The organism is Gottfriedia acidiceleris, assembly GCF_036421055.1.
Lineage (GTDB): Bacteria > Bacillota > Bacilli > Bacillales > Bacillaceae_G > Gottfriedia > Gottfriedia acidiceleris_C.
Genome location: NZ_JAZGQS010000007.1, coordinates 1 through 57,671, shown reverse-complemented (window position 1 = coordinate 57,671; position 57,671 = coordinate 1). Strand labels below are relative to the sequence as shown.

The window sequence follows — 57,671 nt, the reverse complement described above, 5'->3', positions numbered from 1 at the left end:
AACAAACCACTTCTTTTCACCCTTTACTTTTATCCAATCATATACTGGTTTACTGACTTCAATATCTTTTTTATTTATTCCTTTTTCATTAACGAGATAATCTTCCACAGCTTCTTTCGTTGAATCTAATTTAATACGAATGTAACTATAAGAGCCGATCATTAAAAATACTAAAACTCCAAATATAACTATTAGCTTCTTTATCATAGATCAATCTCCTTAAAATTAATAACTTAATAGTAAAGTATTAATTTAAAATTGAAATAAGGTTTGAATATTTTTCACAAATTATCCTTATTTATAAAATTTTTATAAAGTATTTAATGTCACAAAGTTTGATTTTCAAAAAGTAGATAATTGTAACTAATAAGTCCATCTTATTAAAACCCATAAAAAATTGTTATTTTTCGGTACTTTATTCATACATTTAAAATAGTAGTAATGAGTACAAGTGAGGTGGAGATTGAGAAAGCTGTTGTTGTGATCGAGTTCGGAAAACCAGAAGTGTACAACAAGAAAAGAAAGACCAGACTCATTGAAGGAAACGGCAAAACAAGTATTTTAATATATAAATGAAGGACTTTTAAATAGAAAGATAGGACAATATTTTACATTAGAAGATATAGTTAGTGCCCATCGATTAATCGAAAGCAGACAAAGTACTGGTAAAATTTTATTAAACATCAATAATTAATTAAGAAGGTCATATCTCTGTACTTAGGGGTATGTCTTTTTTGTATTTTGAATAAGGTCAGTAGTTCAGACAACATTCTAAGATCCTCCCGCTTTTCCTAACATTTCCTTTCTTGTCTCAATTTGTCGAACATAGATTAAAGGAAAATGGTAGAAAATATCGAATATTATCAATTGTAAGACTAAAACATTTATTTCTTATAAATGAAATATATGACTCCACTGCTATTTGCTGCAGTTGGAGACATTCTTACGTTTTTTAAAACGTACCTAAATATTAAAAGGAGAGTGACAACACATGGATTTTTTATTATCTAAAGAACAGCAAATGATTCAAGAAATGGTACGAGATTTCGCAGCGAAGGAAATTGAGCCTTTTGCAGAGGAACTTGATCGTGATAGCAAATTCCCGATTGAAACGTTCAAAAAAATGGGTGAATTAGGTTTATTAGGAATTCCGTTCCCTGAAGAGTATGGCGGTAGCGGTGGCGATACAATTAGTTATGCGTTAGCTGTAGAGGAAATAGGACGTGCATGTGGAGGAACAGGTTTAAGTTTTGCAGCAACATGTTCATTAGGTGCTTCTCCAATTTACTATTTTGGTACAGAGGAACAAAAGCAAAAATACTTAGTTCCAATGGCGCAAGGAAAAACGCTTGGAGCTTTCGGTTTAACTGAGCCAAATGCGGGTTCTGATGCTGGTGGAACACAAACAAAAGCAGTTTTAGACGGTGATGAGTATGTGATTACTGGTGAAAAATGCTGGATTACAAATGCTCAATATTCTAACACAATTATCGTAACTGCTTATACTTCTATTGATGAAAAAGGAAAGAAAAATATTTGTGCGTTTATCGTACCAACTGACTCAGAAGGATTAACAATTACAGATCCTTATGACAAGATGGGTGTCCGTGCTTCTAATACGACTCAAATTGTATTAGATGGCGTACGTGTTCCAAAAGAAAATATTCTGGGCAATCCTGAAAAAGGTTTTGGCCAATTCTTATATACATTAGATGGTGGTAGAATTTCAATTGCAGCACTAGCTGTAGGTATTGCACAGAAGGCTTTTGATAAAGCATTAGTGTATGCAAAAGAACGTAAACAATTTAAACAACCTTTATCTAGTTTCCAAGCTATTCAATTTAAATTAGCTGATATGGCAATGGGAATTGAGTTAGCGAGAAATATGGTGCATAAAGCTGCATGGTTAAAAGACAATGGAAAACCGTTTACAAAAGAAGCGGCATTCGCTAAGTTATACGCATCTGAAATCGCTTCCAAAATTGCGAATGAATCATTACAAATTCATGGTGGATATGGCTACATGAAAGAATATGGCATTGAACGTTTAGTGCGTGATGCTAAGTTACTTGAAATTGGTGAAGGTACATCAGAAATTCAACGTATGGTAATTGCACGTCAATTAGGATGCCGATAAGGAGAGAGAATATGATCAAAATACTTATTGCAAACCGCGGGGAAATCGCATGTAGAATTATCGAAACATGTAAAAAGCTTCGTTATCAAACTGTGGCAGTTTATTCAGATGCTGATAAAGAAAGTTTGCATGTTAAGTTAAGTGATGAAGCTTTTTCTTTAAAAGGGAATCATACAAAAGATACATATTTAAACGCAGATTTAATTATAAAAATTGCAAAAGAAAATAATGTAACAGCAATTCATCCTGGATATGGTTTCTTATCAGAAAATAGCGATTTCGCTAGAAAATGTAAAGAAGCGGGCATTTTATTTGTTGGTCCAAAGCCAGAGCATTTAGAGATGATGGGCGAAAAAATTAGAGCTAGACAAATAATGGAGCAATTAAACATTCCGTTAATTAAAGGAAATTCTCACCCAATTCAATCGGTTGAAGAAGCGAGGGAAATAGCAGAACAAATTGGCTATCCTGTTATGTTAAAAGCTTCTAGTGGTGGCGGCGGTATTGGTATGAAGCTAATTGAAAACGAAGCACAGCTAGAAAAAGAATTTTTAACAACACAAACAAGAGCGCTTCAATTTTTTGCGAATGATGATGTATTCATCGAAAAAGCGATTATTAAACCGAGACATATTGAAGCACAAATTGCTGCTGATACTCATGGTAACGCTGTTTTCTTATTTGAAAGAGATTGTTCAATTCAAAGAAGAAATCAAAAAGTTGTTGAGGAAGCACCATCACCGTTCCTTTCTCCACAAGGTAGAAAGAAACTTGAAGAATATGCCCTTACGATTGCTAACCAAATGAAATATGTAAACGTGGGGACAATTGAATTTTTAGTTGATGAAAAAGAAAATATTTATTTCTTAGAAATGAATACTAGATTACAAGTCGAGCACGGTGTAACGGAAGGAATTACAGGAATTGATCTAGTTGAATGGCAATTCCGTATAACATTTGGTGAAACACTTCCAATTCGTCCAACTCATATAGAAATGAATGGTCACTCTATCGAAGTAAGGGTATATGCTGAGGATCCTAAAACTTTCTTCCCATCGCCTGGAACAGTTCAACATTGCAACTTTCCTGAAGAGACTGGTGTACGTATTGATACGCATCTGTATGATGGATGGGTTGTATCACCGTTTTATGATCCACTATTAGCGAAAGTGATTGTTACGGCTAATACTAGAAAAGAAGCAGTAATTCAACTGCACAATTATCTTAAAAAGGTAGAAATTGAAGGTATTAAAACAAATGTGCCGTTTTTGATTGATATTCTTTCAACGAATGCATTCCAAGAAGGAGATTATACAACAAACTTTATTAGTGAATATCAAAAAGTGAAATGAGGTAATTAAATATGGAAAACTTAACTGCAATGATGGCTGGAAGCGTATGGAAATGTCTTGTATCTGTAGGGGATGAAATTAGTAGTGATCAAGATTATGTAATCTTAGAATCTATGAAAATGGAAATTCCGCATGCAGCTCCTTATAAATGTAAAGTCGTAAATGTATTCGTTAACGAAGGTGATTTTGTAAACGAAGGCGACTCTTTAATTCAAGTTGAAAAACTAGGTTAGGAGTTATTAGTGATGAAGCTACCTCAATCGGCTTTTATAAGAGAAGTAGGTCCACGTGATGGTTTGCAAAATGAAAAACAGTTTGTTTCCACTGAAAAAAAGCTTGAGTGGATCAATTTATTGGTAGAGAGTGGTTTGTCTTATATTGAAGTTTCTTCGTTTGTGAGACCAGACTGGATTCCTCAATTAAGTGACTCGGTAGATCTGTTTACGAAACTTAAGAAAAAAGATGGGGTTACTTATGCAGCTCTTGTTCCTAATAAAAAAGGGTTAATGAGTGCATTTGAAGTAGATGCAGATGAAATTAATTTCTTTGTTTCTGCGAGCGAAACACATAATTTAAAAAATAAGAACGCGAGTATCGAGCATTCAATGAGCGATATTCGCTCAATGATTACAGAATGTAAAAATAATAAAAAGACCACTAGAGCATATATTTCAACTGTATTTGGTTGCCCATATGAGGGTGCTGTAGACCAAATGAAAGTAATCAGTCTGGCAAATCAGCTACTTGATTGTGGAGTAGATGAAATTTCCTTAGGTGACACAATTGGAATTGCTAATCCGCTTCAGGTAAATCAATTTTTAGAAAATCTAGTTAAAGAAGTACCAGTTAATCGAATTGCAATGCATTTCCATGATACATATGGTCGTGCTGTTGCAAACCTATATACTTCTTTACTATATGGAATTGAAAAGTTTGATTCATCAAATGGTGGACTAGGTGGTTGTCCATATGCACCAGGAGCTAGTGGAAATGTAGCTACTGAAGATGTAGTTTCCCTACTTCATAATTTAGGTATTACAACTCATGTGGATGAAAAGAAACTTCAAAAAGCTACTTCATATATCTCTGAACAAATGAACTTAACACCAGTTAGTAAGCTATTTTCCGTATGGAATGGTTCAAAGGAGAGTATTTAAATGGAATCAAGTTTATTAGTAAGTGATATCGGTCATATTAGAATTCTTACATTAAATCGTACAAATGCAGCTAATTCATTATCACGTGAGTTACTAGATGCTCTTCATAGCCAAATGGATGAGTTAAAGAAATCATCTGTACGTGTTGTCATATTTACTGGTAGTGGATCTTCTTATTTCTGTAGTGGTGCTGATTTAAAAGAAAGAAGAGGCATGACTGAGAGTCAGGCTCGAGAAACTGTTGAAAAAATCGGGACACTTTTTGAAAAAGTTGAAAGATTACCTATGCCAACAATAGCAGCAATCAATGGAGTTGCTCTAGGTGGAGGACTTGAACTTGCTTTAGCATGTGATTTAAGAATTGCTCATAAAGAAGCAATTGTTGGTTTACCAGAAACATCTTTAGCGATTATTCCAGGTGCTGGTGGTACACAAAGACTTCCACGTCTAATTGGACTTGGAAGAGCAAAGGAACTAATCTTTACTGGCAAACGTTTAAATGCACATGAGGCTGAAGGTTACGGCATTCTAGAACACGTTGTTGAAATAGATGAATTACAAAATAAGGCGCTTGAAATATGCGAAACCATTGCAAGTAAAGGTCCTCTTGCAATCCGTGCAGCAAAAAAGGCAATTCAACGTGGTTTCGATCTTCCTTTAGATTTAGGGCTAAGATTAGAAACTTATGAATATGAAACTTTACTGCATACAAGCGACCGTATGGAAGGTTTAGTAGCATTTCAAGAAAAGCGTAAGCCGCAATATAAAGGAGAGTAATTGCATGTCAAACGAAGCAACATATCAAGCTCGAAAAGAACAAATACTTTCTGGTGGGAAAGAAAAATATCATGAGAGTAATGCCAAAATTGGGAAGCTCTTTGCAAGAGAAAGAATTAATCAACTTTTAGATAAAGATAGTTTTGTAGAAGATGGTTTCTTTGCGAACTGTATGAATGACGAATTTCCGGCAGATGGCATCGTAACAGGAATTGGTAAAATTGATGGACGTACTGTTTGTGTAATGGCGAATGATTCAACTGTAAAAGCAGGTTCTTGGGGCGAAAAAACAGTAGAAAAGATCATCCGTATTCAAGAAACTTGTTTAAAAATGCTAGTACCTCTAATTTATTTAGTTGACTCAGCAGGAGCTCGTATTACGGATCAAGTATTCATGTTCCCAGGTCGACGTGGTGCTGGGCGTATATTCCACAACCAAATTAAGCTATCAGGTCAAGTACCTCAAATTTGCTTATTATTTGGACCTTCTGCTGCAGGGGGAGCTTATATTCCTGCATTCTGTGATTCTGTATTTATGATTGAAGGTAATTCTTCAATGTACTTAGGTTCACCTCGTATGGCTGAAATGGTAATTGGTGAAAAAGTTACACTCGAAGAAATGGGTGGAGCTAGAATGCACTGTTCAGTTTCAGGTTGCGGAGATGTATTGTGTGAGTCAGAAGAGGAAGCAATTGCTAAGTTAAAAGATTATTTATCTTATTTACCAACTAATTTCAAGCAAGCGGCTCCTGTTGTTGAGGCAAAAAATCCTGTTCAAAAGGAAAAGTCTTTAGCAGAAATTATTCCGAGCAATCAAAACGTACCATTTTCTATTTATGAATTTATTGACCGAGTAGTCGATGAAGATTCATTCTTTGAAATTAAAAAGCTATTTGCACCTGAACTAGTGACTGGTTTTGCTAGATTAGATGGACGTAGTGTAGGAATTATCGCTAATCAACCTAGAGTTAAAGGTGGCGTATTATTCCATGATTCAGCGGATAAAGCAGCTAAATTTATTAATTTATGTGATGCTTACCATATTCCTTTATTATTCTTAATGGACGTACCTGGTTTCATGATTGGTACAAAAGTAGAGCGTGCAGGAATTATCCGCCATGGTGCAAAAATGCTTTATAGCATGAGTAATGCATCTGTTCCAAAAATCTCAGTTATCGTTCGCAAAGCATACGGTGCTGGACTTTACGCTATGGCAGGCCCTGCTTTTGAAACAGACTGTGTCATTGCATTCCCATCAGCTCAAATCGCTGTAATGGGTCCTGAAGCAGCAGTAAACGCAGTGTATGCAAAGAAAATTGCAAGCTTACCAAAAGAAGAACAAGCAGCCTTTATTCAAGAAAAACGTAAAGAGTACGCTGAAGATATCGATATTTACCGTTTAGCATCTGAGCTAGTAGTAGATGTAGTCATTCAACCAGAAGAGCTACGTACAGAACTAATTAAACGATTTGCATATTACTCAGAATCATATGAAACTCCTGCTACAAAAAAGCATGGTGTTTATCCGGTATAAATAGATTATACAGCCCTAGATATAGGGCTGTTTTTTGTATGGCCTCGTATTAGTTCAAAGTCTAAAAGAAGAATAATTAAATTAAACAAACGTTTGATTGATTATTTCCTTGTAGATTAATATTAATAGTCTGATTCAATAAAATTTAAGATTTAAAGGTAATTTATATATTGCTAAGAAATTATAATAATAAAGGAAGTATTTTTATTAGGCTGTTACTAAAAGGGGGGAAGTTAGATGAGTAAATTAGATCAAAAACTAAAAGAATGGCACAAGCAGAACTTACTAGATGAAGACTCATTAAATCGAATACTAGAGTATGAAAGGCACCGAACGAAAGCTGAAAAACAATCGTTTTTAGGGGATATTGTGCCATTTTTAATTGCACTACTTGTAGCATTTGCAATTTTAGCGCTTGTGGGCAGTAACTGGAACGACTTTAGCCAAACTATGAGATTAGTCATTATTTTTGTAACGCTATTGATTTTCCATACTGTTGCATTTATAAGCTATCAAAAGGGTAAAGAATTATTTGGGCATTGTTTAAACTTTATTAATGTAATTGGGTACGCATGTGCTTTTGTTTTAATTGTACAAATGTATCAATTCTCTAGTGATAGTCCAGTATTTCTAATTACTTGGACAATACTCGCATTTCTTTATTATTATGTGCTAAAGCATAAAATGTTTTATTATCTTTTCTTAGGTATCGGATTTTTCAGTTTGAGCTATAGTGCTGGAATCGAAACGGCACATGTGTATCTACTACAAATTCCATTGTTACTTTGCTCAATTTACTTCTTAAAAATCATGAAGAACCGATGGAATGCTAGCTTTAATTACACATTTCTGGGTTATATTGTCATTATGTTTTTCCAAACAGTTTCAGATCGACAGTATATGACTCCAATTATTTTAGTAGTATTTCTTCTCTGGTATTTAAATGAACGTGGGGTTATCAATTATGTACTTTTACCTGTATTTACTATATTCATATGGCTATTTACATTTTTCGCTTCATTATTCGGAGGATCATATGATGCAGTTCACGAGATACAAAAGGAATTATCACATGGATTTTTAAAGCCGATTGCAGTGCCACTGTTTAATACGATTATTCTATTAATCCTTTTACTAGCAATCTATACTGTGTACAAGAAGTGGAAGGATCATAAACCGTTTAATAATTATCTTTGGATTTTCTTATTCATATTCTTATTACCGATACTAGGGATTCAAGATAAATTAGCTAATATGATCGTGGGCGTATTAATATTATTTACTTATTCATGTATTCGTTTATTTGAAGGTGTTTCAGGTCATGAAAAAGGAAGCATCATTATAGGATTTATAACATTTGCCTCACTCGTGATTGGAATTTATACAGGATTTGCCGTTTCGTTTATAAGTAAGTCAATTGTGTTTATCATCCTTGCAGTAGTTCTATATTTTGTCTATACCCAATCGAAAAAAGCAAGAGGTGATGAACATGCAAAATAAGAAATTACTCTTGATTTCAATTATTCAATTTGTTTTATTACTAGCTTTACTTGGCAATATTATGTATTTTAAGCAGTCAGCAGACACGTTTAAAATAAAGTCAGAGAGTTTGGATCCAGTAGAACCTTTATTAGGGCATTACGCGGCTCTATCGTATGATTTTGACTCCATAACAATGAAAAATTGGAAAGGTGAAGCTAAACCAAAAGAAGGGGAAAAAGTTTATATTGTCTTTCAAAAAGGACAAAATGATATTTATCAATTTAATTATGTAACCGATCATCGTCCAAAACATTCAAAATACATTAAAGCAACTATTCAATACACTTATTTTGCTCAAGAGGAACAAATTGTAATTAACCATAATCTAGGTCGCTTCTATATTCCAGAAAGCCAAATGGACAAATACAATCGAGGAGGCTCTAAGTATATTGTTACTGTCCAACATAAAGGAGATCGTTCTGTCGTTAAAGACGTTAAAATTTCAAATAAATAACCACTCACAGCTGAGTGGTTTCTTTTTTATATTACGCTGAAATTTCATCACGTTTTAATAAATTAGCTTTTGCTAAACGTTTTCCAATAATAACACCTAATGCAGATGCTACATAGGCTTTAACTAATCCAAGAATAATGAAAGGATAAAAACCGAAAGCCATTGCATCATGCCAGCTTAGAGAAGCTGCAATTTTTAACCACACAGTACCAAAAATTAACGTTACAAACATCCCGATTGTGTTTGCAATCATTGCATTTAAAACTGTGAATTTAGTTTTTTCAATATAGTATGCGATGATGAATATAGTTGGGATAAATCCTATTAAATAACCACCCGTTGAACCTACTAGTACGCCAAACCCCGCAGCACCACCTGCGAAAACCGGAATCCCGATTGCGCCAAGTGCTAAATAAAGAAGTAACGAGATTGTCCCGTATTTTTTTCCTAATATTGTAGCTGCTAAGCCAATTGCTAATGTTTGTCCTGTGATTGGAACAGGAGAAAAGGGCAAAGGAATAGATACTTGAGATAGAATACCAATAATTGCAGCAAATAAAGCTGAATTAATAAGCATTTTTAATCTTTCTTGTTGCATTACAAAATCTCCCTCTCTTTATGTTAACTTATTTTATCCGTTAGTTAACATATTATAAATTCATTATATTTTATATAGAAAGATTGTCAATATAATTAAATTTAAAGGTTATAAATCATTAATTTAAATAAAAGGAAATCTCAAGTATAAATTTTATTAAAATAACATTATTTTCTTTTCTTCCAAAAGATGTAGCTAATTAAAATAAGTGTAAAATTTCAACAGGAAAATAAGTAAAAAATAATGAGTGAAAATATCATTGGCATGAATAAGATTATGGTACTAGTAAATAGACTAAACAGTAGATTTTTTCGTTTTATTATTAGACATAAAAAGTGTGTTACTACTATAAAATCAAGATACTTAATTAACGTTTTAGTTTGTGAGTCCAAAGTATATATTTCTATAGGTAAGAATTTTTATTATATTAATATAATAAAAAACCTCAAAAAAAATAATGTAGATAAGTGTTGACATTTACGAAAAATAGGAATAAAGTATGTATTAATTGAATCGCGAAAAGCAATGATAGGAATTTTAGTAGTGTAGTTTTCCCTGTAACAGAGAGCTGGTGGTTGCTGCAAACCAGTACATAGAACACATGAATTACGATCCTAGAGCATCTTCCTCGAAACAAATTGTGAGGGGAAGACGGTGAAGAGCCGTTATGTAATGAAGATATTAGTATTGTTTTTAATACTAATAATTTAGGGTGGTACCGCGAATAGACTATTTCGTCCCTACTGTGCAAACAGTAGGGACTTTTTTATTTTAAGAAAATAATTTAATTAAATAATAAGCAATGAATGGAACAAAAGTAGTGTAGTTTTCCCTGTAACAGAGAGCTGGTGGTTGGTGCAAATCAGTACATAAAACGACATGAATTACAGTCCACGAGCATCTTCTTCGAAACGAATTGTGAGGAGAAGACGGTGAAGAGCCGTTATGAAATGAAGATATTAGTAAGTTTTTGTAAAACAGCTAATAACTAGGGTGGTACCGCGAATTTAAAGTTCGTCCCTACTGTGCAGACAGTAGGGATTTTTTTATGTGCAAAAATCCTTGATGCATGCATAGATTCAACGGATTAAGCTACAAGAGTGGTAAACATTTGGTGAAAAAAAGTCTTGTTGTGAGTTGTCTAGTTCCAGACGTTAGCCACTCGAGGTCATAAGCCAAAGTCCATTAAAGGTAAAAATCAACCTTTATCGGCCTTTGTCTTATGCTTGTCGGGGCTAAGCAAACGCCTTCCACATTTCGTGTTTGAAAGGAGTGATGTGTTTGGTTGATTACGACTATAAATACCGAATAAAAAAAGATTTTGTAGAAAGAAGGAGTAATTTGGAAAAAGTAGAAATGGTTAAATGATGGAAACTTGCTTAAAAATGCTCAAAAAAAGCTTTTAGCAAGATATAGATAGAACGGGTATTTTTAAGAAAGTAGAGTAATAGATTTTTAAGTGAAATAATTTTTAAAAAGGGGAATTGATAACATGAAAGAAGCAACTTTTGAAACAAAAATAATACCACCTCATTTGAAACAATACTTATCGGAGCAAAATTATGATTTATACACGCCAATTGATCACGCTGTATGGCGCTATGTAATGAGACAAAATCATCATGCATTGAAAGATAAAGCACATTCTGCATTTGTCGATGGACTAAAGATGTCAGGAATTGAAACGGAAAAAATCCCAAATGTAGCTGAAATGAACGAGTGCCTTTCAAAAATCGGTTGGGGTGCAGGAATCGTTAATGGATTAATTCCAGGTGCTGCATTTTTCGAACTTTTAGCAAATGGTATTTTACCTATCGCAACTGAAATTAGACAAATCACGAATATAGAATACACACCTGCTCCAGATATTATTCATGAGGCTGCAGGACACGCGCCTATTCTTTTTGATCCTGTATTTAGAGAATACGTACAAAAAATTGGTTCTATTGGTGCAAAGGCATTTGCTACAAAAGAAAAACAAGAATTATTTGAAGCAGTTAGAAATTTAACGATTGTAATGGAAGATCCAAAATCAACACCAGAAGAAAAAGCTGCTGCACAAAAATTAGTTGAAGAAAGACAGAAAGCGATCGTTGGAATTTCAGAAGCTGAAAAAATTTCTCGCGTATTTTGGAGAACAGTTGAATATGGTTTAATTGGGGAATTAGATAATCCAAAAATTTACGGTGCTGGTTTATTATCATCAGTAGGTGAAAGCACACATTGCTTTACAGATGCAGTTGAAAGACTACCTTTTTCTATTGAATCTGCTACTTTACAGCCGAAAAATATAACTGAGATGCAAGCACAATTATTTGTATGCAAAGATTTCGAAGAATTAATGCAAGGCGCTGAAGAATTAGCAAGCACTATGGCATTCCGTGTAGGTGGAACAGAAAGCTTAGATAAAGCTCTTAAATCGAAAAGCGTTGCTACATTTGAATTAAATTCTGGCTTAAGTGTAACTGGTATAGTTCATGCAATCATAAAAGATGAAAACGGTGAAGCAATTTACGTAAATACAACTGGAGAAACTGCACTTTCAATTAACAATAAGCAATTAGAAGGTCACGGAAAAGACTACCATGCTAAAGGATTTGGTACACCAATTGGACTTCTAAAAGGAAATATTGAATTAGAAGAATGTGATGATGCTGCACTTGAAAATTTAGGTATTGTCGTAGGAAATTTTGTTGATTTAGAATTCTTAAGCAATGTAAGCGCTTCCGGTAGGATTGTGAATATCATTAAAAATGAAGACAAAGTAGCATTAATCTCATTTGAAGACTGCACGGTTACTTACGAAGGAAAAGAATTATTCAAGAAAGAATGGGGAACTTTTGATATGGCAGTTGGTTCTCGAGTTGAATCAGCATACCCTGGTGCAGCTGACCCGACTTCTTACTTTAGTGATTCAATTAAAGAAGTAGAGTTTGTAATGGAAACACCAGCCCCTTTAACTGAATTAGAAAAATTATATAAAGAAGTGAGAGTAATTAGAGAAAAGAATACATTCTGTGATGACTGTATTTCTAAATTAATTGCTGTGCATAATGAGCTTAATCGTCAACACCAAAGTGATTGGTTATTACGATTAGAATTACTTGAAATTGCAACAGTTAATGCTAAACTAGCGCATATCGTTGAGCCTCTTAAGGCTGAACTGGAAGCATTAAGAAAAGAAGATTCTTTAAAGAATCTTATTACAAATGGCTTAAAGTTAGTTTAATATGTAAGAATATTGGGAAAAGCGTTACTTCTATAGAAGTAATGCTTTTCTTATTTATTCGTTCTGGTACTCTTATGATATAAACTTTTTATAATGGGAGAGGTGTTATCGATGGAATTTGAAGTAAAAGGAATTGATCATATTCAATTAGTTTGTCCTAAGGGTGGAGAGGACGAAGCTAGAAAATTTTATAATGATATTTTAGGTATGAAGGAATTGCCAAAGCCGGAAAATTTAAAAGGTAGAGGTGGATGCTGGTTTATTTGTGGTAATCAAGAAATTCATATTAGTATTCAAGAAGATTTTATTGCACCTAAAAAAGCACATCCAGGTTTAATTGTTACAAACATCCAGGCATTAAGAGAGAAACTTCTTCAACTCAATTTTGAAATTAAAGAAGAACCACCAATAGAAGGTCGTACGCGTTTTTTTGTAAATGATCCGTTTGGGAATAGAGTCGAGTTTTTAGAATTTCATTAATCACTAATTAGTAACCACTGTAAATTCACGGTGGTTTTTATTTTTAACTAAATTGAATTGTTAATTTTAAGAAAATTGATATCATTTAATTATCATATTCAAAAGAAGGTGCTTTATGGCTAAACAATTAAAATTACCTAAAGAGTTACAAATTTATAAAGAAGCAATTGAGTCTACTGTTAAAGATTCAGTTGAAGTTGAACCAATAGTAAGGAAGACATCTTTAATAGAAAGTAAGTTTTCAGGGGATCCTTATTTTCCGGTTAGTATGGAGTATCCAATAGATGAAAATGGGGAGCCTATGAAATTGCTTGCTCAGATTAATTTTTCTGAGTTACCAAAAATAGAAAATTTTCCAACATCGGGTTTACTACAATTTTTTATAGCAATTGATGATGTATATGGACAAGATTTTGATCAACCAACAAGTCAAAAAAGCTTTAGAGTTATCTATCATGAAAATATAAATGAAGTAAATCTAATTGAAGATTTTTCGTTTATAACAATTGGAAAAGAAGCTGCAATGAATTTTGAATTAACAGCTCAACCAATATCCCCTGAAGCAATGGACTTCGAGAAAATCGGTTTAGATGTGCCATTTGACGCAGAAATTGATAATGATGATTATGAAGAGCTAGGTGAGCTTTATTTTGAGTATTTTAGTGGAGATGGTCACCGAATTGGGGGGTATCCATACTTTACTCAGTCAGACCCGAGAGGATCTATTAATAAAACTGAAAGTCACTCGATCTTGTTATTACAAATTGATAGTGATGACACACTCGATTGTATGTTTGGCGACGTTGGTGTAGCAAACTTTTTTATAAAGAAAGAAGATTTATTAAAAAAGGATTTTACGAATGTTCTATACACTTGGGATTGTTGTTGAAAAGTACTAGATGAAAGAGAGCATGATCCCGCTATAAGCAGGAAGTAATGCTCTTTTTATGGAACTAGTAATGAGTGAATAAAAACATAACGTAAATAGTCCCAATTTTTGAGTACTTTCACTTGGAAAAGTTGCAAGGAGGTTTGTTATGAAAATTATCGCGTTCGAAAATATACACTTAGATGAAGCGGCTAGTCTGTTGGCTATCCGTCATATGTATGACCGAAGTATAAACCCTGAATTACCGTCTAAATTTGAAGAAGCTAAGTATGCTAAGAAAGCTATTGAGGCACTTTTAAATGAAAAGGATAGTTTTGGTATTGTAGCGGTGAATGATTCCGAATTACTTGGCTATATGATTGGGTCAATTCAAACAGATAAAAATCGAGAACGACATACTTGGATTAAGTATGCAGGGATGGCCATAGCAGAAAGTGAAGATGAAGAATTATATCGAGAATTATATGCAGAGTTTTCCAAGAAAATGGTAGAGCTTGGTTCGTTTAATCATTATGTAATGGTACCAAGTGGAAATAAGTTTACTTTAGATGCTTGGCTACGTTTAGGATTTGCCTATGAGCAGGTTCATGGAATACGTGATTTGTCAGGTTCTTTGAATAAAGTATTTGACGATCTACAGATTCGAGTAGCAACTAGTGAGGATGAAAAAAGAATACGTGAATTAGCAACTGTTATCATGGAACACCAAGCGAAGTCACCGGTATTTGCACCAGGGTTTATTGAAGAAAGAGATGATTATCAGGAAGGTTACGCAGAAATTATTCATGATGAAGCGGCAACGTTATGGTTAGCGATCTATCAAAATGAGATTGTAGGTTTTCAAGTATTTGAATCAGCAACAGCATCTGATGAGAATTTATTAACACCTGAATCTTGCATTAGTTTAGTAGTAGGAGCAACGGTCGAATCTTCTCGCGGTATGGGTGTTAGTACGGCCTTATTACAGCATGGACTTACTTATGCTGAAAAAGAAGGCTATAAACTATGCGAAACAGATTGGAGAATAACGAATTTAGAATCCTCGAGATACTGGCCAAAAAGTGGTTTTAAACCGATAGCATATCGTCTAGTCCGTAAGATTGATCCAAGAATAATTTGGGCAACAGGCGTTTAATGGATCAGGAAATGCAGCGAAATTAGGGAGTGATGGAAACAGATGAAATTAGTTGGTAATAATATCTATTTAAGACATTTAGAAGTTTCAGATGCAGAGGATTTTTTATCATATGAAGTTCGTAATAGAGAGTTTTTTAAACCTTTTACATATATAAAAGACGAGAGTTTCTATACTTTGGAAGCTCAGCAGGAGCGAATTAAGTCATATAAAGAGAAAAGTGACAATGACCTGTATTATGGCTTTGGCATCTTTTTGAAGGAAACAGATACTTTTATAGGTTTTACGATGCTAGCAGAGGTTTTAAGAGGAGATTTACAAAGTTGCTTTGTTGGTTATTCTTTAGATGAACAACAAAATGGTAAAGGATATACAACTGAAGCTACAAAGTTAGTTGTAGAATATGCCTTTAATGAATTAAAATTACATCGCATTGAAGCGGGTGTAATGCCGCATAACGTTGGCTCAATAAGAGTATTAGAAAAGGCGGGTTTCCATAAAGAGGGAATTGCCAAGAAAAGTGTCCGTATAAATGGGAAATGGGAAGATCACCAAATGCTAGCCATTATAAATGAAAATGAATAACAATAGAACTTTTGGAGGGATTAATATGCATATTATTAGTTATCCAGATTTATCAACTAGACCACATCGTTTCACTGTGGAGCGAGTAATGGAAAATTCTATCGATATATTGTATGAAGCTTGGACAAAAAGATTTGGAGATTGGTTTGCTGCACCGGGTTCGGTGATTATGAAGGCAGAGGTTAATTCTGTATTTTTCTTTGAGACGCATTTTGAAGATAAACGCCATCCTCATTATGGCCGCTTTTTAAAGCTTGAGCAAAACCAACTTGTTGAGATTACTTGGTTCACCTCTGGATCAAAAACTGAGACTGTAGTCACTGTAGAGTTTTCAACAAATGAAAGTGGAGCAGCGGTTATTAGATTGACACATGCAGGTTTCATTGATGAATTATCAAGAGACCAACACGAGCAAGCGTGGCCGATGGTGCTTGAACAACTTGATCGTCGAATGAAGGAATTAGCATAAGGATGAAAAAAGAATCATTTCTTTTAGAGCTACAAGTATTAAAAGAAATTGCTGAGATATTAAACGAGGGTACTGATTTGCACAGTACCCTCAATTGTGCCTTAGCCAAGTTAGTTCAAGTTACGGGTCTAGATACAGGATGGATTTTTTTAATTGATAAAAATAGGGACTATGAATTAGTCGCTTCACATGAATTACCTCCAGCTCTTTTGAACGAAGAGGCTAAGCCTATGTGCAATGGGGATTGTTGGTGTGTAGATAAATATAATACTGGCAGGCTTAATAAGGCATCTAACATTATGGAATGTAAAAGATTAGAAGACTCAATTATTCATAAATGGGGAGAAACAAATGGTGTCACCCATCATGCAACTGTACCACTGCAAGCAGGAGAAGAATCTTTTGGTTTATTAAACGTTGCAGCTTCTAATAAATTAAAATTTAATCAGGAGGAATTGAATTTACTAGGCGCAGTTGCGTTGCAAATTGGAACAGCAATTAAACGAATTCAACTAACAGAAAAGGTTAAAGAGTTTGAGTTGATTCAAGAAAGAAATCGCCTTGCAAAGGACTTACACGACTCAGTTAGTCAATTATTGTTTTCAATTAATGTAACTGCTAAAGCAGGTGCAAATGTATCCGACAATGTGAAAATAAAGGATACATTTAATCATATTCAACAAATTGCCCAAGAAGCACAAGCAGAAATGAAAGCATTAATATGGCAACTTAGACCACAAGGAATTGAAAAAGGAATAGTTAGCGCATTAATTAACTATGGTGAAATGCTAGGATTAAAAGTAATTAGTAATGTAAAAGGAACAACGATATTACCTTCTAAAGTAGAAGAAACGTTATGGCGAGTTGGTCAGGAAGCGTTTAATAATTGTAGAAAACATTCAGGACAAAATACGATATATTTACAATTATCAATCAGTACAAAGAAAGTAAAAATGACAATTCGAGATCAAGGTGTAGGTTTTATATGCCCAAAGGATGTACAAATTCCAACATTAGGTTTGAAAAGCATGAAGGAAAGAGTCGAATCGTTAAAAGGGTCGTTTTTAGTTGAAAGTAATTTGAATAAAGGAACAAAAATTACAACGAATATCCCTTTTTAAGAAGGAGAGTTTTATGTCTATAAAAATATTAATTGCTGATGATCATCATGTAGTTAGGAGAGGACTTATTTTCTTCTTAAATACGCAAGATGATATCGAGGTTATTGGAGAAGCATCGAACGGGGAAGAGGCATTAAGCTTAGTAAAAGAGTTAAGACCTGATATTATCATCATGGATTTAGCGATGCCAGTTCTAGATGGAATTGAAGCAACCAAAAGAATTAAAATAGAAGGCTTAGCAGTTAAAGTAATGATTTTAACTAGTTTTTATGACCAAGATCATATTTTACCTGCAATTGAGGCGGGTGCATCGGGATATTATTTAAAGGATAGTGACCCAGATGAGCTCGTTTCCGCGATCCGAAAGATACACGATGGGGAAAAACAGTTTCATTCGAAAGTTACGACGCAATTAGTTTCTGCTTTAACAGGGAAAAAAGAAACGAAGAATTGTGATACATTTCAAGACAAATTAACTAAGCGAGAAATGGATGTATTGAAGGAAATTACGAGGGGAAAGAGTAATAAAGAAATTGCAGCATCTTTATTCATTACAGAAAAAACTGTAAAAACCCATGTTTCGAATATACTAGCCAAGACTCAACTTCAAGATCGAACTCAATTGGCACTATATGCAGTACGAAATGGGATTTTGAAATAGATATTAGTAAGTTACAAATTTTTATTTATTAATAGAAAGGAAGAGTGTTATGCGAATTCTTGTATTAGGAGCTGGAGGAATTGGCGGCTATTTTGGAGGGCGCTTAGTAGAAAAGGGAGAAGATGTTACATTTCTAGTACGAGCTAAACGAAAAAAGCAGCTGGAGGAAAATGGTTTAGTCATTCGTAGTGTGAATGGTGATTTTTCATTTCAACCGAATCTAATGACTGCCAAGAGTCCTGCCGAGACTTTTGACATCGTACTTTTCTCAACTAAGTCATATCATTTAAGCACCGCCATTCAGGATGTAAAACCGTTCGTAGGTGATCAAACTGTTATTTTACCACTTTTGAATGGGATTGCTCATCTAAATCCTTTAAAGCGAGCATTTGGTGAAGAAAAGGTTATAGGTGGTTTATGTTTTATTGAAACAACTTTGAATGAAGCCGGTGAAGTTGTTCAAACAAGTAAAGCTGCTAGACTTGTTTTTGGTGAATTCTTAAGCAAAGAAACTGACCGGATCAAAACAATTGCTGATGCATTTAGCGGTTCAAAAGCTGAATTTGTCCACAGTAAGCAGATTGAACGCGACATGTGGCATAAATATTTGTTTATTACTGTAATGTCTGGTGTTACGTCTCTTATGCGTACCCCAATCGGTCCAATTAGAGAAAGTGATGGTGGAAGAGCTACTATCCGTGAATTGTTTGAAGAATGCGCTAATATTATGAGATCCCATGGTGCACCGATTTCATCAAATATTGTGGATGAGCATATGAAATCAATTGATGCTCTTGGATATGATATGAAATCCTCTTTGCAGAGGGATATGGAAAAATGGTCATTGGTAGAAGGGGATCATTTGCAAGGATATTTACTAGAACTTGCAAAGAAAAAGGATATTACTGCTAAATTACTTGAACTAGTTTATCAAAATATTAAAGTTTATCAAAAAGTGAATCAAGAACGTAGTAAACGAGTTACTGAACATTTATCAGTCTGAAAATCAAGTTTTTAGTACTTTGTCTACACACTGAAATCTACAACTATAGTTGTAGATTTTTTTCATTTTTATATACTCCTAAACGTGTAGAAAAGTTCTATCAAACGACTGAAGTTCGGACTTTATTAATTGACTATACTAAAGGTACGAATTAAAGGAGTGGATAATTTGAATATTATAATGATTAATGGTAGTCCAAGAAAAGAAGGTCGTACAGGTAAATTAACTACAATCATCTCGAAAAAATACAATATAAAAACAATTGATTTAAGTGAACTAGTTTTACCAATTTATAATGGTCAAGAGGAGCAAAATGAAATAGCTACTATCCAAAAACTAAGATCACAGCTAGAAAATGCTGATGCTATGATCATTGCAACACCGGAATATCATGGTGGAATGAGCGGAGCATTAAAAAATGCTTTTGACTTTTTAGGTAGTAAGCATTTTAAAGATAAGCCAATTGCAATATGTGCTGTAGCTGGTGGAGGAAAAGGTGGAATTAATGCACTTAACAATATGAGAATTGTTTTAAGAGCATTATATGCAAATGTTTTATCAAAGCAAGTTGTGATTGACCCGTCAGACTTTGTATCAGAAGGTACTGCGTTAGAAGAAAATACATCTTATTCAGTAGACAGCTTATTTCAAGAATTGAAGCTCTATGCACAAATATCAAAAAAGCTAAATGATGAATGGGTAGCATCAAACTATTAAAGGATAAGGTGATGACAATGAAAAACTGGGTTCAGTTTAGAATTGCAAGACCTACAAACCAATTAGCTGAAATAAGTAAGTTTTATGGAGAAGGTCTAGGATTAAAACGTGTGGGCGGTTTTCAAAATCACGACGGGTACGATGGCATCATGTTTGGGTTACCTAATGTTGAATACCATCTTGAATTTACTCAACATATTGATGGAAGCCCATGTCCTGCCCCAACAAAGGACAATCTTTTAGTATTTTATATACCTCATAAAGCTGAAATAGATCTTGTCAAAAACCGATTAAATCATATGGGTTATTTTGATGTTGAACCTGAGAATCCTTATTGGCACGGAAAAAGTATTACATTTGAAGACCCAGATGGATGGAGAATTGTGTTAATGAATACTGAAGGATTGAGGAATACTTAGGATTTCATATTCGAAAAAACACGATGGAGAGTCTTCTATGGAAGGTTCTTCATCGTGTTTTAATATTGTGTAGTCTGAGTTCTTTAATTTATTCAGAATATAAATTATGTATATTATGCTTAATAAAATATACATAAATTGAATTTTACAATTGCCTTAAACTAATGGTCTATCAATTAAAGTAGCGAATTCCAAATCGTGTTCATGATCATCATTGATCGTTGTCATTCCTTTGACAAAGTGAACATGCTTACCGTTTCCTACCGGAATAGGAGGACCAGTTTCAATAATAACCTCGTGATGATGATCTAGAAAATCTGTATTTACTACAATTCGGTGTACATGACTATGTCTTCCTTTGGGAATGGCTTCACTTGTAACTCCAGCAAAGCGATGATTATGTCGATCGTCATCTTCTTCTGCCAATTTAGTGCTAGCTACAAATTCATGTACATGTGTTTGAGGTTTTTCCTCTTTATGTTTTACTTCTTTCTCTTCATTAGACTCTCTTTCATTTTCTTCATTTAACTCTCTTTCTCTTTCCTTTTCTCTTTCCCTTAGTCTTTTTCGATATTCAAACGGGTCTCTTTTCACAAAATGACGCCCCCTTCGATAAAGATTGTCTTCCTTTTTTATCTTATTAGTACTTGTAAATAAATATGTTTAATAAACGTGCATATTAAAAAGTATTTTTACTCAGAAATATTGTAATACTTTCATAAAATAAGTAAAATGAAATAAACACTTACAAAAAGAAGGTTAATATCTATGGATGCTTTCGATTTAAAAATTATTAATCATTTAATGGATAATTCTAGAATAAAATGGGCGGATTTAGCTAGCGAGATTGGCTTGTCAGCTCCGGCTACTGCTGAACGTGTTAACCGATTAGTTGAACAAGGTGTGATTAAAGGATTTGGTGTACTAGTTGATTCAGAGAAAGTTGGAAGTGAATTAACTGCCTTTGTAGCTGTCTCGCTTGAACGACCTGAAAATCGAGCTCCTTTTTTAGAGCTTGTTAATCAACTAGAGGAAGTGCAGGAATGTCACCATATTGCGGGTGAAGATGATTATTTACTAAAAATAAGAAGTAGAAATACAAAAGACTTGGACCGAGTAATTAGCCATGAAATAAAAGGGTTAAAAGGCGTAATAAGAACAAAAACAACAATTGTAATGGATACAACGAAAGAAACCTTTAGACTGCCATTACAAAAACATAAATTTTCTATCGAGTAGGGAGGGCAACATGAATTTTGAATTCTATCTTAAAGGATTAATAATTGGCCTATCAATTGCTGCACCTGTTGGGCCCATTGGGGTTCTGTGTATCCGTAGAACGCTAGCGTATGGAAGAATGGTTGGTCTAGTTTCTGGTCTTGGGGCTGCTACTGCTGATGGTATTTATGGTTTAGTGGCAGGCTTTGGATTAACTGTCATTATGAATTTTTTGATTGGTCAGCATTTTTGGATTCAGTTAATCGGTGGTTTATTCCTATGTTATTTAGGTGTAAAAACACTTCTATCAAAAGCCAGCTTTACTCAATCTAATACGCAAAAGAAAAATATAATGAATGCGTTTTTATCAGTTTTATTTTTAACGTTAACAAACCCAATGACGATTTTATCGTTTATCGCCATTTTTGCAGGATTAGGAATATCGAATTCAGATAGCAATCTTGTTTCTTCTATTATTTTAGTATTAGGGGTTTTTTGTGGTTCAAGTTTATGGTGGGTAATATTAAGCAGTGGTGTAGGAGTATTTAGAAATCGAATCAATGATCGGTCTTTAACGTTCATTAACCGCTTATCAGGTGTTATTATTATTATTTTTGGTGGTATAGCCTTATATGGATTAATGTAAGGTAAGCGTAAGAGGGTATTTATATGTTATTAATAAAAAGTTTTATTTTAGGTTTATCAGTTTCTGCACCTGTAGGCCCGATTGGTTTATTGTGCGTACAAAGAATTCTATCTAGAGGAAAAATAGCTGGATTTATGACAGGATTATGCGCATCATCGACTAATTTATTTTACGCAAGTATTGCCGCATTTGGTTTTTCCATCGTTTCATCATTTTTAAATGAGCAGGAATTTGTTCTGCGAATCGTAGGTGCAATATTTTTAGTTTGTTTAGGAGTTAAAACCTTTCTAAAAAAACCTGCTAAAACGGCCTCAAACATGGAGGGGGAAAGCTTGGTAGTATGTTTCTCTCTACATTTTTATTAATGATCACAAATCCTGTAACAATTTTAAACTTTGTAGCAATGTTTGCAGGAATATACGATTAGTTTTTAATTATTAAGTTAATTTTAACCTCTTAGGCACTAGTCTGAGTTTCCTTTTAATAGTAGCCGTAAAACGTTTTTTTTACTTATTAACTTGCTTTATGAAATAAAAAAATAGATTCGAGCATAAATTTGTGTAAAATAAATAGTATTGACAATTATTAAATGTTGTAACTATAATGGTTACATCGGAGGTTGAATCCTATGAAAATCAGTAGTCGTTTTACCGTTGCTGTTCATATTTTATCTTTGGTCACGATTGAGAATAGTGCACTTTGTACTTCCGAATGGATTGCAGGCAGTGTAAATACAAATCCGGTCGTAATTAGAAGAGTAATGGGAAAACTCAAGAATGCTGGCTTAATTCAAGTCCGTCGAGGAACCGGTGGAGCTACACTTCGTAAGTCTTTAAATGAAATTACTCTTTTAGATGTTTATAGAGCAGTTGAAGTTGTAGAAGAAGGAGAACTTTTTCAATTTCATGAGAAACCGAATCCGAATTGTCCAGTCGGTGCAAATATTCAATTAGTACTAGAACTAATCTTAAATCGAGCACAAGAAGCGATGGAAAAAATACTGGATGAAGTTACTATGGAAGAATTAGTCACAGTATTAAGCAAAAAAATTGGATAATATCATTCAATTTTTTTTACAAAAGATGTAACTAATATTGTTACATCTATCTAATCTATTTTTTTCAACTAGTTGTAACTATTTTGGTTACGACGGTGAAGTCGAAACGAATCTTAAAAATTTAAGGAGGAAGAAAAAAAATGAAAATTGGTATTATTGGAGCAACAGGTAAAGCAGGTAACCTTATTTTAAAAGAAGCAGTAGAAAGAGGACATGAGGTAACAGCAATCGTAAGAAATGCATCTAAATTAACAAATAATGAAGTATCAGTATTGGAAAAGGATTTATTAGATTTAAATTCAGCTGACTTAAAGCAATTTGATGTTGTTGTAAATGCATTTAAAGCAGCTGAAGGTCATGAGAATCTTTATATTAAAGCAGGGAATGTTCTAATAAATGCTTTAAAAGGTAATCAGGATACTAGATTAATTGTAGTTGGTGGAGCTGGTAGCTTATATGTTGATGAAGAAAAAACGATTCAATTAGTTGACACTCCTGAATTTCCAAAAGAATATTATGCTACTGCTTCAAATATGACAAAAGGTCTTCACGACTTACAAAAAACAACTGATATTAAATGGACATTTATTAGTCCTGCAGCATTTTTTGATCCGAATGGTAAACGTACTGGGGCTTATCAAAAAGGAAAAGACAATTTTATTGTTAATAAAAAAGGTAATAGCTACGTAAGTTATGCTGACTATGCAATTGCTTTATTAGACGAGATTGAAAATCCACAACATATTAATGAACGATTTACTTTAGTTTCTGAAGCAGAATAAGTCTGAAATTCAAATTTAGTACTTTGTCTACACATCGAAGCGATTCTTTATGGGAATCGCTTTTCTTATTTATATAAATAAAAATGGACCCCATCGTATGAAGTCCAACAATTATAGCTTATATTTGTTTCTTTTTATAGCCATAAAAATACATACTTAGAGGCCACCAAATAACTGCAAAAATTGGATATACAGCCCAAATTGTATCTGGGGTGGATATAACATTTACAATAATAAAGAAAAGACTAATTAGTATGCTAGCTGAAAACGAAAAAGCTACAAACGATTTTTTATTCACATGATAAATGGATAATGGCCACCAAATAATTGCAAATGCCGGATAAATGACCCAAGGATAATCTGGAGAAGCGATAAAATTTAAAAAACCATAGTATGCGATCATTATCATACTGCCAAGGATAGCAATCGGTAGTGTTCTAGCATTCTTACCTAAATGCATGAGAATTGGCCAACAAATAATTGGAAAGGCTGCATAGAAAAACCAAATATAATCAGGTGAGTGAAGTAAGTTCTCTGTTAACAAGAAAGCTAGGAGTACGATACTACTAAAGAGTGAGAATTGCTTCATCGATTTTTTTCTAATGAAATATAAACTAATTGGCCAAAATAAAATGAAAAAACATGGGTAAATGAACCAAATCGTGCTAGGAGATGTAATAAAATTAACGAGCATAAAAAACACCATCGTCATAATACAGCCTGTAGTTGCAAAACCGATATAATTTTTCACTGTTCTTCACCTCACTTTTTACGTTGCCAGTAGAAATACATTGAAAGAGGCCACCATAATAGACCAAACGTTGGGTACACAAACCAGATCGTCTTCGGAGTGTAGTAAAAATTAGTAAATAAGAAGAAAGCGATTAGTAAGCCACTGCCCCAAATAGAATAGGATAAATTTAGTTTTGCAAATTTTTCTTTCTTGCTATCTGTTTTTTTAACACCAAGTTCTCTTTTTAATTCCTCAATGTCCCCAAATTCTACAATTGCTTTGTTTATAGCATCTTCTTCCTCCTTACCATTTTCCATTAAAAACATGACTTTTTCTTCTAAGTTCTGAATAATCTCTTGTTTAACTATTTCTGATTGTTCAGTTTTAGGAACTTCTTTAAATAGTTCTTCAATATGATTTCTAATTTTTTTCATTCTATCTCCTCCATGAATAGATCAATAATTTCTTTTACTTCTTGCCATTCTTTTACTAATTCTGTTAGATATGCTTTTCCTAATGAAGTTATTTTGTAATATTTTCTTTTTCCACCGTGTGTAATATCGCCGAAATAAGCTTCCACTAATTCCTTTTTTTCTAAGCGCTGAAATACAGCGTATAATGTTGCTTCTTTTATTTGAAACCGATTGTCTGTCCGTAATCCAATTTCTTGAGAAATCTCATATCCATAACGGTCTTTCTCAGAAATGAGTTTTAATATGATTGAATCAAGATGCCCTCGTATGATGTCACTTCTAACCATAAATCACCAATTCACCTTCTATAATATTATTCTATCTGATAGAGTAATGTTAACAATAATTACTCTACCTGTCAAAGTAATTTTATGTAATTCTATTTTTGACTATTAGTAAGTAATGAAATAAGCCCGTCCGAAGCCTAAATAAATTATTTTTCCTATTCTTGCTCTACTATATGTCACATTTTTTGTATTTCATTCGTCTTAATTAGTGAAGAAAAGGAAAGGGAGAGATAATATTATGAGTTTAAATCAAATAGATGGACATCAAAAATGGGATGTAACTGTATTAGGTGGTGGTATTGCTGGTTTAACTGCCTCGATCTATTTAGCTCAAGCAGGTAAAAAAGTACTACTATTGGATAAAGCATCTAAATTAGGTGGGAGAGGTATTTCGAATATAATTGGCGATGCACATTTAAATCTTGGAGCACACGCATTATATATAAACTGTATCGAAATTTTAAATGAAGTGGGTGTTACTGTTTCTGGTAAGCTTCCAAAATTGAGTGGTGCATTTATTCTTGGTGATCAATCTAATCAAATGAAAATAATCGAAGCATTTAACTTATTTTTGGGCAATCATTTAAAATGGAAAGAAAAAATGGAATTTATTCGATTTTACCGACATATTCGTAAAGTGGATTTAGAGGAAATCAATCATATAAGTTTAGAAGAATATTTGAATAGAAAAATATCAAGTCATCGTGTAAAAAATTTAATTTTAGCTTTTATCCGTGTATCTACCTATACAAGTAATTCTGAATTAATAAGTGCAGGAGTGGCAATTGGTCAGCTTCGTAGCGCGAAAGTAATGTATATAAATGAAGGATGGCAATCAATTGTTAACGACCTAATTAAAAAGGCGAATCAACTTGGTGTTACGATTCAAAGTAGTACAGTAGTATCTAAAATTACTGGCTCTTATCCAAATATAAATCTTATCTTGAAAAATGATACTAGGATCAACACCAGCTGTTTGTTATCGACAATTAAACCAAATGATTTCGTTAAGTTAATAGATGAGCCAATCCCAGATTCATTTTTACAAAAATGTAATCAATTGATTCCAGTAAAGGCTGCATGCCTTGACCTTGTAATGAAAGGTTTACCAAATCCAAAACTCAACTTTGCTTTAGGTGTTGATCAACCATGGTACTTTTCAAATCATTCATCAGTAGCTAAATTATCGAATAAAGAAGGCGAAATTGTAGTACATCTAATGAAATATTTAAACTCGGTCAACGAAACAGATTCTACAAAAGATGAGGAAGAACTAGAAAGTTTACTTGATTTGCTCCAACCAGGTTGGAGAGACTATGTAATTTCACGTCGCTATCTTCCTAATCTTATAGTTTCTAACGACATAAAAAAGCCGTTTAATAAATTAGACAATCATTTATCAAATAGTGAGATTGGCTTGGAAGGCTATTATATTGCAGGAGACTGGCTGGGGGAGACAGAACTTCTATTAAATGCATCACTTACGAGTGCTAAAAATGCTACTAAACGAATAAATGAGAAGCTTGAACTTCAACTAATTTAAAATAGAGGAGAAGATAATCCATGGAAGTAGACTATCTATATTCTCAATATAAGCCACTTTTATTTTCAATAGGGTATAGTATGCTAGGATCGGTTGAGGATTCGGAGGATTTGGTACAGGATACTTTTCTCGCAGTTCAAAAAATGAATCAATCTAACACAAAAGAAAAGCCGAATAATATAAAAGCATTCTTATGTAAAATAATGACTAACCGTTGCTTAGATTTATTAAAATCCTCAAAAAATAAACGCGAAATTTATATAGGACCGTGGCTTCCTGAGCCGATTATTGAAAAATTACCGGAAGATTTAAATGATGATCCAATGGAAAAGATGATTTTAGATGAAACGATAACCTATGCATTTTTAGTTTTACTGGAACAGTTAAACCCAACCGAAAGAGCAGTATTTGTATTACGGGAAGCCTTTCAGTTTGACTTTCGTACAATCGCAAATATTTTAAATAAGACCGAATTGAATTGCCGTAAAATATTCAGTAGACTTAAGCTCAAAGTCCAAAGTAAGGATGTAGATGAAAAACGAAATCTAAATAAAGAGCTAGACATTGCTAAACGATTTATTGAAGCTGCGGAAACAGGTAATTTTGAAATGCTAATCTCACTTTTAACGGAAGATATCGTTCTAATAACTGACGCCGGTGGCAAAACGAAAGCAGCAATCCGCCCAATCAATCTAAAGAAAAATGTTATTGCCTTCCTTGTTGGTATAAGGAAGAAAATTAACTCTCCATCCGATATCGAAATTGCTTTGATTAATCATCAAATTGGTTTAATTGTAAAAAGTGAAGGCGAAGAGCCAACCGTAATTTGTTTTGATATAGAAGGAGAGCGTTACCGAAGTATTTATATGGTTCGAAATCCTGATAAGATAAGATTTTTAGAATGAGAATCAGGTTTAAGCTTAGAAGAGGGAGTCCCGCTTTTTTATGGGAACCCTTTTTTGTATGCAAATTTACTGCAAAAATGTGAGTTTCAATTACACATAGGGGCTTATTACAATGAGATAGCCCCTTTTTATTTTTGGTTTTTTTCACAAAAAGCATTATAGTTTTTAGTAGTGACTATGTATAGATTAAAAATTATAGGAGTGTTTATGGAAACGAAAGAGTATCTAATTGCACAGCTTAATGAAATTGAAAAATGGGAAAAAGATCAAAAAAGCGTATTTTTTTGGGAGAAAGTCGGTAGAATTCCATTTATGATTTTGGATAAAATTACACCTAAGTTCATTCACGATAAGATTGGGGTTATTTTAGATGAGCTATCTAAGTATGTGAATGCTGGTGGTCAATATTTAGTTAGTGTCCCTTCAACTCTAACTAGGATGAGTAAGGAGCTTTCTATTCAAGAATTAACCGAACTTGAAATGGTCAATCAACTTAGTCTTGAGCAAATGGATCGTGTTTCGAATGATTTTATAGCTAGTCGTAAACAATTTGCAAAGGTTCAAGGAGCGACTACAGGTTTTGGTGGAATGTTTACGATTGCGATTGATATCCCAATCTTATTAGGACTTACATTAAAGACACTTCAAGAAATAGCAATTTCTTATGGATATGATCCAAATGATCAATTGGAGAGAGTATTCATTATTAAATGCTTACAATTTACATCAGCTGATATAGTTGGTAAAAAGGCGATATTAGAAGAGTTAACAAATATTGAAGGAAAAAAAGCCTTTTCTCAAATTGAAGGGTGGAGAGAAGTATTTTATACATATCGTGACAACATGGGATGGAAGAAGTTGTTTCAAATGGTTCCAATTGCAGGCTTAATATTTGGTGCCTATGTAAATAAACAAGCAATTGAAGATGTTGGCGAAGCTGGTAGAATGCTTTATAAAAAAAGACGAATCATGGAAAAATTGAATGATTTAAAATAGCAGAAAAAAGATGAAATTAGTTTAGAGCTAAATTCATCTTTTTTGTTAATTTCATAAATCAAACGTTTGTTTAAGATTTAAATTTATTCGGGAATTGCTTAATAATGCCTGAAGAAATTGTATCAGCTATTGTGATTATATGTTGAAGACTAGCATCAAATGCTTGAACATTCCCTTCCCAGTCCATTTTTATCCTAGTAACAGCCTCATTAGTTACCATTTTTAAATGTGTATATAGTAAGTTTTTTAAAGTTTGGTTTGTCCAATTTGGATTTGCTTTACTTAAAAGTGCAGCAATCTCATCTGCATTTTTAAACCATTTGTCGTTCAATGTTTTTAAAGTGGCCATATCATTTGCTTTCGCAGCATCAATAATTTTACCAGCGATTACAATGTGCTCTGTAAGTAATTTAGCAAGCTGATCTCCAGCGGCAGCACCATAATATGGTTTAATTGCGTTCCCAATATCTTGTTGATTTCTTAAGAGTCTTGCAAGTACTACATCCTTATCTGGCATTCCAGCAACAGCACTTACAATATATTTACTAGTCCATATTAAGTGATCCATCCAAAGCTTTCTCATATCTGCTTTAAAATTACATGCTGAATTACTTATGCATCTTCCATGAGCTCGAGTATCCATTTGCTCGGCGCTGGATTTAATAGGGGATAAAATTAGTGCAAAACATAAAAATAGAGATGTGAATTTTAGTAATTGTTTCTTCATTTAGATGTCTCCTTTTGAGATGTTTTCAAAATGTACCAGTATTATTTTGGATTTTTTTAAAAGTAATATTCAAAATTTTTACATTTAGTTCATTTGTGAAAGTAGAGCAAATGCTTACTCATGTGGAAAACATCAAAGTTAGATTGGCTATTAAAAAAATAGTGATTTTGATATAGTATAATAATAGATGGTGGGAAATAGTGGAAAAATAACGCGGTAAGTATGTTACTTTTTCCTTGGAAGGTGAAGGGAAGACAATATGTTAAATTTTTTATATCCTAGTTTCATTATCATGACTTTAATCATTTTATTTTTTGGTTATAGATTTTTTAAAGGTTATATTACTCTATTAAAATATTTTTATTGGGTAATATTTGGAATCTACATTACTTGTCTCTTGGATATTACTTTGTTCCCGTTTCCTTATCAAAAGTATCTAATTCAAGTCATGATTGAGGATCACTTAGGGTATAAAAATAATTTTGTCCCATTTAAAGTAGTTGTAGATTCAATCAAATATGGGTCATTTTCAATTGCTCTAAAGCAAATCGGAGGAAATATTGCATTATTTATACCTTTAGGATTTGCTTTGCCAGTCCTAAATCCTAATATTAAGAAAAGTAAAACGATATTAGTTGGTTTTACTGTAAGTTTAGGGATTGAAATAATCCAAGGAACCGCTGGATTATTTTTTGGATATAATTATCGATCTTGCGACATTGATGATTTATTATTAAATTCATTTGGCACCGTGTTAGGATTTATAGTTTTTAGTTTAATCACTAAATTTTCTATTAAGAAGAAAATCGATAGTCAATATACAAAAAGACAAGGAGCATAATGCTACTTGTCTTTTTGTAACTTCTGAAGCTCTTTCACTGTCACAAATTTATATCCATCTTTCGTTAATAAATCCAAAATCCCCTTAATTGTTTCTAATTCTTTACCAGTTTTATCATACATTGGATGAATTAAAATAATTGAACCCGGTTTTATATTTTTCTTTACATAGTCTATTTTGTCTTGAGGATTAGTGTAAAAAGTATCTGGCTCCAAATTCCAAGTAATTGTTTCTCGGTTATGTTTATGCAAGTAATACGGTAAGCCAAATAGTTTTTTACCATTTGGTGGACGGAACTCAATTTCCCCTTTATAACCAGCTTTTCGTATTAGTTTGTCTGTCTTTTCAATTTCATTTTTGATAAATGAAGGTGATTTTAGCACCATTCTGTTATGAGAATATGTATGATTTCCAACTTGTTGCCTTGCATCCACAATTTTTTTGGCTTCTTCGGGATTTTTTTCAATTTCATTCCCGATTAGAAAAAAAGTAGCCTTTGCATTGTATTGATCTAATAGTTGTAGAATATCATCTACATTTTTAGTTGGACCGTCATCAAATGTTAAAGCAACTACTTTTTGGTTAGTGTTAACTTCGTTTGTTAATCCACCAAAAAGCTGAAAAGATCTTGCATTTATTAGCTTGTACAATCCAAATAAGATTAGAAATATAATTAGAATACTTGCACTTATTTTCAGTACTCTTTTTTTCATCTATTTTACCTGTCTTTCTAGTTATTGAAAATAAACATAATTATATCATCACTAATTAAAAAAAGAATAAAAGAAGGAAATTAAAGGAAATTTAAGTCTGTTGAAAGAAATAGAGAGAGAGGGAAGATTGTGACGAGGAGTCGAAAGACATGCCACAAAGAGTGCATCATAAAAATGGAAATCAACGTTCTTCTTTTTTGAAGGTAATTTTTGAAAACAGTTTTTTATTTAGTTCAAACAATCTACTTGCAAAGTTATCAGTTTAGTATTAAACTGATAACAAGATCGATCAAAGAGGTGCAAAAATGTTAAATAGTCACAATGAAGCTTCTGCAAACAAATCAAAAAATTTAGCAGTATTACTTTGGTTTCGATTAGCTCGTTTTTATCTTAAAAATGTTAGAGAATCAAATAATCAATTGAAAAAATGGGGACTGACGACTGCTCAATTTGATGTAATTGTCCATGTTGGGAGAAATAAGCGTCTTACTCAGCAAGAATTAGCCGATAAATTAGTTGTTACAAAAGGAAATGTGACTCATCTATTAAAGAAAATGGAAGAGCTTCAGTGGATAAAAAGAGAAGTAGAATGGAAAAACAAATATCTCTCTTTAACAGAAATAGGTCAAAAAATGTATGAAGAAATCGTACCTTCACAAGATGAGTTTCAAAAAGCTCAATTCAGCAAATTAACCGAAGAAGAGCAATTACAATTACTTACTTTATTAAGGAAATTAAATAAAAAGTGAATTAGAACGGAGGAAAGTTTATGGAGAAAATGAAAGGCATACATCATATTACTGCAATAGTTGGTGATCCACAAGAAAATATGGATTTTTACGCTGGGATTTTAGGTTTACGCTTTGTGAAAAAAACAATTAATTTTGATGATCCAGGAACTTATCACTTTTATTTTGGAGACGAAACTGCAAAACCAGGGACGATTATGACTTTCTTCCCTTGGGCAAATGCATATAGAGGGAAAGTAGGAAGTGGGCAAGTAGGAATCACAACATTCTTAATCCCAGCTAACTCAATGGAATTTTGGGAAAATCGTTTAGCATCTTTTAAAATTCAAACAAAAAAAGTAAGTCGATTTGGAGAAACATTTCTTCGATTTGAAGACTTTCATGGCTTACAACTAGAATTAGTAGAAAGGGAAGCTGGCGAAGAAAATACTTGGGAATTTAATGGTGTTACAAAAGATGTAGCAATTAAAGGATTTGGTGGTGCAGTTTTATATTCTGGAGCACCAAATAAAACAGCAGAACTGTTGGAAAACGTAATGGAATTAGAATGCTTAGGTCAAGAAGGTAACTATTTACGTTTTAAAGCTGCTAGTGATATCGGAAATATTATTGATATTGAATTAGCCGCAGTAGGCAGAGGAGCTATGGGAGTAGGAACTGTCCATCATATTGCTTGGAGAGCAAGTAATGATGAGGAACATGTAAAGTGGCAACATAAATTATATGATCATCATTATGGAGTTACTGAAGTAAAAGATCGAAATTATTTTAACGCAATTTATTTTCGTGAAAATGGTGGGTTATTATTTGAAATTGCAACTGATCCACCAGGATTTACGATTGATGAGAATATAGACCATTTAGGCGAACAGTTAATGCTACCAAAGTGGCAGGAACCACATCGTGAAATAATAGAAAATCACTTGCAACCAGTTGTTGTTAGAGAGGTGAAAGGAGAATGACGATGAAACACGTATTTAATAGAGGGAGTAATCCAGCGAAGCCAACATTTTTATTATTACATGGTACAGGGGGGAATGAACTTGATTTATTACCAATTACAGGTATGATCGACGATGAAGCTTCTGTATTATCAGTTAGAGGAAATGTAAGTGAAAATGGAATGCCACGTTTTTTTAAGCGATTAGCTGAAGGTGTATTTGATATGGAAGATTTAGTTTTCCGTACAAAAGAATTAAAAGAGTTTATTGAAACGGCGTCTGTAGAACATGGATTTGATCCAAATAATATGATCGCTATTGGTTATTCAAACGGTGCAAACATTGCAGGAAGTCTACTGTTCCATTACGAAAATGTATTTAAAGGCGCAATGTTATTGCATCCAATGGTACCGATTCGTGATGTAGAATTACCAATTATGAAGGATGTGTCAGTCTTCATTGGAGCAGGAAAAAATGATCCAATCTGTTTACCACAAGAAACAGAAGAATTAGCATCATTGTTAGACGGTGCCGGTGCAAAAGTCGTTACTCATTGGGAAAACATGGGGCATAGCTTAACTAGATCAGAAATTGAAGCTGCAAGTGAATGGTATCAAAAAAACTTTTAAGGGGTAAGTAATAATGATGAAATCTTTTTCTCCAGCTGATATAAGTGAACGTGATAATTATAAATTCTTAATTGGTGGGATTATTCCAAGGCCAATTGCTTTTGTGACAACAGAATCAAATGAGAATGTCTTAAATGGGGCACCTTTTAGTTATTTCAACATCGTAACGTCTAATCCACCTATGATATCTGTATCTGTTCAACGACAAAATGGCAAACAAAAAGATACAGCTAGAAATGCGATTGAGAAAAAAGAATTCGTTGTTCATATCGTTGATGAATCAAATGTAGAAGCAATTAATAAAACAGCAGCTGCTTTACCATCTACTGAGAGTGAAGTTGAGTTAGCAGGATTAACACCTATAGAAAGTGTAAAGGTTTCAGTTCCAGGAGTGAAGGAGTCAAAGATTCGAATGGAATGTGTTTTAGAACAGGCAATTCCATTAGGAAAAGATAATGAGGCTTGTGACTTATTAATAGGCAAGGTTGTTTATTTTCATATAGAAGATGAAATTTATGAAAATGGCCGGATCGATGCAGATGGCTTAAAAGCAGTTAGTCGTTTAGCAGGGAATGATTATGCGAAAGTTGGAGAAATGTTTACAATTGATCGTCCTAAATAAGTTTAATAAGAGTGAAGGGTAAAGTAGAATTTACCCTTCATTTTTTTTGAAAAAATTTAAAGAAAAATGAACGATTTGTAGAACCTATTCGTATAACAAATGAAACGAAATAAAGATTGAATAACATAGCTAGGAAGGAGGAAGCAATGGCCGATTTAGATGAATTAGAAATTATAAAGGATGCTCAGCAAGGTGACCAAGATGCATTTGCTAAACTTTTTCAAATCCATTATTCCTTTTTATATAAATACGTTTTAAAGATGACGCTAAATCAACAAACTGCAGAAGATTTAGTGCAGGATACGATGTTGAAAGGTTATGACAATATAAAGAAATACAACGGACAATCCAAATTTTCGACTTGGCTAATTACAATCGCTACTAGACTTTATTTAGATCAACAAAGAAGGAAAAAGCGCGAATGGTTTTGGCAAAAAAATGAATCTGAAAAGTTATCGCGCTCCTTAAATTGGCAGCTAGCCTATAAAGGGTTTGAGTGGTGTGATATTATGGAGGGTTTTGAAAAGCTTAAATCAGATGTACGAACGGCTATATTATTAAAGCATTACTACGGCTATACGAACGAAGAGATTGGAAATATGATGGGAATTCGAGAAGGTACAGTTAAATCAAGAATTCATAATGGAATGAAGGAATTAAGAAAGGAGTTAATGCAAGATGGATAAAGAAGAAATTGTTTCAGCATTTAAGCAGTTTGATGAATTAACGAATGTACATGAACCTTCAATCAGTGCGATTACAGAAAAAATTAAATATCATCAGGAAAAAAAGAAGACCATTTTTCTTAAAGAACTTATCGTATTTATCTGTGTAGCATGCAGTCTATTTATCGGGGCACTTCTTATGGCATTAGAAGCACCAGTAAGCATTGTGTTTATTCAAGGTTTAGGCTTTATTGCATTACCAATTATTTTTAAACGAGATAAAAAGAAAATTGAAAGTGAGTTGATGTAAAGTGGAATGGACAACAGAAAATATTATCATATTATCTTTAGTCTTTATCATTTTAATAACGCAAAGTATTACACTTTTTACAAACGCTAAAAAGAGAAATCGTTCAGCCTGGTTATGGGGGTTGTTAGGAATGATCCAATTCCCTTGGCCAAGTGTTTTCTTTTACTTTTTAGTTGTTCGAAAAGATCGAAAAAAATGAAATTAAGGATTGTGTAGAAATACTAGGCTAATTGGAACTGCTCAATTTTAGTCTAGTATTTTTAAATTTTGTATTTGACAATTTTGGTGTATTACGTGTATAGTACACGTATGAGATGTATTAATTGAGTAATACACCTAGTTATGCATTAAGTGTATGAACTAAATAGTACACACACATACTACAAAAATCGTATAAAGAACGAGGAGGTGGATTGATGGAATTTATAGTGAATAACCGTGAACCTGTTTATCTACAGGTCGTTAGGCATTTTAAGCAACAAATTGCCAAAAGACTATTAGAAGCTGGTCAAGAAATACCATCAAGAAGAGAATTAGCTGTTCAATTTAATATAAATCCAAATACTGTACAAAAAGCATACAAGGAAATGGAGGAACAAGGATTGATTACAACTGAACGAAATTTCCCTAGTAAGATTACGACTGATATAAAAGTTTTAAATGGTGTACGAAATGAATTGATTATGGAAGCTGTAAATGAATTTGTCGATTCAATTAAAGTAATTAATGTTCCTGTTGAAGAGTTACTTACAATGGTCAAACAAAACTATGAACAAAAGATAAAGGATGAAGGGAAAGGAGAGGCTTAAATGATACAAGTAAAGAATGTTTCAAAAAAATACGGTCGGAAAAATGTTTTACGTGATATCTCTTTCACAGCAAATAAAGGAGAAATCACTTGTTTAATTGGTATTAATGGTGTTGGTAAGTCTACAACGATGAAGGCAATTATGGGGATTACGCCAATCGATCGCGGTGAAATAGTAATAGATGATAAGAAAATGAATCATACAATGTACGAAAACATCACGTTTATTCCAGATACACTTACAATGCTACCTAGTTTTACAGTAGGAGAAGCAATGCAGTTTATGAAGGATTTTTATGTAAATTGGAATCCAGAGCGTGCAAAAGAATTACTTGGATTTTTCCGATTAAAGGAAGATGAGAAACTGGGTGAGCTTTCAAAAGGGAATGCTGCAAAAGCAAATTTACTTTTTGGTTTAGGACTAGATGTTGATTATGTTCTGATGGATGAACCTTTTTCCGGTATCGATATGTTTAGTAGAGAGCAAATTGCAAAAGTGTTTACGAGTCACTTAATTGAGGATCGAGGCGTGATCATAACTACGCACGAAATTGGTGACATTGAGCATTTAATTGATAAGGTCGTTTTATTAGATAACGGTGAAATTCTGAAAGAGTTTTATACAGAAGAGATTCGATTAGAAGAAGGTAAATCAGTGATGGACGTAATGAGAGAGGTGTACGAATCGTGAATCGTTATTTAAAACTAGTTAACTTTGAAGTGAATCGATTTTTTAAATTATATATAGGGTTACTTATTATAGTAGCTATTTCACAGTTTGTAAGTTTATTTTTAGTAAAATCCAACTATATGCAAGCTGCTAACGATGCAAACTATGCAAGTTCTATGAAAGCAACAGAGCAGTTTATCTCTTCAAATGGGTTACTTACCTTTAATCAGGTTGCTAATCATTTACTATTTGTTGGTCCAATTGTCATATGCATAGCTTTAATGATGTTCTATGTTTTTATTATTTGGTACAGAGATTATTTTGGGAAAAACACGTTTATTTACCGTTTATTTATGCTGCCAACTTCAAGAATGACAATTTACTTTGCGAAAGCAACTACAATCTTAATTATGGTGTTGAGTTTGCTCGCATTTCAATTAATACTTTTACCGATTGAAATAAAAGTATTTCAACAAATAGTTCCAAGTGAACTTTTAGGAAAAATGAATATGGTTAGTCTTGTTATGGGTCCTAATATTTTTCAAATGATTTTACCAAGTAATTTTATGGATTTCATTTTTAGGTATCTAATTGGAATGGGACTAGTGTTTACCCTATTCACATTCATATTATTGGAGCGTAGTTATCGTTGGAAAGGCATAATTTTTGGGATTTTATACGTGGTTGCAATTGCAGGTTTACTTCTTATACCAGCTTTTATTGAATCCTATTTATTTGGAGATGATTTTGCATTTTATCCGAGTGAAGTGTTCTATATGGAATTAGGTCTTTTTACAATCATCATTACAGTTTCAATCTTATTTAGTAAATATTTATTAAAAAACAAAGTATCGGTTTAAGGAGGAGTTAGAATGAAGCGATATCGTAATTTGGCAGTAATAGCCGTTGTCACGACAATTAGTTTAGGTACGTTTTTTACGAAAGTAGCTATGTCAGAAAGCAAGTTGCCTAAATTTTACTTAAAGACTGAAAGTGGAGATAAAAAATACGTTAAAGATTTAACGATTAGCGCTGGATATGATCAGAGTGGAGGTAGTGGAGGTAGTGGAGGTAGAGGTTTAACTATTACTACTGATGGAAGTGAATATACAGACAAAAATTCAATGCTAAGTGAACTTGATAGTGACTACTATGATTTAAAGAAATTAGATGATTTAAAGAAGAAAGAAAGAAACTTTATGCGCGGAAAACTTTCTTCTTCTCAATTTTATATCGATAAAGATTATGCTTGGCATGCTGATGTAAAAGGTGGAAAACTTGGTGGTACGTATGAGCACCAAAATAATCATTTTAAAATGTATATAGATGGTCTTGATCTTCATAATAAAGACCGTTTTAAATTTAAACTTGATATTCCAGAGGAAGAAAACTACTCATATATTTATGTACAAGATGTACAATTAATCGGTAAAGATTTAATTGTCACTACTTATCAAAATAAAACGGATGTAGTGAATGATAAAACTACAAATTCAAATATAAATGTCGATCAAAATGAATTAGTTATGTATCGAATTAATGTAAACCAAAAGAAAATTGTTGATCGTACAGTCATTAATAAATCATCCAATGATCAAAATTCTCGTACACATACTGACATACAAAATCTAATACAAGATTCAGATGAAACTGTTCCTTCTAAATTCGATGTATACAAAAAAGTAAAATTAAAGGATACAGTTCAAGCAAATGGAGAAACGGAAACTGAAGAACTTAGTAATGAAGTAATCATATTTAATTTAGAAACTCGTAAAGAAGAAAATTTAAATTTATCGAGTGAACAAAAAGAGCAATTAATGCAGAGTAATGTAATTCTTGATAAAGAAAACTTGTATTTTATAACGCAAAGTGATAAAGATCTTTCAGTTTTAAAGTATAATCTAAACAATAAAAAAGTCGAAGGTGAAACAGTACTCATAAAAAAGGTAGATAGTAATAATCTTTCAAATTATAAAGTCATCGACGGAAAACTATATGCAATTACGAATAGTACTGAAAATCCTAGCAAGTTCAATAAAGATTTGATTGTTGCTGATTTAGCAAATGGACAAAATGTTTTCGAAGGCAAAATTGAAGTGAAGAATAATAAAGGAAAATCTAGTAAAGCATTAAAAAAATTACAAGTGTATGATTTCCAGGTTGAATAAGTAGGGCAGGAAAAAGATAGAGATTGGTATAGGAAAGGATTTTATAAAATTTATGAAATCTTTTCTTACTCCTCTTCTTTCTTTATTCCTGTTCTTTTTTCTTTGCCTGTCTACTCTCCTGTTTTCTAAAAGAATGTACGTTCTAGTTTGATTACTTGCTTTCGTACTTAAACATCGATAATATGTAAAGATGATTAAATTTAAAGTACATTTGTTCTGTTTTTGATTGATTTTTGAAATTTTGTGGTAAAATAGAAGGATAGGTATGTTTTGGAAATGGAGGCGGGGAAGATGGAGCAGGAATTCGAGGTAGTTTCTAATTATTCACCTCAAGGCGACCAGCCAAATGCGATTAAGCAGTTAGTTGATGGGGTTAGAAATGGTAAAAAGCATCAAGTTTTATTAGGTGCAACAGGTACGGGAAAAACGTTTACCATTTCAAATGTAATTAAAGAAATAGGAAAACCAACATTAGTATTTGCTCACAATAAAACATTAGCAGGTCAATTATATAGTGAATTAAAAGAGTTTTTTCCAAATAATGCAGTTGAGTATTTCGTTAGTTACTATGATTATTTTCAGCCAGAAGCTTATGTACCTCAAACAGATACTTATATTGAAAAAGATTCAAGTATTAATGATGAAATTGATAAATTACGTCACTCTGCGACTTCCTCCCTATTTGAACGTAAGGATGTCATTATTGTAGCGAGTGTATCTTGTATTTACGGTTTAGGTTCTCCTGAAGAATATCGTGAATTAGTTTGTTCTCTACGAATTGGAATGGAAATAAGTAGAGACGACTTATTACATAAACTAGTAGACATTCAGTATGCGCGTAATGATATTGACTTCTCACGTGGTACATTTCGAGTTCGTGGAGATGTTGTTGAAATATTCCCGGCATCACGTGATGAGCACTGTATTCGTGTGGAATTTTTTGGTGATGAAATTGAGAGAATTAGAGAAGTAGATGCTTTAACAGGTGAAATTTTAGGTGACCGTGAACACGTTGCAATTTTCCCGGCTTCCCACTTCGTTACACGTGAAGAAAAAATGAAAATCGCCATTAAAAATATTGAAGTTGAATTAGAAGAACGATTAAAGGAAATGAGAGATAATGGTAAGTTACTAGAAGCTCAAAGACTTGAGCAACGAACTAGATATGATTTAGAAATGATGAACGAGATGGGATTTTGTTCAGGAATTGAAAACTATTCCCGTCATCTGACGCTAAGACCACCAGGTTCTACGCCATATACATTATTAGATTATTTTCCAGAAGATTTCTTAATGGTGATTGACGAGTCCCATGTTACAGTTCCGCAAATTAGAGGAATGTTTAACGGTGATCAAGCTCGAAAGCAAGTATTAGTAGACCATGGATTCCGTTTGCCTTCAGCATTGGACAATCGACCATTAAAGTTTGCAGAGTTTGAAGAAAAAGTTCAACAAACTATTTATGTAACTGCTACACCTGGACCATATGAGCTAGATCTGTGTCCTGAGAAAGTAGAGCAAATTATTCGTCCAACAGGTCTACTAGATCCGACGATAGATGTTCGTCCGATTGAAGGTCAAATTGACGATCTGATCGATGAAGTTCGTAATCGCATTGCTAAAAATGAGAGAGTACTAATTACTACTCTAACGAAGAAAATGTCTGAAGATTTAACGGATTATTTAAAAGAAATCGGAATTAAGGTTAACTATTTGCATTCTGAAATTAAAACGCTTGAACGAATTGAAATTATTCGTGATCTTCGTTTAGGTAAATATGATGTGTTAATCGGTATTAACCTTTTACGTGAAGGGATCGATATTCCTGAAGTTTCATTAGTTGTCATTTTAGATGCAGATAAAGAAGGGTTTTTACGATCTGAACGTTCACTAATCCAAACAATTGGTCGAGCTGCAAGGAATTCAAATGGTCATGTTATTATGTATGCCGATAAAATGACGAATTCGATGGATATTGCTATAAATGAAACAAAACGTCGTCGTGAGATTCAGGAAGAATATAACAAAAAACACGGAATCACTCCTAAAACGATTATTAAGCAAGTACGTGATGTGATTCGAGCTACTTCAGTAGCTGAAGAGGAAGAAGTTTATGAAAACGGCATTAGTGCTAAATATAAGAAAATGAACAAAAAAGAACGTCATTTATTTATTCAATCAATTGAAATGGAAATGAAGGACGCAGCGAAGGCGCTTGATTTTGAACGAGCAACAGAACTTCGTGACTTAATATTAGAATTGAAGTCTGAGAGGTGAAGAACTTGAAAAGTATGAATGAAATAATTATTAAAGGGGCCAGAGCGCATAACTTAAAAAATATCGATGTAACGATTCCTCGTAATCAATTAGTAGTTGTGACTGGTTTATCGGGATCAGGAAAGTCATCTTTAGCATTTGATACGATTTATGCAGAAGGTCAACGTAGATATGTAGAATCATTATCTGCGTATGCTCGTCAATTTTTAGGTCAAATGGATAAACCTGATGTTGATTCAATCGAAGGACTTTCTCCTGCGATTTCAATTGATCAAAAAACAACTAGCCGAAATCCGCGTTCAACAGTTGGTACAGTAACAGAGATTTACGACTATTTACGTCTTCTTTATGCTCGTATTGGAACGCCAATTTGTCCAAATCATGGTATCGAAATTTCTTCCCAAACAGTTGAACAAATGGTAGATCGTGTAATGGAGTATCCTGAACGAACGAAAATTCAAGTGCTTGCCCCAGTGGTATCTGGTCGTAAAGGGACACATGTAAAAGTATTTGAAGAAATTAAAAAACAAGGCTTCGTTCGCGTTCGTGTTGATGGTGAGTTATTTGACGTATCTGATGAAATAGAATTAGAGAAAAATAAGAAGCATTCAATCGAAGTAGTAATTGACCGTATTGTTGTAAAAGATGGTGTAGCATCTCGACTAGCTGATTCTCTTGAAACAGCATTAAAACTAGGAGAAGGTCGAGTGATTATTGATGTAATCGGTGAAGAGGAATTACTATTTAGTGAACATCATGCATGTCCACTGTGTGGATTCTCAATTGGGGAATTAGAACCGCGTATGTTTTCGTTTAACAGCCCGTTTGGCGCTTGCCATTCATGTGATGGATTAGGAACGAAATTAGAAGTGGATTTAAACTTAGTTATCCCAAATGATGATTTAACTCTTAAAGAAAATGCAATAGCACCGTGGGAATCAATTAGCTCGATGTATTATCCTCAATTACTAGAAAGTGTATGTAATCATTACGGAATTGATATGAATATCCCATTTAAAGATATACCAAAAGATCAACAAGATAAAATTCTTTATGGTAGTAATGGAGAACAAATCTATTTTAAATATGATAACGAGCAAGGTCACGTACGTGAAGCAATGATTGAATTTGAAGGTGTTATTTCAAATGTAGAAAGACGTTTTAAAGAAACATCTTCAGATTTTATTCGTGAGCAAATGGAAAAATACATGGCTCAACAACATTGTCCAACTTGTAAAGGGCATCGTCTAAGAAAAGAGGCCCTTGCTGTATTTATTGGTGGCTTGCATGTTGGTGAAGTGACAAAAATGTCAGTTAAAGAAGCGTTTGATTTCTTTGGATCGCTTGAATTAACACCGAAACAAGAAAAAATTGCTAATCTAATCCTTCGTGAAATTAGAGAGCGATTAGGCTTTTTAGTAAATGTTGGTTTAGATTATTTAACATTGAACCGAGCTGCAGGTACATTATCTGGTGGAGAAGCGCAAAGGATTCGTTTAGCGACTCAAATTGGTTCGAGATTAACTGGTGTATTATATATTTTGGATGAGCCATCAATTGGATTACACCAACGTGATAATGATCGTTTAATCTCAACTTTGTTAAATATGAGAGACATTGGAAATACATTAATTGTTGTAGAACATGATGAAGATACGATGCTAGCGGCAGATTATTTAATTGATATCGGACCAGGAGCTGGTATTCATGGTGGACAGGTCATATCACAAGGAACGCCAAATGAAGTAATGAATGATCAAAATTCATTAACAGGGAAGTACTTATCAGGTGAGAAGTTTATTCCAGTTCCGCTTGAGCGTAGAAAAGGCGATGGACGTGAAATTAAAATTGTTGGAGCAAAAGAAAACAATTTAAAAAATGTTTCAACTTCATTCCCATTAGGTACGTTCGTTGCCGTAACAGGTGTATCAGGATCAGGGAAAAGTACATTAATTAATGAGATTTTATATAAATCATTAGCTCAAAAATTAAATGGTTCGAAAGTACGTCCAGGAGAGCATAAAGAAATTAAAGGGATTGAACAATTGGAAAAGGTTATTGATATTGATCAATCACCAATTGGACGTACTCCTCGTTCAAATCCAGCTACTTATACGGGTGTATTTGATGATATTCGAGATGTATATGCCGCTACGAATGAATCAAAAGTTCGCGGTTATAAGAAAGGTCGTTTTAGCTTCAATGTTAAAGGTGGTAGATGTGAAGCATGCCGAGGCGATGGAATTATTAAAATAGAAATGCATTTCTTGCCTGATGTTTACGTACCATGTGAGGTTTGTCATGGTAAACGATATAATCGAGAAACTTTAGAAGTTAAGTATAAAGATAAATCGATATCTGAAGTTTTAGATATGACAGTTGAGTATGCAGTTTCGTTTTTTGAAAATATTCCTAAGATTAAACGGAAACTTCAAACGTTAAATGATGTAGGTTTAGGGTATATTACATTAGGTCAGCCTGCTACGACTTTATCTGGCGGAGAAGCACAGCGTGTTAAACTAGCTTCCGAGCTTCATAAGCGTACGAATGGAAGAACTTTATATATATTAGATGAACCTACTACAGGGCTTCATGTTGATGATATTGCTCGATTATTAGTTGTTTTACAAAGACTAGTAGATAATGGAGATACTGTACTTGTAATTGAACATAACTTAGATGTCATAAAAGCAGCCGACCATCTAATCGATCTAGGACCAGAAGGTGGAGACAAAGGTGGTACCATCGTAGCAACCGGTACACCAGAGAAACTAAGTAAAGTCGAAGCGTCTCATACAGGAAAGTATTTAAAAGCTGTATTAGAGCGTGACAAAGCTAGAATGGAACAAAGATTGGCATTGATGGAATCCTAAAAAAGTCTCTTTTAAAAGTGTATAATTATTGAAATATTGATGTGATAGAGTAGTTGATTAAAACGAAAGGATACTCAACGCCAGTTGAATTAGCTGGATAGCGAGCATTCTGAAACGGAAATCAACTATTCTTCTTTTACTTTGTCAGAATGTAGAATCAATAGGGCTACTTTTACGAAAATTTCGACAATAATTAATAAGAGTCTTATTCAACAGTATGACAAAGAATAGGACCTATACTCCTTTTCTTTGTATTTGTTTTTATTTAGGAATTGTTAATGCTATTCATAATTCCTTTTACTTGAAAAGTAGTCCACATTTCTTTAATGTTTTAACATAGAATAAATAATGAAATAGAAAAATAAGTAATGATTAAAAATGAGTGCGTATGGATAGAGAGGAGATTTTTGTGAAAAAACTATATCGATCTTCTAAAGATTCTATGCTTGCTGGTGTTTGTGGTGGATTGGGTAAGTATTTTAATATGGACAGTACATTAATCCGTTTACTGTTTGTTATTTTATTCTTTGTAGGATTTGGAGCACTTCTATTCGTTTATTTAATTTGGATATTTGTTTGTTCCAGAAGAAGGTGACGTGAAATAAATGAGATGGTTATTTTCATTAGCTATTAATAGCTTAGTTTTTATTGTAGTAGCAGGATTTTTGCAACCTGATTTTTATGTAAAAAATATTCCAACGGCTATCATTGCTGCGTTGGTGTTATCGATCTTAAATACAATTATTCGCCCAATCTTAATTTTAATCACTCTACCTGTAACCATTTTTACGATGGGGTTATTCCTGTTTATTATTAATGCATTTACATTAGAAATTACTGATTATTTATTAGGAGATGCCCTACGAGTAAATGGATTTGGAACTGCAATTATCGCATCGATTCTAATTAGTACATTCAGTATGCTAATACAATATTTTGTATTTGGTTCAAAGGATAAGAAAAAGCATAGTCATCGGTAAAAAAGAGGGGTCTCTTAAGTTAAAGTACTTTTGAGAGTCTCTTTTTTTTGATTAATGGGATATTCGAATATTTTGTGAACTCCGTTGGTATTTGACTTATTGTCATTACTATATTGCTAAAAATGATTGAAAGTTACTAAATTTGTGAAAAAAATACTTTTATATTAATGATTTTTAATTGTTTTAGCGCAGTTGCTGACTTGTCGACATTTTCCCCAAAAGTTTAAAAATGGTACAATATGAGAGATAATACATAATTATTAATCCTTAGGAGGCTTGTATGGCTAAATTACGTACAAAGAATTTAGTTGAGTATTTTAAATTAGAGGTCATTAGTGGAAGTGCAGGTTTGAATCGTTCGATTAACACGACTGACTTATCTCGCCCAGGTATAGAAGTAGCAGGTTTTTTTACATACTATCCATCTGATCGAGTACAAATATTAGGAAAAACAGAATTAACTTTTTATCATAGCTTAACTGACGAAGAAAAACATAATCGATTAAGAAAACTTTGTGCAGATGATACGCCTTGTATTATCGTGACACGAGGTTTAGAAATTCCATCTGAATTAATTGAAGCGGGTGAAGAAACTGGAGTACCTATTTTACTCTCAAACAGTAAGACAACTAAAATGTACAGTAGACTTACAAGTTATTTAGAGGCTAAACTTGCTCCAACTACAGCATTACACGGTGTATTAGTTGATATTTATGGTGTAGGCGTATTAATTACTGGGAAAAGTGGAGTTGGTAAAAGTGAAACAGCCCTAGAGTTAGTAAAACGTGGTCATCGATTAGTAGCTGATGATTCAGTAGAGATCCGTCAAACTGATGAGGATACGCTAATTGGTTCGTCGCCAGAATTAATTGAACATTTATTGGAAATTCGTGGATTAGGAATTATTAATGTAATGACTCTTTTCGGAGCAGGATCTGTACGTAATTACAAGCGTATTACGTTGAACATTGATCTAGAGACATGGGATTCTCAAAAGGTTTACGACAGAGTAGGCTTAGACGATGAAAAACTTAAAATATTAGATACAGATATTTCAAAAATAACATTGCCTGTTCGACCAGGTCGAAATTTGGCTGTTATTATTGAAGTAGCAGCGATGAATTTCCGATTGAAAAATATGGGAGTAAATGCAGCGCAGCAATTTGCAGATCGATTAGAAAAAGTAATTCAAGGCGGTAATAACGTTAGTGATTTAATTTAATGAAAAAGTGGGGAAATTGAAATGGAGTCAAATATTCAGCCATTAGATAAAGTATTTTTACACTTAGGTCCTCTTTCAATAAAGTGGTATGGGGTATTGATTGGTTTAGGTGTTGTATTAGGTTTATGGTTAGCAATTCGTGAAAGTAAACGACGTGGAATACCTGATGATACATTTTTGGATCTTATTTTAGTAGCTCTACCTTCAGCAATTATAGGGGCTAGAATTTATTATGTGCTCTTTGAGTGGAGCTACTATTCAAAACATGTTAGTGAAATACCAGCAATTTGGCATGGTGGGTTAGCTATTCACGGTGGTTTAATAGGAGCCTTTATTGCTAGTTACTTCTTTTCTAAGAAAAGAGGCATTTCATTTTGGAAGCTTGCAGATATCGCCGCACCAAGTATTTTAGTAGGCCAAATGCTTGGACGTTGGGGAAACTTCATGAACCAAGAGGCACATGGAGGACCAGTAACTAGATCATTTTTAGAAAGTCTTCATTTACCTAATTGGATCATTAATCAAATGTATATTGATGGAACGTATTATCATCCAACTTTTTTATATGAATCATTATGGAGTTTATTAGGGATTATTTTCTTACTAATCTTAAGAAAAGCGAATCTAAGACGCGGTGAAATGTTTTTAACTTATTTAATTTGGTACTCAGTTGGTCGTTTCTTTATTGAAGGACTAAGAACAGATAGTTTAATGTTAACAAGTACAATTAGAATGGCGCAATTTATTTCAGTCGTAATTATCATACTATCTATTATCATTCTTATTTATCGTAGAGTTAAAGGGTTATCAAATGAGCGTTATTTAGACGCATAAGTTTGTAAAACAGGAGTGGGGAGCACGTTGGAAACTTTAAAGAGAGGGTTACTAGTAGGTTTACAAACTTCTTGGAAAATAGGGAAAATAATTTTCCCTATTTCTTTTATTTTAACGATTATTAAAGAAACTGCACTAATGGACTGGTTTGTTAATATTCTTGAACCATTAATGAGTTTTATCGGTTTAAAGGGAGATGCAGCATTAGTATTAGTTTTAGGGAATGTTTTAAATCTTTATGCAGCTCTTGGAGCAATGCTACCAATGGATTTAACTGTTAAGGAGGCATTGATTCTTGCAGTTATGTTAAGTTTTTCTCATAATCTATTTGTTGAAACGACAGTAGCTACTGCTGTGGGGGTTCGAGCATCTTTTGTTGTGTTAGTAAGGATAGGATTTGCAATTATATCTGCTATTTGTATCCATTTCTTTTGGTCTGGTGGAACAGAAATTGTTCATAAAGGCATTGCGGTTGCAGAAAGCGTTAACCAGTCCGGATGGGATATCGTTTATAATGCCATCATCTCGTCATTAATGGGTATTTTAAACCTTATTAAAATTGTTTTTCCATTAATGCTAGTTATTCAAATTGCAAAAGATTTTGGGTGGATGAATTATATAACAAAAGCATTATCTCCATTTACTAAATTAATCGGTGTTGAAGCAAAAGCCGGTGTTACATTGGCTGCGGGATTGTTTTTTGGATTAGCTTTTGGAGCAGGTGTAATGATTCAAGCCGTTAAAGAAGATGGTGTTTCGAAACGAGATTTATACCTTGTTTTCTTATTTTTAGTAGCTTGTCATGCTGTTGTAGAAGATACACTTCTCTTTATTCCTTTGGGTATTCCGGTTTTATACTTATTTTTAATTCGTTTCTTTGTCGCATTAGTTGTTACTTGTATAGTTGCAAGAATCGTAGGAAGAGTTGGTAGAAAAACGGAATCAAGTTTAAAAGCTGAAGTGAAATAGAAAGGAGTTTCTTATGAAAATAAATACGATACTTTTTGATTTAGATGGTACTTTAATCAATACAAATGAATTAATTATCGCTTCATTCTTGCATACTTTGAATAAATATTATCCTGAACAATATAAACGTGAACATGTTATACCTTTTATGGGTCCAACTTTAACTGAATCTTTCTCTACGGTAGATGCAGAAAGAGTTGATGAGTTTATCTCGGAATATCGCCGTTTTAATATGGAGATGCATGATGAGTTTGTTGAGGAGTATGAAACGGTTTATGAGACGATTGAAACTTTACACAAATTAGGCTATAAAATTGGGATTGTAACAACAAAGGCACGAAATGTTGTTGAAATGGGGCTAAGTTTTAGTCGATTAAAGCAATTCTTTGATACTGTTATCACAATTGATGACGTACAAAATGCTAAGCCACATCCAGAACCGATTCAATTAGCCTTAAAGAAATTACATTCTAATCCTGAAGAGAGTATAATGGTGGGAGATAATTACCATGATATTGAAGGTGGTAAAAATGCTGGAACGAAAACAGCAGGAGTTGCTTGGTCACTAAAAGGAAAAGAATTTTTAGCTACTTTTAAACCTGATTTTATGCTTGAAAAGATGAGCGATCTATTACCGATTTTAGGAATTGATGAAAATTGAGGAAAACGAAGCGCTACTTAATCGAAGGTGAGAATTCACTTTGGCAAGTGTACAAGACTGTTTCATTTTGGAAAACATTTCGAAATACTATTGTGATTGAAATAGCTCGTTATATCCCTTTCTTTAGACTGAAAAACTGGATGTATAGGTATCTTATTGGAATGAAAGTAGGAGAGTATACATCCTTTGCGTTTAAAGTAACGCCTGACTTAATGTTTCCAGAATTAATTTCAGTTGGTAAGAATTCGATTATTGGCTATAATACAACAATCTTGGCGCATGAATATTTAATTAATGAATATCGATTAGGAGAAGTCATTATTGGTAATAATGTGTTAATTGGTGCAAATACGACAATCCTGCCGGGTGTCACAATTGGTGATGGTGCAAAAGTTTCAGCTGCAACACTGGTCAATAAGGATGTTCCAGCTGGTGCATTCGTTGGAGGTAATCCTATGGTTATCATTTCATTACCACAATCTGAAACTACTCTTTAAACTCTTAAAAAAGTGGTTTTCAATATTTTTTGTTTCGGTTAAAATAATACTTTGACAACTTATTAAGATAATGTGGAAATTGTACGTACGTTTAAAATTCTTATAATTTGGACGGCGACTATTTCCTCTTTTTATGTGATATACTGTGATAAGCTTGAAAAACTGGAGGATCGAATGTCTGAAAATTTGGGGAATCAAACAAATCAATTTCATAATGTCGTTTCGTTCTCGTTACCGAAAGATTATTTCTACGAAAAAGGAATGAAAGCTTATAATAGTAACGATTCTGAGCAAGCGATTTATTATTTGAAAAAAGCTGCTGAAAATGAAGAAAATCAAACAGTTCTTATAGATATTTCTAGAAAGCTTTTATCATTACATCAATATCAAACTACAATAACTATTTTAGAATATATTTTAGATAAATTTCCAACAAATGAGGATGTATATTATTTATTAGCATTTGCATTTTTTGAATTAGGATTGTTTCAAAAAGCCAATTTGTATGCTCAAAAGTATTTAGAAATTGGTACGGATGAAGAACAAATAGAAGAACTAGAAGACTATTTAGATATTATTCATAGTGAAGAAGATGATGATTTTAGTATTAATGATGATTTATTAGTGCTGCAAGAGCGAGTTACAAGCTATTTGGCAAATCATGATTGGAAATCTGCTAAAACAACTTTACTTACAATTGTTGATAAGTATCAAGAATTTTGGCCAGCTTATAATAACTTAGCTTTAGTAGAACTTCATTTAGGTAATCCTGAGGAAGCTGAAAGAGTATTACAATATGTTTTAGAACAAAATCCAGGTAATTTATCAGCCTTAATTCATTTAACAATGCTAAAAAGAATATTAAATGAACAAGAAATTGCTCTGCAATATCTTGAAGGCTTATCCAATATTGTTCCAATTTCTGAAGAGCACCGCCACAAGCTTGGTGTACTTTTCTATCAATTCAAGAAGTATGACGAAGCTTATAAGTTATTTAACTTACTTTATATGGAACGACCAGATCGTGAAATACAGTTTTATTATATGTTCTGTGATGCAGCTTATCAATCTGGAAGAATTGAAACGGCGGAGCGTATTTGGAATTTTGAAATGACAAGTGAATTTGATGATCATGAGGAATTGGCACCATGGGCTGAAAAAAAACATTCATCAAATGAAATCGAACAATTAATGGCTGAAACAGAGTACCAAGCAAAATACTCCAATTCGAATAGTGAGAGATGGGGATTAATCTATTTTATGAAGGAATATTATTATGAACAAAAATTCAGTTCAATCCTTCAAGATTTAAATCCATTAGAAAATATTGGCCTTGATGAACAATTAGAACAAGTTCTTTTGAATAATATGTGTTATCTAGAGCCTCATCCATCGCTGAATATTGCAATTAACGGAGCAAAAAAAGTTCAGACAACTTGGGAAGAAGATTATATAATACTACGTAATCATCTTCAATTATGGTTTTTCGCTATTTGTGAACTTACAGTAAAATATAAAGAATTACCAGTAAATGAAGATGTTTTATTAGCTGCTACACATTATCTTGTTGAAAATGAAGTAAAACGTGTATCACAAAAGAAAATTGCAGCAAACTATAATATCTCTACCTATTTATTAAATAAAGGCATTAGCGCCATTCGAAGCTTGTTTTAATACCAGATGGTGTTAATGCAAGCTTCTTTATTTCTCATTAAGGTGAGTATAAATTGGCAGCAAGGATTTGTACTCGATGTGTTAGCCAATACTAGGTATTAAGTATAAGTGAAACTACGCCTTTGACTTCTCCTAAAAGCTCGTCAATCGAAGAGTTTTCTTTATCATGAGCATATGATTTGTTGTTTTATGTCATCGCGTATTAGGATAGTGGTAGTTAATGAAGTAGGGCAATTAGCCATTTAAGTACAAGGAGTGATTAAGAAATGGAAGAAAAAATTTATGATGTAATTATTATTGGAGCTGGTCCTGCAGGGATGACTGCAGCTGTATATACATCTCGTGCAAATCTTTCTACATTAATGATGGAACGTGGTATTCCAGGTGGACAGATGGCAAATACTGAAGAAATAGAAAACTACCCAGGTTTTGATAGTATTTTAGGTCCAGATTTATCAAATAAAATGTTTGATCATGCGAAAAAATTCGGTGCTGAATACGCTTATGGTGACATTAAAGAAATTATCGACGGTAAAGAATATAAAACAATCATTGCTGGTAAAAAAGAATACAAAGCTCGTGCAATTATTATTTCGACTGGTGCAGAATACAAAAAAATTGGTGTTCCAGGAGAGCAAGAGCTTGGAGGTCGTGGTGTATCTTACTGTGCAGTTTGTGATGGAGCGTTCTTTAAGGATAAAGAATTAGTTGTTATAGGTGGTGGAGATTCAGCAGTAGAAGAAGGTGTGTATTTAACTCGATATGCTTCTAAAGTTACAATTGTTCACCGTAGAGATCAATTAAGAGCTCAAAAAATTCTTCAAGACCGTGCATTTGCAAATGAAAAAATTTCATTTATTTGGAATTCAACAATTAAAGAAATTAACGGAACTGATGGTAAAGTAAGTAGCGTAACGCTTGTAGATACTCAAAATGGTGAAGAATCTGAATTTAAAACAGATGGTGTATTTATCTATATTGGAATGCTTCCATTAACAAAACCATTCTTAAGTTTAGGTATTACGAATGAAAATGGATATATCGAAACAAATGATGTAATGGAAACAAGAGTACCAGGTATTTTTGCAGCTGGTGATGTTCGTGAAAAAACTTTACGTCAAGTTGTAACAGCTACTGGAGATGGAAGTATTGCTGCTCAAGCAGTACAACATTATATTGAAGAATTAAAAGAAGAATTATCTAAAACTAAGTAAGCTTGATTAATTCGTTAAACTAATTAATAAAATTAAGTTTTAGAATTGTGAACGAAATTGTAATATTCTGAAACTTATATGTAATTAGGGTGTAACTCTCTTGAAACATAGTTACTGTAATATAGACACTAACCAGAGAGCCCCCTAATATATATAGGAACATGGATATGCGCTTGTCCATGTTCCCTTTTTTTGTGCTTTAAATTGCAGAGACGAATGAGGATTAGACCTAGCTGCAAATTTTAGCATTAAGTATAAGTGAAACTACGCCTTTGTCATTTAAAGCCCATCAAAAGTGAGTTTTCTTTATTTGTCTCCGAAAGTGATCGGTTTCGTTCCTCAAACCGTAGTTCGAACCCACAAAATCTTTTCCTTTAGCCAGTGCTTTCTACCTTAATTCCAACTCTTAACAAGTTGTTGTCTGACTAGTTTAACGGTATAATATAGATTGGGCAGTTTCAACCAACTGCAAGTCCAAATTGTAAGTGAGGTATAGGAAATGCAAAGAGTTACACATTGTGTTTTGGTAAATGAAAATAATATCCTCTTGCTACAAAAACCTAGAAGAAACTGGTGGGTTGCACCCGGCGGTAAGATGGAGCCAGGTGAAAACATTAGAGAAGCAGTTGTTCGTGAATATCGTGAAGAAACAGGTGTTTACTTAAAAAACCCAAAATTAAAAGGTGTTTTTACAATTATTATAGAAGAAGATGCTAAGGTAGTGAATGAATGGATGATGTTTTCATTTTTGGCTACCGAGTTTGACGGTGAAAATCAAGATGAGTGTGAAGAAGGAATTCTTCGCTGGCATGCAATAGATGACGTGAAAAATCTTCCTATGGCAGCAGGTGACTATCATATTATTGATTATTTATTAAAGGGTACAGAAATTTTACATGGTACCTTTGTTTATACACCGGATTTTGAATTATTAAGATATCGTTTGAATCCTAGTTAACCTTAAATTATAGAAAGGGTTGAGTTAAATGCCTACAAGATCACATGTGAAAATGGTTATTATAACTGGAATGTCAGGTGCTGGAAAGACTGTCGTTGTTCAAGCGTTAGAAGATATCGGTTATTTCTGTGTAGATAATCTTCCTCCTGCTCTACTTCCAAAATTTGTAGAGTTATTAAAGGACCCGGATCACAATACAACAGACAAAGTTGCTCTTGTTATGGATTTACGTGGAAGAGAATTTTTTGATCAGCTAGGGAATTCATTAGATCAATTAATGTCAACTCCTTCAATCATCCCTCAAATTTTATTTTTAGATGCAACGAATGCTGCTCTTGTTACTCGCTACAAAGAAACACGACGTTCACACCCACTTTCTCCAACGGGATCTCCATTAAAAGGAATTGAGTTGGAACGTACTCTTTTAGCTGAAGTAAAAGGGCGTGCACAATTAATTTACGATACTTCAGATTTAAAACCTAAAATATTACGAGAAAAAATAATAGAGCAATTTAGAGAAAATGAACAAGAAGGTTTTTCAGTAAATATTCAGTCATTCGGTTTTAAGTACGGAATACCAATCGATGCAGATTTAGTATTTGACGTACGATTTTTACCAAACCCATTTTATATTGAATCAATGCGTCCTTTAACTGGCTTAGATGAAGAAGTTTCCTCTTATGTTCTTAAATTTAATGAGACAACAGAATTTATGTTGAAACTAATTGATTTAATTAGTTTCATGTTACCTCAATATAAAAGAGAAGGTAAACGACAACTTATCATTGCGATCGGATGTACAGGTGGACAGCATCGCTCTGTTACTTTAGCAGAGTATTTAGCTAACTACTATAAGGATCAATATGATACGAATATTAGTCATCGGGACGTTGAAAAAAGGAGTCATAAGTAATGGTTAGTCAACGTTCAAAAATAGTAATAATCGGAGGAGGAACGGGGCTATCTGTTTTAGTTCGAGGGTTGAAAAAACATCCCGTTGATATTACCGCTATCGTTACAGTCGCAGATGACGGTGGTAGCTCTGGACGATTACGTGACGAGTTAAAAATTCCACCGCCTGGTGATGTACGAAATGTTCTTGCCGCATTGTCAGATGTGGAACCGATGTTGGAAGAATTATTCCAGCATCGATTTGCAACATCTGGAGACCTTTCTGGACATTCTCTAGGTAATTTAATGCTAAGTGCAATGACTGCGATAACAGGTGATTTTTATCGTGCAATCATTGAAATGAGAAGGGTATTAAATGTTAGAGGGAAAGTAATACCAGCAGCTAATCAAAGTGTCGTATTAAAAGCTGAATTAGAAGACGGCACAATTGTTTCAGGTGAATCGAAAATTCCTTATTCTGGAAATAAGATTAAAAGAGTATTTTTAGCACCAGGTAATGTTGAACCTTTAAAAGAGGCACTTGATGAAATTAATCGTGCTGACTTAATTGTACTTGGACCGGGTAGTTTATATACAAGTATCCTTCCTAATCTATTAGTTACTAAAATTGGGAAGGCTGTTATAAATGCAAAAGCTAAAAAAGTATATGTATGTAATGTGATGACTCAAGCGGGTGAAACTTTGCATTATACAGCTAGTGATCATGTAAAGGCTATATACCAACATTTAGACTCAAGTTTTATCGATACAATTATTGTAAATGAAGGCACAATGCCTAAAAATATTTTAGAACTTTATAAGGAAGAACATGCTCAACAAGTAAAACTAGATATAAATGAGCTTGAATCTTTAAATCTAGAAATTGTTCATAAGTCGATCGTTAAATATGATGATAATGTGATTAGGCATGATACAGTAAAGTTAGCTGAAATCTTATGTGATCTAATCCCAACAAAAATAAAAGACTAATGAAAAAATATATAGAACTAGAAGGAGGGGGTGATTCAAATGTCCTTTGCATCAGAAACGAAAAAAGAATTAACAACGATTGAGATCAAAGATTGTTGTTCAAAATCTGAGCTATCCTCTTTAATTCGAATGAATGGTTCATTATCAATAGCGAATCGCCAATTTATTGTAGATGTAGTTACTGAAAATGCAGCAATTGCTAGACGAATATATGTATTAATAAAACGTGTTTATGATGTGGACGTTGAATTGCTCGTTCGTAAAAAAATGCGTCTTAAAAAGAACAATGTATATATTGTTCGAATAAAAGAAGAAGCGAAACATATTTTAAATGATCTTTATATAACTGGTGAAGGATTTACCTTTACGAATGAAATAGCGAAAGAGCTAATTGCGAAGAAATGTTGTAAACGCTCCTATTTAAGAGGTGCTTTTCTAGCTGGAGGTTCGGTAAATAATCCAGAGACTTCTTCATACCATTTAGAAATTTTTTCACTATATAAAGAGCATACAGAAGAAATTTGTCGCCTAATGAATGAATTCGGATTAAATGCTAAAACACTGGAGAGACGTAAAGGCTATATTACGTACTTAAAGGAAGCAGAAAAAATTACTGAGTTTTTAAACGTTGTAGGTGCACATTCAGCTTTATTAAGGTTTGAAGATATCCGCATTGTAAGAGATATGAGAAACAGTGTTAATCGTCTAGTAAATTGTGAAACTGCGAACTTAAATAAAACAATCAGTGCAGCCTTCAGGCAAATTGAAAATATACGTTATATCCAAAGCTCAGTTGGTTTAGATATATTGCCGCCAAAGCTACGTGAAATTGCAGAACTTCGAGTAGCATATGAGGATGTAACATTAAAAGAGTTAGGTGAAATGGTATCTAGTGGTGCGATTAGTAAATCAGGAATCAATCATCGACTACGTAAAATTGATGAAATAGCTGATAAACTAAGAGCTGGAGAACCAATAAAAATAAAATAAAAGTTAAGAGGGAAGAAAAAATGATTGAGAAAAAAGGGAGAGTACTATTAGAAACAGGAATACAGGCTCGTCCAGCAGCACAATTTGTTCAAGTTGCTACGAGATTTCGTTCAGAAGTATTATTAGCTTACAAAGGTAAACAAGTAAACGTTAAGAGTATTATGGGTGTTATGAGTCTCGCTGTACCACATGGAGAAGAAATAGTCATTACTGTTACTGGGGACGATGAAGTTGAAGCGATGGAAGCCGTAATGGACTTTATTGGAGAAGAAATTTAATGTAACTGGACATTCACAAGTTGGATGTCCAATTTTTTTTTATAAAAAAACTAGCCGAAAAATTACGGCTAGTTTTTTATTATTATTTAATAGCTGCAGTATTAGAAATTACTTTATCAATTAATCCATATTCTAATGCACGGTCTGCAGTCATAAAGTTATCGCGCTCTGTATCACGCTCGATCGTATCTAATGGTTGACCAGTACGATCTGCAAGAATTTTGTTTAATTTATCACGTAAGAACAAGATTCGCTTAGCTGCAATTTCAATTTCAGTAGCTTGACCTTGAGCACCACCTAATGGTTGGTGAATCATAACTTCTGCATTTGGAAGAGCATATCTCTTTCCTTTTTCCCCAGCAGATAATAAGAAAGCACCCATTGAAGCCGCCATACCAATACAAATTGTAGATACTTGAGGCTTAATAAAGTTCATCGTATCATAAATAGCCATACCAGCAGTAATACTTCCTCCTGGACTATTTATGTATAATGAAATATCCTTATCTGGATCTTCTGCTGCTAAAAATAAAAGTTGTGAAACAATAGAGTTAGCTACGTTATCATCGATTGCACTACCTAACATGATGATACGGTCTTTTAATAGACGAGAGTATATATCATACGCACGCTCACCACGACTTGTTTGTTCAATAACTGTAGGAATTAAATTCATTTTTTCTCCTCCTTGTTTAAAAGAAATGAATGATTAATACAATAATACCTTTAAGGTCAGAAAAGGTCAAATAAAAGAGATGCTATATTTAATGTATTATTTAACCAAAAAAATATTGACCTTTTATAACATATTTATTTATCTAATACTTCAACATCATTAACGACTTTTCCTATTATTAAACGTAACTTTATGTAGTTTTTCTTTTCGATATGTTAAAAAACTAATAACTAAATGATTAGAACTTATTTTACGCTATGGACTAAACGTAGTCCATCCAAGATGAGAACGAAAGAAAGAAGCAAACCATAAAAAAAAGTCCCCTATAAACAGGGACGTCTTAAATTTATATTTTTTTGTTTAAATTAAATTTTTGCTTAATTTTTCTTATTAATTTAATACATAAATAAACTATACTACTTAAAATACCAAGTATAATTATTAAATTTTTTAACAAAAAATGGAGATAAATGTGACAATATATCAAAAACTAAACATCCGTTATTAAAGAGTAAGCTAGAGGTAATGAAAAAATGATACGTGAATATATACTGGTCAAAGACACATTAAAACGGCTTAAGAAAAAATGATTTTACAGGTATCAACAAGCCATCAAAAAACGGAAAAAACCTATAAAATAATGATCATCAAAGATATTTTCGTACTCAAAAGAAACCTAAATCATTGCGGTCAGAACATTCTAACGATATAATAATATATAAGATTTTCTTATTAACCTTAGATAAAGTTACAAAGCGAAACATCAGCGCACCAATCGAGCCGCTGCTTGCATTAACCTACTGAGATTGGGGCGACAGATACACTATATTTATTTTAATTAGATATTATAATGCGTTCGTAGCTCAGTGGATAGAGCACGATCGAATAAGCTACAAAGCGAAACATCAGCGCACCAATCGAGCCGCTACTTGCATTAACCTACTG

At 33.2% G+C, this 57,671-nt stretch carries 65 protein-coding genes and 2 other annotated features (1 of these 67 running past the window's edge); of the genes, 56 read left to right on the top strand and 9 right to left on the bottom strand.

The window, feature by feature from the left end:
- Positions 1 to 207 carry the 5' portion of a hypothetical protein gene (locus RAH41_RS12250; protein ID WP_331222759.1) on the bottom strand. The gene continues 144 nt to the left of window position 1, outside the view, so 207 of the gene's 351 nt are visible here — the first part of the coding sequence; its start codon is at positions 205 to 207; its stop codon lies beyond the left edge, outside the window.
- A gap of 361 nt (positions 208 to 568) precedes the next feature.
- Here RAH41_RS12250 and RAH41_RS22625 point away from each other — a divergent pair, with 361 nt between their 5' ends.
- From RAH41_RS22625 to RAH41_RS12210, 9 genes are all read left to right on the top strand, one after another.
- Positions 569 to 694, top strand: a complete 126-nt coding sequence (locus RAH41_RS22625; RefSeq protein ID WP_419471601.1) for a zinc-binding dehydrogenase — start codon at positions 569 to 571, stop codon at positions 692 to 694.
- 297 nt (positions 695 to 991) lie between these two features.
- A complete protein-coding gene (locus RAH41_RS12245; protein ID WP_331222758.1) occupies positions 992 to 2,137 on the top strand; it encodes an acyl-CoA dehydrogenase family protein in 1,146 nt (381 codons plus the stop codon).
- An 11-nt stretch (positions 2,138 to 2,148) separates the two neighbouring features.
- Positions 2,149 to 3,489, top strand: a complete 1,341-nt coding sequence (locus RAH41_RS12240; protein WP_331222757.1) for an acetyl-CoA carboxylase biotin carboxylase subunit — start codon at positions 2,149 to 2,151, stop codon at positions 3,487 to 3,489.
- Between the two features lie 11 nt (positions 3,490 to 3,500).
- A complete protein-coding gene (locus RAH41_RS12235; protein ID WP_025568303.1) occupies positions 3,501 to 3,722 on the top strand; it encodes an acetyl-CoA carboxylase biotin carboxyl carrier protein subunit in 222 nt (73 codons plus the stop codon).
- Between the two features lie 12 nt (positions 3,723 to 3,734).
- Entirely contained in the window at positions 3,735 to 4,646 is a 912-nt protein-coding gene (locus tag RAH41_RS12230) for a hydroxymethylglutaryl-CoA lyase (protein WP_331222756.1), read from the top strand.
- Positions 4,647 to 5,423, top strand: a complete 777-nt coding sequence (locus RAH41_RS12225; protein WP_331222755.1) for an enoyl-CoA hydratase-related protein — start codon at positions 4,647 to 4,649, stop codon at positions 5,421 to 5,423. It begins immediately after the preceding gene.
- Positions 5,424 to 5,427: 4 nt separating this feature from the next.
- Positions 5,428 to 6,957: an acyl-CoA carboxylase subunit beta gene (locus RAH41_RS12220; protein WP_331222754.1), complete on the top strand. Its 1,530-nt coding sequence runs from the start codon at positions 5,428 to 5,430 to the stop codon at positions 6,955 to 6,957.
- 237 nt (positions 6,958 to 7,194) lie between these two features.
- Complete coding sequence (locus RAH41_RS12215; RefSeq protein WP_331222753.1) at positions 7,195 to 8,457, top strand: DUF2157 domain-containing protein; 1,263 nt, start codon at positions 7,195 to 7,197, stop codon at positions 8,455 to 8,457.
- Positions 8,447 to 8,953, top strand: a complete 507-nt coding sequence (locus RAH41_RS12210) for a GDYXXLXY domain-containing protein (RefSeq protein ID WP_331222752.1) — start codon at positions 8,447 to 8,449, stop codon at positions 8,951 to 8,953. Before RAH41_RS12215 ends, RAH41_RS12210 begins: the two co-directional genes overlap by 11 nt.
- Positions 8,954 to 8,984: 31 nt before the next feature.
- Here the strand turns inward: RAH41_RS12210 and RAH41_RS12205 are convergent, their stop codons facing one another.
- Entirely contained in the window at positions 8,985 to 9,551 is a 567-nt protein-coding gene (locus RAH41_RS12205) for a biotin transporter BioY (protein WP_069034947.1), read from the bottom strand.
- A 516-nt stretch (positions 9,552 to 10,067) separates the two neighbouring features.
- Positions 10,068 to 10,296 (top strand) — a binding site (T-box leader).
- Positions 10,297 to 10,344: 48 nt separating this feature from the next.
- Positions 10,345 to 10,576, top strand: a binding site (T-box leader).
- A gap of 467 nt (positions 10,577 to 11,043) precedes the next feature.
- On the opposite strand from RAH41_RS12205, the gene RAH41_RS12200 reads away from it, so the two are divergent.
- From RAH41_RS12200 to RAH41_RS12150, 11 genes are all read left to right on the top strand, one after another.
- On the top strand, positions 11,044 to 12,780 hold the full coding sequence (locus tag RAH41_RS12200; protein WP_331222751.1) for an aromatic amino acid hydroxylase: 1,737 nt from the start codon (positions 11,044 to 11,046) through the stop codon (positions 12,778 to 12,780).
- A gap of 111 nt (positions 12,781 to 12,891) precedes the next feature.
- Positions 12,892 to 13,260, top strand: a complete 369-nt coding sequence (locus RAH41_RS12195; RefSeq protein ID WP_331222750.1) for a VOC family protein — start codon at positions 12,892 to 12,894, stop codon at positions 13,258 to 13,260.
- Between the two features lie 115 nt (positions 13,261 to 13,375).
- Positions 13,376 to 14,149 (top strand): YwqG family protein, encoded by a 774-nt coding sequence (locus tag RAH41_RS12190; protein ID WP_331222749.1) that lies wholly within the window; start codon positions 13,376 to 13,378, stop codon positions 14,147 to 14,149.
- Positions 14,150 to 14,297: 148 nt separating this feature from the next.
- On the top strand, positions 14,298 to 15,284 hold the full coding sequence (locus RAH41_RS12185; protein WP_331222748.1) for a GNAT family N-acetyltransferase: 987 nt from the start codon (positions 14,298 to 14,300) through the stop codon (positions 15,282 to 15,284).
- A gap of 42 nt (positions 15,285 to 15,326) precedes the next feature.
- Complete coding sequence (locus tag RAH41_RS12180; protein ID WP_331222747.1) at positions 15,327 to 15,869, top strand: GNAT family protein; 543 nt, start codon at positions 15,327 to 15,329, stop codon at positions 15,867 to 15,869.
- Between the two features lie 25 nt (positions 15,870 to 15,894).
- A complete protein-coding gene (locus tag RAH41_RS12175; RefSeq protein ID WP_331222746.1) occupies positions 15,895 to 16,338 on the top strand; it encodes an SRPBCC domain-containing protein in 444 nt (147 codons plus the stop codon).
- A 2-nt stretch (positions 16,339 to 16,340) separates the two neighbouring features.
- Positions 16,341 to 17,459 (top strand): GAF domain-containing sensor histidine kinase, encoded by a 1,119-nt coding sequence (locus RAH41_RS12170; RefSeq protein WP_331222745.1) that lies wholly within the window; start codon positions 16,341 to 16,343, stop codon positions 17,457 to 17,459.
- 13 nt (positions 17,460 to 17,472) lie between these two features.
- The gene (locus RAH41_RS12165) at positions 17,473 to 18,120 is read left to right on the top strand and encodes a response regulator transcription factor (RefSeq protein WP_331222744.1); all 648 of its coding nucleotides are present in this window, start codon (positions 17,473 to 17,475) and stop codon (positions 18,118 to 18,120) included.
- A 49-nt stretch (positions 18,121 to 18,169) separates the two neighbouring features.
- Complete coding sequence (locus RAH41_RS12160) at positions 18,170 to 19,123, top strand: ketopantoate reductase family protein (protein ID WP_331222743.1); 954 nt, start codon at positions 18,170 to 18,172, stop codon at positions 19,121 to 19,123.
- 168 nt (positions 19,124 to 19,291) lie between these two features.
- A complete protein-coding gene (locus RAH41_RS12155) occupies positions 19,292 to 19,840 on the top strand; it encodes an NADPH-dependent FMN reductase (RefSeq protein ID WP_331222742.1) in 549 nt (182 codons plus the stop codon).
- Positions 19,841 to 19,857: 17 nt separating this feature from the next.
- The gene (locus tag RAH41_RS12150; RefSeq protein WP_331222741.1) at positions 19,858 to 20,259 is read left to right on the top strand and encodes a VOC family protein; all 402 of its coding nucleotides are present in this window, start codon (positions 19,858 to 19,860) and stop codon (positions 20,257 to 20,259) included.
- 156 nt (positions 20,260 to 20,415) lie between these two features.
- Here RAH41_RS12150 and RAH41_RS12145 read toward each other — a convergent pair whose 3' ends face one another.
- Entirely contained in the window at positions 20,416 to 20,853 is a 438-nt protein-coding gene (locus tag RAH41_RS12145; RefSeq protein ID WP_331222740.1) for a YmaF family protein, read from the bottom strand.
- A 174-nt stretch (positions 20,854 to 21,027) separates the two neighbouring features.
- On the opposite strand from RAH41_RS12145, the gene RAH41_RS12140 reads away from it, so the two are divergent.
- From RAH41_RS12140 to RAH41_RS12120, 5 genes are all read left to right on the top strand, one after another.
- A complete protein-coding gene (locus RAH41_RS12140) occupies positions 21,028 to 21,498 on the top strand; it encodes an Lrp/AsnC family transcriptional regulator (protein ID WP_331222739.1) in 471 nt (156 codons plus the stop codon).
- A 10-nt stretch (positions 21,499 to 21,508) separates the two neighbouring features.
- Entirely contained in the window at positions 21,509 to 22,123 is a 615-nt protein-coding gene (locus RAH41_RS12135; protein WP_331222738.1) for a LysE family translocator, read from the top strand.
- 23 nt (positions 22,124 to 22,146) lie between these two features.
- Entirely contained in the window at positions 22,147 to 22,488 is a 342-nt protein-coding gene (locus tag RAH41_RS12130; RefSeq protein ID WP_331222737.1) for a LysE family transporter, read from the top strand.
- 263 nt (positions 22,489 to 22,751) lie between these two features.
- Entirely contained in the window at positions 22,752 to 23,180 is a 429-nt protein-coding gene (locus tag RAH41_RS12125) for an Rrf2 family transcriptional regulator (RefSeq protein WP_331222736.1), read from the top strand.
- 140 nt (positions 23,181 to 23,320) lie between these two features.
- The gene (locus tag RAH41_RS12120) at positions 23,321 to 23,962 is read left to right on the top strand and encodes an NAD(P)-dependent oxidoreductase (protein ID WP_331222735.1); all 642 of its coding nucleotides are present in this window, start codon (positions 23,321 to 23,323) and stop codon (positions 23,960 to 23,962) included.
- 118 nt (positions 23,963 to 24,080) lie between these two features.
- On the opposite strand, the gene RAH41_RS12115 is transcribed toward RAH41_RS12120, so the two are convergent.
- From RAH41_RS12115 to RAH41_RS12105, 3 genes are read right to left on the bottom strand one after another with little or no spacing between them, the layout of a single operon-like run.
- Positions 24,081 to 24,713, bottom strand: a complete 633-nt coding sequence (locus RAH41_RS12115) for a hypothetical protein (RefSeq protein ID WP_331222734.1) — start codon at positions 24,711 to 24,713, stop codon at positions 24,081 to 24,083.
- Positions 24,714 to 24,724: 11 nt separating this feature from the next.
- A complete protein-coding gene (locus tag RAH41_RS12110) occupies positions 24,725 to 25,129 on the bottom strand; it encodes a permease prefix domain 1-containing protein (RefSeq protein ID WP_331222733.1) in 405 nt (134 codons plus the stop codon).
- On the bottom strand, positions 25,126 to 25,455 hold the full coding sequence (locus RAH41_RS12105; RefSeq protein WP_331222732.1) for a PadR family transcriptional regulator: 330 nt from the start codon (positions 25,453 to 25,455) through the stop codon (positions 25,126 to 25,128). Before RAH41_RS12105 ends, RAH41_RS12110 begins: the two co-directional genes overlap by 4 nt.
- A gap of 238 nt (positions 25,456 to 25,693) precedes the next feature.
- On the opposite strand from RAH41_RS12105, the gene RAH41_RS12100 reads away from it, so the two are divergent.
- The 3 genes from RAH41_RS12100 (at position 25,694) to RAH41_RS12090 (ending at position 28,899) form a co-directional block, all read left to right on the top strand.
- Entirely contained in the window at positions 25,694 to 26,998 is a 1,305-nt protein-coding gene (locus RAH41_RS12100) for an FAD-dependent oxidoreductase (protein WP_331222731.1), read from the top strand.
- Positions 26,999 to 27,018: 20 nt separating this feature from the next.
- The gene (gene sigJ, locus RAH41_RS12095) at positions 27,019 to 27,903 is read left to right on the top strand and encodes an RNA polymerase sigma factor SigJ (RefSeq protein WP_331222730.1); all 885 of its coding nucleotides are present in this window, start codon (positions 27,019 to 27,021) and stop codon (positions 27,901 to 27,903) included.
- A gap of 207 nt (positions 27,904 to 28,110) precedes the next feature.
- On the top strand, positions 28,111 to 28,899 hold the full coding sequence (locus RAH41_RS12090) for an EcsC family protein (RefSeq protein WP_331222729.1): 789 nt from the start codon (positions 28,111 to 28,113) through the stop codon (positions 28,897 to 28,899).
- Between the two features lie 70 nt (positions 28,900 to 28,969).
- Here the strand turns inward: RAH41_RS12090 and RAH41_RS12085 are convergent, their stop codons facing one another.
- A complete protein-coding gene (locus RAH41_RS12085; protein WP_331222728.1) occupies positions 28,970 to 29,626 on the bottom strand; it encodes a glycosyltransferase in 657 nt (218 codons plus the stop codon).
- A 259-nt stretch (positions 29,627 to 29,885) separates the two neighbouring features.
- Here RAH41_RS12085 and RAH41_RS12080 point away from each other — a divergent pair, with 259 nt between their 5' ends.
- Positions 29,886 to 30,467, top strand: coding sequence for a VanZ family protein (locus RAH41_RS12080; RefSeq protein WP_331222727.1), 582 nt, complete (start codon positions 29,886 to 29,888; stop codon positions 30,465 to 30,467).
- Between the two features lie 2 nt (positions 30,468 to 30,469).
- On the opposite strand, the gene RAH41_RS12075 is transcribed toward RAH41_RS12080, so the two are convergent.
- Positions 30,470 to 31,180, bottom strand: a complete 711-nt coding sequence (locus tag RAH41_RS12075; protein WP_331222726.1) for a polysaccharide deacetylase family protein — start codon at positions 31,178 to 31,180, stop codon at positions 30,470 to 30,472.
- Positions 31,181 to 31,485: 305 nt separating this feature from the next.
- Between RAH41_RS12075 and RAH41_RS12070 the strand changes: the two genes are divergently transcribed.
- The 27 genes from RAH41_RS12070 to RAH41_RS11940 all read left to right on the top strand — a co-directional run bounded on the left by RAH41_RS12070 (position 31,486) and on the right by RAH41_RS11940 (position 56,050).
- Positions 31,486 to 31,929 (top strand): MarR family winged helix-turn-helix transcriptional regulator, encoded by a 444-nt coding sequence (locus RAH41_RS12070; protein ID WP_331222725.1) that lies wholly within the window; start codon positions 31,486 to 31,488, stop codon positions 31,927 to 31,929.
- A 20-nt stretch (positions 31,930 to 31,949) separates the two neighbouring features.
- Entirely contained in the window at positions 31,950 to 32,891 is a 942-nt protein-coding gene (locus tag RAH41_RS12065) for a ring-cleaving dioxygenase (protein WP_331222724.1), read from the top strand.
- Positions 32,892 to 32,893: 2 nt separating this feature from the next.
- Positions 32,894 to 33,499 carry an alpha/beta hydrolase gene (locus RAH41_RS12060; RefSeq protein WP_331222723.1) on the top strand — a complete coding sequence of 202 codons (606 nt, stop codon included), beginning with the start codon at positions 32,894 to 32,896 and terminating at the stop codon, positions 33,497 to 33,499.
- 16 nt (positions 33,500 to 33,515) lie between these two features.
- The gene (locus RAH41_RS12055; RefSeq protein WP_331223033.1) at positions 33,516 to 34,121 is read left to right on the top strand and encodes a flavin reductase family protein; all 606 of its coding nucleotides are present in this window, start codon (positions 33,516 to 33,518) and stop codon (positions 34,119 to 34,121) included.
- 146 nt (positions 34,122 to 34,267) lie between these two features.
- Entirely contained in the window at positions 34,268 to 34,807 is a 540-nt protein-coding gene (gene sigY / locus RAH41_RS12050) for an RNA polymerase sigma factor SigY (protein WP_331222722.1), read from the top strand.
- Positions 34,800 to 35,096 (top strand): DUF5345 family protein, encoded by a 297-nt coding sequence (locus tag RAH41_RS12045; protein ID WP_331222721.1) that lies wholly within the window; start codon positions 34,800 to 34,802, stop codon positions 35,094 to 35,096. The genes sigY and RAH41_RS12045 overlap by 8 nt, the downstream gene beginning before the upstream one ends.
- A 1-nt stretch (position 35,097) precedes the next feature.
- Positions 35,098 to 35,295, top strand: coding sequence for a transcriptional regulator (locus RAH41_RS12040; protein WP_331222720.1), 198 nt, complete (start codon positions 35,098 to 35,100; stop codon positions 35,293 to 35,295).
- A gap of 217 nt (positions 35,296 to 35,512) precedes the next feature.
- Positions 35,513 to 35,905, top strand: coding sequence for a GntR family transcriptional regulator (locus tag RAH41_RS12035; protein ID WP_331222719.1), 393 nt, complete (start codon positions 35,513 to 35,515; stop codon positions 35,903 to 35,905).
- Entirely contained in the window at positions 35,906 to 36,595 is a 690-nt protein-coding gene (locus tag RAH41_RS12030) for an ABC transporter ATP-binding protein (protein WP_331222718.1), read from the top strand.
- The gene (locus RAH41_RS12025; protein ID WP_331222717.1) at positions 36,592 to 37,434 is read left to right on the top strand and encodes a hypothetical protein; all 843 of its coding nucleotides are present in this window, start codon (positions 36,592 to 36,594) and stop codon (positions 37,432 to 37,434) included. Before RAH41_RS12030 ends, RAH41_RS12025 begins: the two co-directional genes overlap by 4 nt.
- 12 nt (positions 37,435 to 37,446) lie before the next feature.
- Positions 37,447 to 38,742 carry a hypothetical protein gene (locus tag RAH41_RS12020; protein WP_331222716.1) on the top strand — a complete coding sequence of 432 codons (1,296 nt, stop codon included), beginning with the start codon at positions 37,447 to 37,449 and terminating at the stop codon, positions 38,740 to 38,742.
- A gap of 291 nt (positions 38,743 to 39,033) precedes the next feature.
- On the top strand, positions 39,034 to 41,019 hold the full coding sequence (uvrB, locus tag RAH41_RS12015) for an excinuclease ABC subunit UvrB (RefSeq protein WP_331222715.1): 1,986 nt from the start codon (positions 39,034 to 39,036) through the stop codon (positions 41,017 to 41,019).
- 14 nt (positions 41,020 to 41,033) lie between these two features.
- Positions 41,034 to 43,892: an excinuclease ABC subunit UvrA gene (uvrA, locus tag RAH41_RS12010; RefSeq protein ID WP_331223032.1), complete on the top strand. Its 2,859-nt coding sequence runs from the start codon at positions 41,034 to 41,036 to the stop codon at positions 43,890 to 43,892.
- A 409-nt stretch (positions 43,893 to 44,301) separates the two neighbouring features.
- Positions 44,302 to 44,487 (top strand): PspC domain-containing protein, encoded by a 186-nt coding sequence (locus RAH41_RS12005; RefSeq protein ID WP_331222714.1) that lies wholly within the window; start codon positions 44,302 to 44,304, stop codon positions 44,485 to 44,487.
- A gap of 10 nt (positions 44,488 to 44,497) precedes the next feature.
- Complete coding sequence (locus RAH41_RS12000) at positions 44,498 to 44,872, top strand: phage holin family protein (RefSeq protein WP_025671435.1); 375 nt, start codon at positions 44,498 to 44,500, stop codon at positions 44,870 to 44,872.
- A gap of 280 nt (positions 44,873 to 45,152) precedes the next feature.
- Positions 45,153 to 46,094, top strand: coding sequence for an HPr(Ser) kinase/phosphatase (hprK, locus tag RAH41_RS11995; protein ID WP_098232001.1), 942 nt, complete (start codon positions 45,153 to 45,155; stop codon positions 46,092 to 46,094).
- A gap of 21 nt (positions 46,095 to 46,115) precedes the next feature.
- Positions 46,116 to 46,928, top strand: a complete 813-nt coding sequence (lgt, locus tag RAH41_RS11990; protein ID WP_331222713.1) for a prolipoprotein diacylglyceryl transferase — start codon at positions 46,116 to 46,118, stop codon at positions 46,926 to 46,928.
- Between the two features lie 27 nt (positions 46,929 to 46,955).
- The gene (locus tag RAH41_RS11985; protein ID WP_331222712.1) at positions 46,956 to 47,897 is read left to right on the top strand and encodes a nucleoside recognition domain-containing protein; all 942 of its coding nucleotides are present in this window, start codon (positions 46,956 to 46,958) and stop codon (positions 47,895 to 47,897) included.
- 13 nt (positions 47,898 to 47,910) lie between these two features.
- Complete coding sequence (gene ppaX, locus RAH41_RS11980) at positions 47,911 to 48,558, top strand: pyrophosphatase PpaX (protein WP_331222711.1); 648 nt, start codon at positions 47,911 to 47,913, stop codon at positions 48,556 to 48,558.
- Positions 48,555 to 49,055, top strand: a complete 501-nt coding sequence (locus RAH41_RS11975; RefSeq protein ID WP_331222710.1) for an acyltransferase — start codon at positions 48,555 to 48,557, stop codon at positions 49,053 to 49,055. The genes ppaX and RAH41_RS11975 overlap by 4 nt, the downstream gene beginning before the upstream one ends.
- A 174-nt stretch (positions 49,056 to 49,229) precedes the next feature.
- On the top strand, positions 49,230 to 50,729 hold the full coding sequence (locus tag RAH41_RS11970; RefSeq protein WP_331222709.1) for a tetratricopeptide repeat protein: 1,500 nt from the start codon (positions 49,230 to 49,232) through the stop codon (positions 50,727 to 50,729).
- A gap of 266 nt (positions 50,730 to 50,995) precedes the next feature.
- Complete coding sequence (trxB, locus tag RAH41_RS11965; RefSeq protein WP_331222708.1) at positions 50,996 to 51,943, top strand: thioredoxin-disulfide reductase; 948 nt, start codon at positions 50,996 to 50,998, stop codon at positions 51,941 to 51,943.
- A 499-nt stretch (positions 51,944 to 52,442) separates the two neighbouring features.
- On the top strand, positions 52,443 to 52,901 hold the full coding sequence (locus RAH41_RS11960; protein ID WP_331222707.1) for an 8-oxo-dGTP diphosphatase: 459 nt from the start codon (positions 52,443 to 52,445) through the stop codon (positions 52,899 to 52,901).
- Positions 52,902 to 52,929: 28 nt separating this feature from the next.
- Positions 52,930 to 53,814, top strand: coding sequence for an RNase adapter RapZ (gene rapZ / locus RAH41_RS11955; RefSeq protein ID WP_331222706.1), 885 nt, complete (start codon positions 52,930 to 52,932; stop codon positions 53,812 to 53,814).
- A complete protein-coding gene (locus tag RAH41_RS11950) occupies positions 53,814 to 54,782 on the top strand; it encodes a YvcK family protein (protein WP_331222705.1) in 969 nt (322 codons plus the stop codon). Before rapZ ends, RAH41_RS11950 begins: the two co-directional genes overlap by 1 nt.
- Before the next feature lie 39 nt (positions 54,783 to 54,821).
- A complete protein-coding gene (gene whiA / locus RAH41_RS11945) occupies positions 54,822 to 55,772 on the top strand; it encodes a DNA-binding protein WhiA (protein ID WP_097973535.1) in 951 nt (316 codons plus the stop codon).
- Between the two features lie 20 nt (positions 55,773 to 55,792).
- The gene (locus RAH41_RS11940) at positions 55,793 to 56,050 is read left to right on the top strand and encodes an HPr family phosphocarrier protein (protein WP_025568719.1); all 258 of its coding nucleotides are present in this window, start codon (positions 55,793 to 55,795) and stop codon (positions 56,048 to 56,050) included.
- Positions 56,051 to 56,132: 82 nt separating this feature from the next.
- On the opposite strand, the gene clpP is transcribed toward RAH41_RS11940, so the two are convergent.
- Positions 56,133 to 56,726, bottom strand: coding sequence for an ATP-dependent Clp endopeptidase proteolytic subunit ClpP (gene clpP, locus RAH41_RS11935; RefSeq protein ID WP_025568718.1), 594 nt, complete (start codon positions 56,724 to 56,726; stop codon positions 56,133 to 56,135).
- Positions 56,727 to 57,671 lie beyond the last annotated feature (945 nt).

Bases quoted from the DNA above. Each gene is read 5' to 3' on its own strand.
- RAH41_RS12130 (WP_331222737.1), top strand. From the start codon at position 22,147: ATGTTATTAATAAAAAGTTTTATTTTAGGTTTATCAGTTTCTGCACCT.
- RAH41_RS12245 (WP_331222758.1), top strand. From the start codon at position 992: ATGGATTTTTTATTATCTAAAGAACAGCAAATGATTCAAGAAATGGTA.
- RAH41_RS12210 (WP_331222752.1), top strand. From the start codon at position 8,447: ATGCAAAATAAGAAATTACTCTTGATTTCAATTATTCAATTTGTTTTA.
- RAH41_RS12060 (WP_331222723.1), top strand. From the start codon at position 32,894: ATGAAACACGTATTTAATAGAGGGAGTAATCCAGCGAAGCCAACATTT.
- RAH41_RS12235 (WP_025568303.1), top strand. From the start codon at position 3,501: ATGGAAAACTTAACTGCAATGATGGCTGGAAGCGTATGGAAATGTCTT.
- RAH41_RS12135 (WP_331222738.1), top strand. From the start codon at position 21,509: ATGAATTTTGAATTCTATCTTAAAGGATTAATAATTGGCCTATCAATT.
- RAH41_RS12045 (WP_331222721.1), top strand. From the start codon at position 34,800: ATGGATAAAGAAGAAATTGTTTCAGCATTTAAGCAGTTTGATGAATTA.
- RAH41_RS12240 (WP_331222757.1), top strand. From the start codon at position 2,149: ATGATCAAAATACTTATTGCAAACCGCGGGGAAATCGCATGTAGAATT.
- uvrB (WP_331222715.1), top strand. From the start codon at position 39,034: ATGGAGCAGGAATTCGAGGTAGTTTCTAATTATTCACCTCAAGGCGAC.
- whiA (WP_097973535.1), top strand. From the start codon at position 54,822: ATGTCCTTTGCATCAGAAACGAAAAAAGAATTAACAACGATTGAGATC.
- RAH41_RS12225 (WP_331222755.1), top strand. From the start codon at position 4,647: ATGGAATCAAGTTTATTAGTAAGTGATATCGGTCATATTAGAATTCTT.
- RAH41_RS12100 (WP_331222731.1), top strand. From the start codon at position 25,694: ATGAGTTTAAATCAAATAGATGGACATCAAAAATGGGATGTAACTGTA.
- RAH41_RS12230 (WP_331222756.1), top strand. From the start codon at position 3,735: ATGAAGCTACCTCAATCGGCTTTTATAAGAGAAGTAGGTCCACGTGAT.
- RAH41_RS12205 (WP_069034947.1), bottom strand. From the start codon at position 9,551: ATGCAACAAGAAAGATTAAAAATGCTTATTAATTCAGCTTTATTTGCT.
- RAH41_RS12195 (WP_331222750.1), top strand. From the start codon at position 12,892: ATGGAATTTGAAGTAAAAGGAATTGATCATATTCAATTAGTTTGTCCT.
- ppaX (WP_331222711.1), top strand. From the start codon at position 47,911: ATGAAAATAAATACGATACTTTTTGATTTAGATGGTACTTTAATCAAT.
- RAH41_RS12175 (WP_331222746.1), top strand. From the start codon at position 15,895: ATGCATATTATTAGTTATCCAGATTTATCAACTAGACCACATCGTTTC.
- RAH41_RS12165 (WP_331222744.1), top strand. From the start codon at position 17,473: ATGTCTATAAAAATATTAATTGCTGATGATCATCATGTAGTTAGGAGA.
- hprK (WP_098232001.1), top strand. From the start codon at position 45,153: ATGGCTAAATTACGTACAAAGAATTTAGTTGAGTATTTTAAATTAGAG.
- RAH41_RS12075 (WP_331222726.1), bottom strand. From the start codon at position 31,180: ATGAAAAAAAGAGTACTGAAAATAAGTGCAAGTATTCTAATTATATTT.
- trxB (WP_331222708.1), top strand. From the start codon at position 50,996: ATGGAAGAAAAAATTTATGATGTAATTATTATTGGAGCTGGTCCTGCA.
- RAH41_RS12105 (WP_331222732.1), bottom strand. From the start codon at position 25,455: ATGGTTAGAAGTGACATCATACGAGGGCATCTTGATTCAATCATATTA.
- RAH41_RS12035 (WP_331222719.1), top strand. From the start codon at position 35,513: ATGGAATTTATAGTGAATAACCGTGAACCTGTTTATCTACAGGTCGTT.
- RAH41_RS12080 (WP_331222727.1), top strand. From the start codon at position 29,886: ATGTTAAATTTTTTATATCCTAGTTTCATTATCATGACTTTAATCATT.
- lgt (WP_331222713.1), top strand. From the start codon at position 46,116: ATGGAGTCAAATATTCAGCCATTAGATAAAGTATTTTTACACTTAGGT.
- RAH41_RS12220 (WP_331222754.1), top strand. From the start codon at position 5,428: ATGTCAAACGAAGCAACATATCAAGCTCGAAAAGAACAAATACTTTCT.
- sigJ (WP_331222730.1), top strand. From the start codon at position 27,019: ATGGAAGTAGACTATCTATATTCTCAATATAAGCCACTTTTATTTTCA.
- RAH41_RS11950 (WP_331222705.1), top strand. From the start codon at position 53,814: ATGGTTAGTCAACGTTCAAAAATAGTAATAATCGGAGGAGGAACGGGG.
- RAH41_RS12020 (WP_331222716.1), top strand. From the start codon at position 37,447: ATGAAGCGATATCGTAATTTGGCAGTAATAGCCGTTGTCACGACAATT.
- RAH41_RS11960 (WP_331222707.1), top strand. From the start codon at position 52,443: ATGCAAAGAGTTACACATTGTGTTTTGGTAAATGAAAATAATATCCTC.
- RAH41_RS12000 (WP_025671435.1), top strand. From the start codon at position 44,498: ATGAGATGGTTATTTTCATTAGCTATTAATAGCTTAGTTTTTATTGTA.
- RAH41_RS12110 (WP_331222733.1), bottom strand. From the start codon at position 25,129: ATGAAAAAAATTAGAAATCATATTGAAGAACTATTTAAAGAAGTTCCT.
- RAH41_RS12160 (WP_331222743.1), top strand. From the start codon at position 18,170: ATGCGAATTCTTGTATTAGGAGCTGGAGGAATTGGCGGCTATTTTGGA.
- RAH41_RS12120 (WP_331222735.1), top strand. From the start codon at position 23,321: ATGAAAATTGGTATTATTGGAGCAACAGGTAAAGCAGGTAACCTTATT.
- RAH41_RS12125 (WP_331222736.1), top strand. From the start codon at position 22,752: ATGAAAATCAGTAGTCGTTTTACCGTTGCTGTTCATATTTTATCTTTG.
- RAH41_RS12065 (WP_331222724.1), top strand. From the start codon at position 31,950: ATGGAGAAAATGAAAGGCATACATCATATTACTGCAATAGTTGGTGAT.
- RAH41_RS12200 (WP_331222751.1), top strand. From the start codon at position 11,044: ATGAAAGAAGCAACTTTTGAAACAAAAATAATACCACCTCATTTGAAA.
- RAH41_RS12185 (WP_331222748.1), top strand. From the start codon at position 14,298: ATGAAAATTATCGCGTTCGAAAATATACACTTAGATGAAGCGGCTAGT.
- clpP (WP_025568718.1), bottom strand. From the start codon at position 56,726: ATGAATTTAATTCCTACAGTTATTGAACAAACAAGTCGTGGTGAGCGT.
- RAH41_RS12215 (WP_331222753.1), top strand. From the start codon at position 7,195: ATGAGTAAATTAGATCAAAAACTAAAAGAATGGCACAAGCAGAACTTA.
- rapZ (WP_331222706.1), top strand. From the start codon at position 52,930: ATGCCTACAAGATCACATGTGAAAATGGTTATTATAACTGGAATGTCA.
- RAH41_RS12070 (WP_331222725.1), top strand. From the start codon at position 31,486: ATGTTAAATAGTCACAATGAAGCTTCTGCAAACAAATCAAAAAATTTA.
- RAH41_RS12090 (WP_331222729.1), top strand. From the start codon at position 28,111: ATGGAAACGAAAGAGTATCTAATTGCACAGCTTAATGAAATTGAAAAA.
- RAH41_RS12085 (WP_331222728.1), bottom strand. From the start codon at position 29,626: ATGAAGAAACAATTACTAAAATTCACATCTCTATTTTTATGTTTTGCA.
- uvrA (WP_331223032.1), top strand. From the start codon at position 41,034: ATGAATGAAATAATTATTAAAGGGGCCAGAGCGCATAACTTAAAAAAT.
- RAH41_RS12055 (WP_331223033.1), top strand. From the start codon at position 33,516: ATGAAATCTTTTTCTCCAGCTGATATAAGTGAACGTGATAATTATAAA.
- RAH41_RS12140 (WP_331222739.1), top strand. From the start codon at position 21,028: ATGGATGCTTTCGATTTAAAAATTATTAATCATTTAATGGATAATTCT.
- RAH41_RS12190 (WP_331222749.1), top strand. From the start codon at position 13,376: ATGGCTAAACAATTAAAATTACCTAAAGAGTTACAAATTTATAAAGAA.
- sigY (WP_331222722.1), top strand. From the start codon at position 34,268: ATGGCCGATTTAGATGAATTAGAAATTATAAAGGATGCTCAGCAAGGT.
- RAH41_RS11970 (WP_331222709.1), top strand. From the start codon at position 49,230: ATGTCTGAAAATTTGGGGAATCAAACAAATCAATTTCATAATGTCGTT.
- RAH41_RS11940 (WP_025568719.1), top strand. From the start codon at position 55,793: ATGATTGAGAAAAAAGGGAGAGTACTATTAGAAACAGGAATACAGGCT.
- RAH41_RS12170 (WP_331222745.1), top strand. From the start codon at position 16,341: ATGAAAAAAGAATCATTTCTTTTAGAGCTACAAGTATTAAAAGAAATT.
- RAH41_RS12030 (WP_331222718.1), top strand. From the start codon at position 35,906: ATGATACAAGTAAAGAATGTTTCAAAAAAATACGGTCGGAAAAATGTT.
- RAH41_RS12180 (WP_331222747.1), top strand. From the start codon at position 15,327: ATGAAATTAGTTGGTAATAATATCTATTTAAGACATTTAGAAGTTTCA.
- RAH41_RS12150 (WP_331222741.1), top strand. From the start codon at position 19,858: ATGAAAAACTGGGTTCAGTTTAGAATTGCAAGACCTACAAACCAATTA.